Annotated in this window: 42 protein-coding genes and 1 CRISPR repeat array (1 of these 43 running past the window's edge); of the genes, 27 read left to right on the top strand and 15 right to left on the bottom strand. The window is 45.3% G+C overall.

The genetic code is table 11. The features are described from left to right. Positions 1 to 1,330, bottom strand: partial view of a CHASE2 domain-containing protein gene (locus QUB44_RS09260; protein ID WP_333365893.1) — the 5' portion only. The gene continues 458 nt to the left of window position 1, outside the view; only the first 1,330 of its 1,788 coding nucleotides appear in the window; it begins with the start codon at positions 1,328 to 1,330; its stop codon lies beyond the left edge, outside the window. Positions 1,331 to 1,666: 336 nt separating this feature from the next. Between QUB44_RS09260 and QUB44_RS09255 the strand changes: the two genes are divergently transcribed. From QUB44_RS09255 to QUB44_RS09235, 5 genes are all read left to right on the top strand, one after another. After that, a complete protein-coding gene (locus QUB44_RS09255; protein WP_333365891.1) occupies positions 1,667 to 2,407 on the top strand; it encodes a DUF928 domain-containing protein in 741 nt (246 codons plus the stop codon). Between the two features lie 142 nt (positions 2,408 to 2,549). Then, on the top strand, positions 2,550 to 3,284 hold the full coding sequence (locus QUB44_RS09250; protein ID WP_333365888.1) for a DUF928 domain-containing protein: 735 nt from the start codon (positions 2,550 to 2,552) through the stop codon (positions 3,282 to 3,284). Positions 3,285 to 3,506: 222 nt separating this feature from the next. Beyond that, positions 3,507 to 4,301, top strand: coding sequence for an HAD family hydrolase (locus tag QUB44_RS09245; RefSeq protein ID WP_333365885.1), 795 nt, complete (start codon positions 3,507 to 3,509; stop codon positions 4,299 to 4,301). Positions 4,302 to 4,708: 407 nt separating this feature from the next. After that, positions 4,709 to 5,926: a DNA double-strand break repair nuclease NurA gene (locus QUB44_RS09240; protein ID WP_333365882.1), complete on the top strand. Its 1,218-nt coding sequence runs from the start codon at positions 4,709 to 4,711 to the stop codon at positions 5,924 to 5,926. A 142-nt stretch (positions 5,927 to 6,068) separates the two neighbouring features. Continuing rightward, on the top strand, positions 6,069 to 6,287 hold the full coding sequence (locus QUB44_RS09235) for a hypothetical protein (protein WP_332979465.1): 219 nt from the start codon (positions 6,069 to 6,071) through the stop codon (positions 6,285 to 6,287). A 155-nt stretch (positions 6,288 to 6,442) separates the two neighbouring features. Here QUB44_RS09235 and QUB44_RS09230 read toward each other — a convergent pair whose 3' ends face one another. Then, positions 6,443 to 8,494, bottom strand: coding sequence for an ABC transporter ATP-binding protein (locus tag QUB44_RS09230; protein WP_333365879.1), 2,052 nt, complete (start codon positions 8,492 to 8,494; stop codon positions 6,443 to 6,445). A gap of 210 nt (positions 8,495 to 8,704) precedes the next feature. On the opposite strand from QUB44_RS09230, the gene QUB44_RS09225 reads away from it, so the two are divergent. Continuing rightward, positions 8,705 to 9,226, top strand: coding sequence for a GNAT family N-acetyltransferase (locus QUB44_RS09225; RefSeq protein WP_333365876.1), 522 nt, complete (start codon positions 8,705 to 8,707; stop codon positions 9,224 to 9,226). Positions 9,227 to 9,296: 70 nt separating this feature from the next. On the opposite strand, the gene QUB44_RS09220 is transcribed toward QUB44_RS09225, so the two are convergent. After that, positions 9,297 to 10,631, bottom strand: a complete 1,335-nt coding sequence (locus QUB44_RS09220; RefSeq protein WP_333365873.1) for a tetratricopeptide repeat protein — start codon at positions 10,629 to 10,631, stop codon at positions 9,297 to 9,299. Between the two features lie 21 nt (positions 10,632 to 10,652). On the opposite strand from QUB44_RS09220, the gene QUB44_RS09215 reads away from it, so the two are divergent. The 4 genes from QUB44_RS09215 (at position 10,653) to hisC (ending at position 14,726) form a co-directional block, all read left to right on the top strand. After that, a complete protein-coding gene (locus QUB44_RS09215; protein WP_333365870.1) occupies positions 10,653 to 11,957 on the top strand; it encodes an esterase-like activity of phytase family protein in 1,305 nt (434 codons plus the stop codon). Positions 11,958 to 12,062: 105 nt separating this feature from the next. Then, on the top strand, positions 12,063 to 12,917 hold the full coding sequence (locus QUB44_RS09210) for an alpha/beta hydrolase (protein ID WP_333365867.1): 855 nt from the start codon (positions 12,063 to 12,065) through the stop codon (positions 12,915 to 12,917). Beyond that, entirely contained in the window at positions 12,914 to 13,636 is a 723-nt protein-coding gene (locus QUB44_RS09205) for a glycerophosphodiester phosphodiesterase family protein (RefSeq protein ID WP_333365865.1), read from the top strand. Before QUB44_RS09210 ends, QUB44_RS09205 begins: the two co-directional genes overlap by 4 nt. A gap of 43 nt (positions 13,637 to 13,679) precedes the next feature. Beyond that, on the top strand, positions 13,680 to 14,726 hold the full coding sequence (gene hisC / locus QUB44_RS09200) for a histidinol-phosphate transaminase (RefSeq protein WP_333365862.1): 1,047 nt from the start codon (positions 13,680 to 13,682) through the stop codon (positions 14,724 to 14,726). 89 nt (positions 14,727 to 14,815) lie between these two features. Here the strand turns inward: hisC and QUB44_RS09195 are convergent, their stop codons facing one another. From QUB44_RS09195 to QUB44_RS09165, 7 genes are all read right to left on the bottom strand, one after another. Beyond that, the gene (locus tag QUB44_RS09195) at positions 14,816 to 15,283 is read right to left on the bottom strand and encodes a type II toxin-antitoxin system VapC family toxin (RefSeq protein ID WP_333365859.1); all 468 of its coding nucleotides are present in this window, start codon (positions 15,281 to 15,283) and stop codon (positions 14,816 to 14,818) included. Then, on the bottom strand, positions 15,277 to 15,573 hold the full coding sequence (locus tag QUB44_RS09190; RefSeq protein WP_333365856.1) for an antitoxin family protein: 297 nt from the start codon (positions 15,571 to 15,573) through the stop codon (positions 15,277 to 15,279). The genes QUB44_RS09195 and QUB44_RS09190 overlap by 7 nt, the downstream gene beginning before the upstream one ends. A 46-nt stretch (positions 15,574 to 15,619) precedes the next feature. Next, positions 15,620 to 16,420 carry a class I SAM-dependent methyltransferase gene (locus QUB44_RS09185; RefSeq protein WP_333365854.1) on the bottom strand — a complete coding sequence of 267 codons (801 nt, stop codon included), beginning with the start codon at positions 16,418 to 16,420 and terminating at the stop codon, positions 15,620 to 15,622. Positions 16,421 to 16,563: 143 nt separating this feature from the next. Beyond that, positions 16,564 to 18,207 (bottom strand): 2-isopropylmalate synthase, encoded by a 1,644-nt coding sequence (locus QUB44_RS09180; RefSeq protein ID WP_333365851.1) that lies wholly within the window; start codon positions 18,205 to 18,207, stop codon positions 16,564 to 16,566. A gap of 340 nt (positions 18,208 to 18,547) precedes the next feature. Further along, on the bottom strand, positions 18,548 to 19,069 hold the full coding sequence (locus QUB44_RS09175) for a LabA-like NYN domain-containing protein (protein WP_006633075.1): 522 nt from the start codon (positions 19,067 to 19,069) through the stop codon (positions 18,548 to 18,550). Between the two features lie 337 nt (positions 19,070 to 19,406). Continuing rightward, a complete protein-coding gene (locus QUB44_RS09170) occupies positions 19,407 to 20,057 on the bottom strand; it encodes a response regulator transcription factor (protein ID WP_333038438.1) in 651 nt (216 codons plus the stop codon). Between the two features lie 651 nt (positions 20,058 to 20,708). Next, positions 20,709 to 21,134 (bottom strand): ferredoxin, encoded by a 426-nt coding sequence (locus QUB44_RS09165; RefSeq protein WP_333365848.1) that lies wholly within the window; start codon positions 21,132 to 21,134, stop codon positions 20,709 to 20,711. 257 nt (positions 21,135 to 21,391) lie between these two features. Between QUB44_RS09165 and groES the strand changes: the two genes are divergently transcribed. From groES to QUB44_RS09135, 6 genes are all read left to right on the top strand, one after another. Continuing rightward, positions 21,392 to 21,703, top strand: coding sequence for a co-chaperone GroES (groES, locus tag QUB44_RS09160; protein WP_332945088.1), 312 nt, complete (start codon positions 21,392 to 21,394; stop codon positions 21,701 to 21,703). Between the two features lie 138 nt (positions 21,704 to 21,841). Then, a complete protein-coding gene (gene groL, locus QUB44_RS09155) occupies positions 21,842 to 23,482 on the top strand; it encodes a chaperonin GroEL (RefSeq protein WP_333130301.1) in 1,641 nt (546 codons plus the stop codon). Positions 23,483 to 23,604: 122 nt separating this feature from the next. Continuing rightward, on the top strand, positions 23,605 to 24,606 hold the full coding sequence (locus QUB44_RS09150) for an ATP-binding protein (RefSeq protein WP_333365845.1): 1,002 nt from the start codon (positions 23,605 to 23,607) through the stop codon (positions 24,604 to 24,606). Between the two features lie 28 nt (positions 24,607 to 24,634). Beyond that, entirely contained in the window at positions 24,635 to 27,220 is a 2,586-nt protein-coding gene (locus tag QUB44_RS09145) for a S8 family peptidase (RefSeq protein WP_333365842.1), read from the top strand. Between the two features lie 168 nt (positions 27,221 to 27,388). Then, the gene (locus tag QUB44_RS09140) at positions 27,389 to 28,051 is read left to right on the top strand and encodes a glutathione S-transferase family protein (protein WP_333365839.1); all 663 of its coding nucleotides are present in this window, start codon (positions 27,389 to 27,391) and stop codon (positions 28,049 to 28,051) included. After that, positions 28,048 to 28,233, top strand: a complete 186-nt coding sequence (locus tag QUB44_RS09135) for a hypothetical protein (RefSeq protein WP_333365836.1) — start codon at positions 28,048 to 28,050, stop codon at positions 28,231 to 28,233. The genes QUB44_RS09140 and QUB44_RS09135 overlap by 4 nt, the downstream gene beginning before the upstream one ends. A gap of 142 nt (positions 28,234 to 28,375) precedes the next feature. On the opposite strand, the gene QUB44_RS09130 is transcribed toward QUB44_RS09135, so the two are convergent. Continuing rightward, positions 28,376 to 29,371, bottom strand: coding sequence for an SH3 domain-containing protein (locus tag QUB44_RS09130; RefSeq protein ID WP_333159892.1), 996 nt, complete (start codon positions 29,369 to 29,371; stop codon positions 28,376 to 28,378). A 560-nt stretch (positions 29,372 to 29,931) separates the two neighbouring features. Continuing rightward, positions 29,932 to 30,117: a hypothetical protein gene (locus QUB44_RS09125; protein WP_333159894.1), complete on the bottom strand. Its 186-nt coding sequence runs from the start codon at positions 30,115 to 30,117 to the stop codon at positions 29,932 to 29,934. A 319-nt stretch (positions 30,118 to 30,436) separates the two neighbouring features. Here QUB44_RS09125 and QUB44_RS09120 point away from each other — a divergent pair, with 319 nt between their 5' ends. Continuing rightward, positions 30,437 to 31,318, top strand: a complete 882-nt coding sequence (locus tag QUB44_RS09120; RefSeq protein ID WP_333159896.1) for a lysophospholipid acyltransferase family protein — start codon at positions 30,437 to 30,439, stop codon at positions 31,316 to 31,318. A gap of 387 nt (positions 31,319 to 31,705) precedes the next feature. On the opposite strand, the gene QUB44_RS09115 is transcribed toward QUB44_RS09120, so the two are convergent. Then, positions 31,706 to 33,091: a 2-polyprenyl-6-methoxyphenol hydroxylase-like oxidoreductase gene (locus tag QUB44_RS09115; protein ID WP_333159899.1), complete on the bottom strand. Its 1,386-nt coding sequence runs from the start codon at positions 33,089 to 33,091 to the stop codon at positions 31,706 to 31,708. Positions 33,092 to 33,406: 315 nt separating this feature from the next. Here QUB44_RS09115 and QUB44_RS09110 point away from each other — a divergent pair, with 315 nt between their 5' ends. Beyond that, positions 33,407 to 36,508: an MFS transporter gene (locus QUB44_RS09110; protein ID WP_333159901.1), complete on the top strand. Its 3,102-nt coding sequence runs from the start codon at positions 33,407 to 33,409 to the stop codon at positions 36,506 to 36,508. 858 nt (positions 36,509 to 37,366) lie between these two features. Further along, the gene (locus QUB44_RS09105; protein WP_333365833.1) at positions 37,367 to 41,920 is read left to right on the top strand and encodes a response regulator; all 4,554 of its coding nucleotides are present in this window, start codon (positions 37,367 to 37,369) and stop codon (positions 41,918 to 41,920) included. Between the two features lie 101 nt (positions 41,921 to 42,021). Here the strand turns inward: QUB44_RS09105 and QUB44_RS09100 are convergent, their stop codons facing one another. Beyond that, entirely contained in the window at positions 42,022 to 43,200 is a 1,179-nt protein-coding gene (locus QUB44_RS09100) for a WYL domain-containing protein (protein WP_333365830.1), read from the bottom strand. Between the two features lie 249 nt (positions 43,201 to 43,449). Between QUB44_RS09100 and QUB44_RS09095 the strand changes: the two genes are divergently transcribed. Genes QUB44_RS09095 through QUB44_RS09070 form a run of 6 tightly spaced genes read left to right on the top strand, consistent with a single transcriptional unit; the run spans position 43,450 to position 50,860 of the window. After that, entirely contained in the window at positions 43,450 to 45,177 is a 1,728-nt protein-coding gene (locus tag QUB44_RS09095; protein WP_333365827.1) for a Cas10/Cmr2 second palm domain-containing protein, read from the top strand. Then, positions 45,156 to 46,298, top strand: a complete 1,143-nt coding sequence (locus QUB44_RS09090) for a type III-B CRISPR module-associated Cmr3 family protein (protein WP_333365824.1) — start codon at positions 45,156 to 45,158, stop codon at positions 46,296 to 46,298. Before QUB44_RS09095 ends, QUB44_RS09090 begins: the two co-directional genes overlap by 22 nt. Beyond that, a complete protein-coding gene (locus QUB44_RS09085) occupies positions 46,274 to 47,101 on the top strand; it encodes an RAMP superfamily CRISPR-associated protein (protein WP_333365821.1) in 828 nt (275 codons plus the stop codon). The genes QUB44_RS09090 and QUB44_RS09085 overlap by 25 nt, the downstream gene beginning before the upstream one ends. Before the next feature lie 2 nt (positions 47,102 to 47,103). Next, positions 47,104 to 47,529, top strand: a complete 426-nt coding sequence (locus QUB44_RS09080) for a hypothetical protein (protein ID WP_333330270.1) — start codon at positions 47,104 to 47,106, stop codon at positions 47,527 to 47,529. Further along, entirely contained in the window at positions 47,526 to 49,271 is a 1,746-nt protein-coding gene (locus tag QUB44_RS09075; protein ID WP_333365817.1) for an RAMP superfamily protein, read from the top strand. The genes QUB44_RS09080 and QUB44_RS09075 overlap by 4 nt, the downstream gene beginning before the upstream one ends. Further along, complete coding sequence (locus QUB44_RS09070) at positions 49,268 to 50,860, top strand: hypothetical protein (protein ID WP_333365814.1); 1,593 nt, start codon at positions 49,268 to 49,270, stop codon at positions 50,858 to 50,860. Before QUB44_RS09075 ends, QUB44_RS09070 begins: the two co-directional genes overlap by 4 nt. A 303-nt stretch (positions 50,861 to 51,163) precedes the next feature. Then, positions 51,164 to 52,564: direct repeats of the CRISPR family, unit length 36 nt; unit sequence CTCCCCACTCGTTGGGGAAACTAATTGAATGGAAAC. A 571-nt stretch (positions 52,565 to 53,135) separates the two neighbouring features. On the opposite strand, the gene QUB44_RS09065 is transcribed toward QUB44_RS09070, so the two are convergent. Beyond that, entirely contained in the window at positions 53,136 to 54,797 is a 1,662-nt protein-coding gene (locus QUB44_RS09065; protein WP_333365811.1) for a glycosyltransferase family 39 protein, read from the bottom strand. Positions 54,798 to 54,871: 74 nt separating this feature from the next. On the opposite strand from QUB44_RS09065, the gene QUB44_RS09060 reads away from it, so the two are divergent. Further along, on the top strand, positions 54,872 to 56,359 hold the full coding sequence (locus QUB44_RS09060; RefSeq protein ID WP_333365808.1) for a hypothetical protein: 1,488 nt from the start codon (positions 54,872 to 54,874) through the stop codon (positions 56,357 to 56,359). 360 nt (positions 56,360 to 56,719) lie between these two features. After that, complete coding sequence (locus QUB44_RS09055) at positions 56,720 to 57,124, top strand: hypothetical protein (RefSeq protein WP_333365805.1); 405 nt, start codon at positions 56,720 to 56,722, stop codon at positions 57,122 to 57,124. Positions 57,125 to 57,671 lie beyond the last annotated feature (547 nt).

Genomic DNA, 57,671 nt, shown 5'->3' with positions numbered 1-57,671 from the left:
TGAAGACTTGTTTTACTCGATCGCTAATTGCTTTCCCGTATCCGGCTTTATTAAATCTGTCTGCTGATACAATGCTGCCGCCAGTTAGGATTAATGCTAAGGCTGGCGCTGCCACAGGCACCCACCCTCCTAAGAGAAAAATCCCAAAGCCGATCATGCAGCATCCGGACAGCATTGCTCCGAATGTCACCGCCAACTTAACTGGGTGAGCGATCCGCGATGCCACGGTTCCTCCCACAATTGACCATGCCGAAATCCACAAGATTTCTGCCCATTCCGGCCAAAACCAAAACAGCGGTCTGTTGTCTAAAACTGTACTCAAAATTTGGCTGACTACTTGTGCGTGTGCCACGATCCCCGGCATGAATTGCTTACTTTGTAGTCGCCCACTGTAAGGAGTATAAAAGAAATCTTTAACGCTTTCTGTGGTATAACCGATGAGCACTATTTTATCTTTAACTAAATTCGGGTCAACTTTCCCTTCTAAAACATCCGTAATTCTGACTTGGTTGGCAACTTGCCGCCTGGAACGATAGTTAATTAATATTTGATATCCCCTGACATCGGCATTTGTGTATCCTCCGTCATTGCTTGCTAGTTGTTTTAATTGGGTTTTTCCCAGCCATAAAGATTGATCGGGTGCCAGTTTGGGATAAATTTTTTGCCCTTGCAGGTAGCGGAGTGCTATCTGGAGGTTGAAGGAAGCTAAAACTTGAGAATCGTCATTGCAAAGATGTTTTTGAACTGAGGATTTGCCTTCTATTGTCGGTGGTTTCATAAATAGTAAAGCCCTGCGGAGTATGCCGCCCGGATCGATTACGAAATCTGCAAATCCCACCCGGTTTTGTGGCAGCCCCGGCGTAGGTGGAGAACCGGGATTGTCCGGGCTCCCGTCGGTGACTAAACATACCCCGATAATGCGATCGCTTGTTTGTAAAACTTTAGTTAATTCCTCGCGCCCGTCTGCTAAAGGTACGTCTCGCAGTACATCTAAACCGATGACTGCCGGCTGCATTTTTTCGAGTTTTTGTAAGATTTCAGTTATTTTGCGATCGGATATTGGCCACTGATTCAGTTTCTGAATGTCTGCTTCGGTAATCCCCACAACTAGCAAACGCGAGTCTGGCGGTTCATCGGGACGCCACCTCACCATTTGGTCGTAAGCGCTTAATTCTACTGGTTCGAGTATTCCTAGCTGTCTGGCCCCCATCAAGGATAATGTTACTGCCGCGCTGGCAATTAATACAGACTTAGCCAATGCTAGTGATGGTTTATACATTTGAGTCAATTGAGCCACTGCCGATCGAATTTTGTTAGATATTTTACTCATTATCCCAGCATAAAAGTTTGACTCGTTTCTGGAACAGCAGTTGTTTCACATTTCCCGCCTGCTCGAGACTTCCTCCATCTTAGAACACTCGGAAACTCCGACCACTTTGTTACAAACATTTACAGTACGTGGCGAGCAACTGTATTCAATGATACTTGCGACCTAGGCAACCTGATTTTTCCGACAGAGAATCCACTTGCCGCTCGAATTAATTAATGTTATTGATGATATGTCAAGGTTTAAATTGTGTATCTGCGCCCTCGACTAGCAGCTCAAAAATATTTGTCGCCATCAGCGAATGGCTGTGTTTGCAATTATAGTGAAAGGTAAAACAAAATGAAACGTTTTCTACATCGGGCTACACTTGCGGTCGCCGTATCTGCGATCGCAGCTACCCTACCCAGTTCACTGGCACCAATGCGCGCACAATCCCAGCCGCTTCTGCTGAGTCAAAATGTTAATTTCAAGCCTCCCGACGTAACAGCCCCCGCCAACCGACAAGGAGGAACACATCGCGGCAACAAGCTTTGTCCAGCGGGTTTATCTATTACTCCTTTAGTGCCTCCAACTAATATCGGTTTAACCCTAACAGATTCTCCCACAATTTTTGTCTATGTTCCTCAAACCTCGGCAAAAATAGAGTTTACTGTGCTCAACGACAAGGAAGAGGAAGTGGTCTACGAAAAAACATTTAAACTAGACAAATCTGGGATTGTTGGAGTTACCATTCCTGCTACCGTGGACAACAACAAATCCCTTGAAGTTGGTAAGCGATACGTGTGGTCATTTTCGCTAGTTTGCGACCCCGAAGACCGAGCTGCAGATTTAGTTGTTAAAGGGTTCGTGCAGCGAATTGAACCGCAGGCAACTCTCAAGAGCGAGTTGGCAAATCCCGACCCCATGACTAGGCTCAATGTTTATGCTCAAAATGGGATTTGGTACGAAACTCTCGCTACTTTAGCCCAAATGCGGCGCCAGACACCGGGGGATGTGAAGCTGACAGCCAAGTGGACGCAATTGTTGCAGTCCCAAGGACTGGAATCAGTTGCAACTCAACCACTGGTTGCGCCTCTTTAAATCTCGATATTTCTTGAAGTTTGGTCGATCTGCCGATGGCGATGTGAAAATTGACCCATTTACTCGATCGCGCCCGGGGCTAAAACTCCGGGTTAACATTTAGAGATGTGCTCTATAAATATTTCTACAAGTTGGTGGAAAAATGAAACGTTTTATAAATTTTACTGCACTGGTGATGACTGTATTGGCGATCGCCGTTACTCTCCCCAGTTTGCTGACACCGATGCAGGCTGTGCCTGCACCCATTCTGCTGAGTCAGAATGTTAATTTCAAACCTCCCGATGTAACAGCCCCCGACAACCGACAAGGGGGGACGCATCGAGGCTGTAAGTTACGCGATGGTTTATTCATTACTCCCTTAGTACCTGAAAGCAATATTGGCTTAACGCTAACAGAATCGCCAACATTTTTTGTATATGTTTCTCAACCGGCGGCTCAAGTAGAGTTTATTTTGCTAAACGAAGATGAATCCGAAGTAGTTTACGAAACTACTTTAAAAAATGACAAAGCCGGAATTGTTGGAGTTAGCCTTTCTGAGAAAGACCAGACAAAAAATATTGAGGTTGGTAAGCGATATGTGTGGTCGTTTGCACTAGCCTGCGATCCTCTGGAGCGTTCTGGAGATTATATTGTTAAAGGATGGATGCAGCGAATTGAACCCCAGGCAAATCTCAAGAAAGATTTGGCAAATCCCGACCCTATGGCTAAGGTGATTGCTTATGCTAAAAATGGGATTTGGTACGAGACTCTTGCGACTCTCGCCGAAATGCGGCGCCTCGCACCCGATGATTCGCGGCTGACGACCGAGTGGAGGCAATTGTTGCAGTCCCAAGGACTAGAATCGATTGCCGCTCAACCGCTAGTTCAGTCTTTTTAATAACGACTCTTGACCAATCATTGCTGAGTGTTTGCATAGTCAATTCTTCAATTATTCAATGCAGTGACCGAAAGCAGCCAGGGTACAAGCCCCCGTCTTTATCCTGGTACAACCCAAAAATAGTATCCGATAACCAGTCCCCGGATTCATCAGTGATATCGCTTTCTTCCATTCTTCAATTCTTCAATCCAAAATCCAAAATCTAAAATCTAAAATCGATTGATGGCTAATAATTTTCCGACCATTCTAGCTCTTGATTTTGACGGTGTGATTTGTGACGGACTAATCGAATATTTCCAAACCGCTTGGCGTACCTACTGTCAAATCTGGAAACCAGTCGCAACAGTGCCCGATCCAGATTTAGCTTTGAGTTTTTACCGAGTGCGGCCCGCCATCGAAACTGGTTGGGAAATGCCGCTGCTGATCCGCGCACTGCTGACAGGAATTTCCCCAGAGCAAATTTTGCTAGAGTGGCCCAATATAGTACCGTATTTATTGACCGAAAATAATTTAAAAGCGCAGTCTGTCGGCGCTATGTTAGACGGATTGCGCGATAATTGGATTGCTGAGGATTTATCTGGGTGGCTGTCTTTGCACCGCTTTTATCCAGGGGTTGCGGATCGCTTGTACTCCTTGCAGGAGAGTTCGGTGAAAGTGGCGATCGTCACTACGAAGGAAGGCCGTTTTGTGCGGGAACTTTTGCAGCTAGCAGGCGTACAAATGCCGTCAGAGTTAATTTTTGGTAAGGAATACAACAAGCCTAAACACCAAATTTTGCGGGAATTTTTGGCTGCATCTGGCAAAGATTCGACTATTTGGTTTGTGGAAGATAGGTTAAAAACCTTGCTGTCGGTGAAGCAGCAGCCGGATTTATCTCAGGTGAGGTTATTTTTGGCTGATTGGGGTTACAATACTTTGCCAGAACGGGAATCTGTGGCTCAAAATCCACCAGTTCAATTGCTTTCTCTGTCGCAGTTTGCCGGAGATTTTGCCGATTGGCTGCCGATCGACTGTTGATGTTAGATTTGTTGACAGGTGTGATTTTTTTCGCTTTTCAAAGTCAAAAAAATCACAAAATTTTACATCTTTTTTGTTGACTTTTGAGGCGTAGACATGGTATTTTAATATAATGGGATGGTGGCAAAAATAATATTTTTTTCACCATCCCATTATAAAATAAATATAACAGAAATTCCTCAAAAAAGCAAGGATCTGGACAAAAAAAAATGTGTTTTTTTTAGACTATTCCAGGTACTCTTGACCTCAAAAACCGGTTTTTTTTTCTATTTCTGCGGGCTGGTACGAAGTATTTTAGTTGATCAAACCGCGTGTATGACAAAAACCAAGCTTCGGCACCAAAAAATTGAAAAGTGTTTTGATAATTTCTCAGCTTGAAAGCTTTCTAATATTGAGACTTAAAACCTATGCTCGATTTAACTAAAGCAGCCAAGGCAATGCAGGGAATGAGCCAACATTTGAATGTGGAAGCTCACGCGGCTCGCCAACGTTTGGAAGTGGCTCAGAATTTGCTGGTAAAGGCTGCAGGGGAACAGGAAAAATTGGTGGAATTGCAAGAGAATTGGCGCGATCGCACTTTATTCAATGCTGCCACGCCGATCGAGCCCTTAGCCGATCGCACCTACATCACCGCACCCCCCGCCTCTCACACAGTCTTTGCCACAGACGGCTCTCAAATCTCGCCCAACCATCACGAAATTGCCTACTGCTACCTTCTAAACGTCGGCACAGTCATGCTGCACTACGGGCAAAGCCGCCACCCAGTTTTAGACAGCGTGCCGGAGGTTTTCTACAAACCAGAAGACTTGTACGGTTCGCGACAGTGGGGAATTAGAACCGAAGAATGGATGGGATATCGGCGCGCAGTTTCCGAAGCAATTGCCTTAGCAGAAATGGGCTGCAATTGGGCAAAAGTTAACGACAATAAATTGCCCGCGCCAGCTTTAGCCATGGTAGACGGTTCCCTGATTTATTGGTTTTTGGAACAGTTACCCAGCGAAGCGCGCGATCAAATTTTGCTGCCAATTTTAGAATCTTGGGACAAGTTGCGTTTAGCAGGAATTCCCCTGTTAGGATACTTAAGCGCTTCTCGCAGCAGCGAAAGCTTATCTTTTTTGCGGTTTGAAGCTTGCACCCACGAAGTACCAGACTGCATGACAAATTGCCCGAACGTCGGATTTGCCGCCACAATTTCTTTCGCCGAAAAAGCACCTTGTCAAGAATTTGAACCTTTGCGGGATGCCATCTTGTGGGCAACAATCCTGTCACCGGGACAAAGAAGTCCTTTGTGGAAATCCCAAGCTCGAATTTTAGATTTGTACGGCCTCAATTCAGTTTATTTCTGTTACGTTCACGTCGGCACAGAAATTGCTAGAATAGAAGTGCCGGAATGGGTAGCACAAGATACAGCACAGCTAGATTTAGCATTGGGAATGATGCTCGCTCAGGTACACAAAGGCGGCGGCTATCCGGTGACGCTAGCAGAAGCTCACAATCAAGCGGTTGTCACGGGGGGCGATCGAACTCGCTTTTTCGCTTTGTTAGAGCAGCAAATGATTAAAGCCGGCTTAAAAAATGTGGGAATTTCTTACAAGGAAACACGGAAGCGCGGCAGTATTGCTTGAAATAACAAGTAGGATAGTGGACGCAGAAACCGGGTTTTTTACGGAAATACTGCATTCCCACCTTTAACACTGATAAAAACCCGGTTTCTTTGGTATTGATGCGTCCAGGATTGTAGAGTAAAAGTCAAGTTAAAACTGTTATATGCCAATAGAATTAATTATCTTAATTGCTTCCTTACTGGTGTCTTGGCTGGTGTTTAATTGGGCTTTTAAAGTGTTGAAAGCCAGCATCGGGACAGCGATTTCTTTAGCAGCAATTGTGCTGGCGATGCAGTTATTGTTTGGCATCGGGCCAAACCAGCTTTTTCAACATATAATTCACCTGCCGGAAACCCTAGGGAAAATGATTTCCGGCAAGTGATCCGATTTTAGATTTGCGATTTTAGATTTTAGATTATTTTAGATACCCGACTTCTTGAAGAAGTCGGGTATCTGGGTATTCCGAGAATTTTTCCTCTTATCGATAATTCATCCGTGTATCCGTGTCAAAATCCGTGTCCTGCCTTCCTTCAGATATTAACTCCCCAGCATTTGCAACTTGTACAAACTAGCATACAACCCTTCTTGCTGCAACAATTCTTCGTGGCTGCCAGACTCTACTAATTCGCCGCGTTTGAGCACTAAAATACGATCGACATTGCGGATAGTCGAAAGCCTGTGGGCAATAATAATCGCCGTTCTGTCCACCATCAAACGTTCTAGAGCTTGTTGAATTAAAGCTTCCGTCCCCACATCCAAACTAGCAGTTGCCTCGTCTAGAACTAAGATACTGGGATTGCGAATGGCGGCGCGAGCAAACGCTAATAATTGCTTTTGTCCCCCCGAAAGATTCGTTCCCCGTTCCCGCAATTGCGTATCATAACCTTGAGGCAACTGTTCGATTAAACGGGCAACATTGGTCTTTTCTGCTGCTGCTTGAATTTCCTCAATCGAGTAACTTTCTCCCAGGCTGATATTGCTCTTCACGTCACCAGCAAATAGAAAGCCATCTTGGATAATTACGCCTATGTGCCTGCGTAACTCTGCTTGAGGCAAATCCCGAATATCCACATGATTAACCAGAATCCGTCCTCGGCTAGGTTCGTAAAGGCGACAGAGAAGACGGATAATCGAACTTTTGCCCGCACCCGTGGGGCCAACTAATGCTACCTTTTCGCCGGATTTGATGGTGAAATTGAGGTTTTGCAGGACATATTCGTCTTTTTTGTAAGCAAACCACACGTTGTCAAATTGGATTTCTCCCGATTCTGAATTCTGCGATTTGGCATTTTCTCCCCCCCTTAGCAAGGTGGGGTTGGCGGGGGGTGATGGAGGATTGTTAGGTAATAAACGATATTCTGAACTTGCTGGATTTTGATAATTATCTGCTAATTCTCGATCGAACGGAGACAAGTTGTAAGCAGTGGCCTCTGGATGTCCAGTTATCAACAACGGTGAATAACTGGCCCTTCTTCCTTCTTCCCTCTTCCCTCTTACTTCTTCCTTCTTCCCTCTTGCTTCTTCCTTCTTCCCGCTAGTTGGATCTTTAATTTCGATCGGTTCGTTGAGAATATCGCTAATGCGTTCGACGGCGGTAAATCCTGCTTGAATGGCGGTAAATTTCTCAGCAAATTGCCGCAGCGGATCGAAGAGACGCTGAGCAAATAAAATAAATGCCGAGAGAGTACCGAAGTTAAGATTACCGGCTAAAACTCTTTGGCCGCCCATCCACAAAACCCCTGCGATAGCCACTAAAGCAATCCATTCTAATGTCGCAGATACGGCTGAGTCGTAAAATATAGTTTTGTCAACTGCTTTAATGTAGCGTTTATTCGTGACGCGAAACAATTCTGAGTTGAATCTTTCGCGGCGGAATAGCTGCACTACGCCAATACCAGTCAGGTTTTCTTGCAGTTGGGCGTTTAGTTCGGAAAGTTCTTCTCTGGTATTGTAATTTGCTATGCGATATTGGTACTGGAAATAAACTATGACGGCGGTAATTGGTATCATCATCAGCACCAACATTAAAGCTAGTTGCCACTGCATGGTAAACATGAAAATGGCAATTACTAAAATTGAAAATAAATCGCTGACAATGCCGATCGCCCCTGAAGAGAAAACCTCTCCCAAAGCTTCTACATCGCTGGTGAGGCGAGTCATCAATTTACCGACAGGAGTGCGATCGAAAAATCTCACTGCTAGCGATGTGACGTGGGCGAACAAATCATTTCTAATATCTGTAGTAATTATTTGCCCTACTTTCGTGACTAAATAGCCTTGAACTGATTGCAGTGCTAATCTAAGTGTTATAGTTAGCATGAGCAAAATAGCCAAAATATTCAATGCAGCAGATAGAGACAATCCCCGCAAGAATTCGTAGGTAGGTTCCGAGCGAATTACCGAAATTGCCTGTCCGATGAGAATCGGTTGAATTGCTCCTGAGACTGCTAGCGGTACTAATAGTACGATCGAAATAATCAGCAAGCGTTTGCTGCGGGTTGCGTAAGATGCCAACCTCATGAATAACCGCCAGTCTGTTTCCTGGCCGGATTTGTTTTTGGTATCTGCTACTGGTGAGGATAGGGTCATTGATGGCAAAAACTGTACAATATATCTAAGTAATAATTGTAACAAAGAGAATCAATATTTGGCACTAATATCAGTAACAGGCAAGATGCCTGTTTCACAAAGAGTGTTTTCTTGTAACAGTAGGTTGGGTTGAGGAACGAAACCCAACTAAAATGTTTGTAGCCCGCAAAAGTGGTACTATAATCTAATGTTAAAAGTTATACTGTCATCATGCAAGAAATAGAGACAGCCCGATTGTATCTGAGACAATTTACGCCAGACGACTTAGACGATCTGTATCGCATCTACAGCGATCCGGAAACAATGAAATACCTCGGAGGAGTTAGAACTAGAGAAGCAACAGAAACCGCCATTAATACCATGATCAAAAGTTGGGAAGAAAATACCTTCGGAATGTGGGCTTTAGTACATAAAATAGACCGTAAAATGATTGGTCGCTGCGGACTGCGTTTTCTGGAAAAGACACCGGAAGCTCAGCTAGGCTATGCGATCGACAAAGTTTATTGGAATCAAGGATTGGCGACAGAAGCATCTTTGGCTAGTCTAAACTATGGATTTCAAAAATTAAATTTGGAGAGAATAGTTGCGATCGCCCTCCCAGAAAATATAACCTCCCAGCGGGTGATGCAGAAAGTTGGCATGAAATATGAAAAAAATACTCATTATTACGGAACTGATGTAGTATACTATTCTATCTCGCGAGAAACTTACCAGTCCCAAGTATTTTCGTAGGGTGTGCATTGCACACCTTACTGCATTTAAATTACTCACATTGCAATTTGTCATTATTGTCGGCTGACAACTACGAAGTCCTTTGCAATTGCTTGTTAACTTTTTGAATTTTCTTAGCAAAATACTCTTGTCTGTGTCCCAATCTTTTAGCCACGTCTAACCCTTTTTGATACGATTCCAAAGCCTTATCGTAAGCCTTCATCTCTTGATAAACTTGACCGAGATTGTCGTAAGCATTCATCAATCCGTAAAAATTGTAAGCCCGCTCTTCTAACAGCAACTGCATTTGATAAATCCGCAAAGTCGGCTCCCACTGCTTTTGCGATCGATAAAGTAAAGCTAATTTATCCAAAGCTTCACTAGCTTGGGCATACTGTTGAATGGGGACGGCTAAATTGTAGGCTTCCTGATAGTATTGAGCTGCTAAATTGATTTGACCTATGGTTTGGTAATCACTGGCGATCGCAATTTTGAGCGGTGGTATAGCGCTCGGATTTTGTAAGTTAAGATACACCGATGCTAGTTTTTCCCTGGCTGCGATCGCCTTTAGGGGTTGTTTCGACTGCTGGTAAACGTAAGCCAACTGTCTCAGAGTATCTACCTCAGTTGGAGGAGTTACAGGTTGTGGCGGCGCACCGTTTCCCGCAACAACAGCAGAATTTTGCACAGCAGAATTAGCAGCAAATAAATCGCGGTTTTCCTGAATTAAAGTTGCCAATTCCTCATACACCGGAGCAGCTTTATCGTAACTCAACCAATTGATGTGAATAAGCCCGATCGCCTTCAAAATTTGACCTTCAGCCAATATATCTTGGTTTTGGCGCGCATTTTCGAGAATTTCTTGGTAAACTTCTACAGTCGGGCCTTTAGCGCGCACCTGCTGAAAAGCCGCAGCCAAGGCGGGGAGCAACTCAGTATTAACTGGTACTTGGGATTTGACTTCTTTTTGAATTGCTTGCAACCGTTTGGTAATAAGCTGTAGTTCCAGGTTTTTACTGTTACTCCAAGCAACACTTCCCACCCGACTCAAAGCAGCAATTTCCGCCGCCGGGCCGAGATACCTGCGCAGCCGCAATTCTCGGAACCAAATTTCAAAAGCACCAGCCCCATCTCCAGCTTGCAGTTTAGCCACTGCTTCTAAGTTTAACTCTTCCAAAGCCGCTGTCAGTTCGTCCCGCTGAGTGCTGCTCAAAGATTCACTGGCGGGAGTTAGGGGATCGGGTGTGGTAATTTCTAGAGGATTAGGGGAAAATTGATCCAGCCCTGGTGGATTAGTTTGGGCGCTAGCAATAGAACCAGCACACAGCCACAAGAAAAGCAAGCACCCAATTGGCACAGAACTTCTCTTTCTCAAAATTTGGTTGCCGCGATTCGGCATTCCTTCTCGAAACATCAAGTTTTGCATATCTACAAAACGGTATAAATTATGTCACAAAGATGGCACAAAAGCAAACAGTTCAACAAGTGCAACAAAATAAAAATTACCGTGCTGAGCAATTATGGGCATTTAAAGACGCTGGGCGATCCTCTTCGTTGGCGTAGCCCCCGTAGGGGCGGGCTTCGCCAACGCATTTTACGCTTATTCAGTCTAGCCCTAATTCTCTTAACTGTTTGCACAGCTTGCGCCCCCCCTCCCGTAGTTGCTAGAGACCGCTCTTTTCCAGAAATGTCCCTCGAATTTTTGGGCGAATACCAATTGGCAAAAATCAATTTTGAAGGAGTACCAGTCGGCGGTTTGTCAGGAATTACCTACGACCCCAAAGGTATTAGTGCAGTCACTTCCAAAGCTTATCGCTTTTACGCTCTTTCCGACGACCCCAGCGAAAACGGAGAAGCCAGATTTTACAGTCTCCGACTCGACCTCACATCAAGTGACCCAGCAAATATTCGCCTGAAAAAAGTTACCGTTGACGGCGTTACCTCCCTCAAAAAAGCAGACGGTGAAACCTTCTCTTGGGGTTCCATCAATCCCGAAGGCATCGCCCTTTCTCCCCGCAACTCAGTATTTGTCGCCAGCGAAGGCGTTACTCATGTTGGCATCCCTCCTTTTCTCGGAGAATTTGACCTCAAAACAGGGCAAATGCGGGGAAATTTGCCGATACCAAAGCGCTATATTCCCGATGCCAGCGATGAAAAACAGCAGCAAGGAGTGGTGGACAATTTAGGTTTTGAATCTTTAACCATCGACCCAGAAACCTTTAGTCCAGGCGGTCTCGATCCCTTTCGTTTGTTCGCAGCTACGGAAGCGCCGTTAATGCAAGATTTAGACCCAGAACAGGCAAGTAAACTGCGTATTTTACATTATATCATCGTCGATAAAACGCCGCAATTAGTATCGGAAAATCTTTACAATCTCGACCAAGTTCCCATGACTATTTTAAACGGTTTAACAGAATTAGTAACTGTCGGTGGCGGTCAGATTCTGAGTTTAGAACGTTCTTTTGGGCTGTCGGGATACAGCGCTAGGATTTATCAAGTAGCGGTTGGGGCTGCTACAGATACTTCGAGAATTCAAAGTTTCAAAGGGCGAGTGGCAATGGTCGAACCTGTTAAGAAAAAGTTGCTCCTAGACTTAAGCGAACTCGGAATTCCGCTGTACAATTTAGAAGGGATGACCCTCGGGCCGCGCTTGCCAGATGGCAGCCAGAGTCTAGTTTTGGTCAGCGATGACAATTTTGATGAAGCGCAGAAAACTCAGTTTATCTTGTTGAGTTTGAAAACCCAAAATTAGTATGAGGATGCCTTATTTTTTAGTCAGCGAAGGCGGACTTCGTTTGTAGATGATCAGCGGTTTCAACCGCCGAGTGTTCAACAAAGTAATTAACTACCGCTAGTCATGCCAACTCGTAAGACTTTGCACTTACCAGAAATAGAACTTTCATACCTAGAATGGCAGCCAGAAACAGGGCTAGAAAAATCTCCCCGTTTGCTGCTGTTACACGGTTTAGCAGATAGTGCGTGTGTCTGGACTAACTTTGGCAATTACTTGTCCAACCGCTATCATATTGTAGCGCCAGATATGCGCGGTCACGGAGAAAGTAGCAAACCAAAAACAGGCTATACTTTTGAAAGTGCGATCGCAGATTTAGAAGCTTTGATGGCACATCTCAACTGGCCATACGCCCACATTTTAGGACATTCTTGGATGGGCAAACTAGCACCGATTTGGGCGAGGCAAAATCCGGCTCGCTTTTGCAGTATGATTTTAGTAGACCCCATCTTCATCACCAAACTGCCCGCCGCGATGAAACTCACCCTGCCAATTGTTTACCGAAAATTAGACTGTCTCAAATGTGTGGGCCCGTTTGCGACTTTATCCCAAGCAGAAGCAGCAGCAAAACAATCGGGAGAATACGCAGATTGGAGTGACGTGCAACAAATGGTATTCCAACAGCAAATCGAACAAAAATCTGACGGAAATTGGGGCAGTAAATTTGCGATTGCAGCCAGAAATCAGATATTTGCAGAAGTGATGAAAGTTGCCGGTTTAACTGAAAATATTGATATCCAAACTTTGTTTGTACAGCCGGAAAAAGGGGTAAATCGCATGGCTTGGCAAATGCACCCATACAAGAGATACTTGAAAAATCTTACCGTTGCAAAAGTACCGGGGAATCACTGGTCTTTTTTGACTGAACCGGAAACTTTTAATCAAACTGTGGCAGATTTTTTAGAGGGCACAAGACAGTGAATGTAGAAATTATCGCACATCGGGGATTTTCGGCGATCGCCCCGGAGAATACTTTAGCAGCTTTTGAACTGGCGATCGCCCGTGGAGCTCAGTCGATAGAATTTGACATCCAGCTATCCGCCGACAACGTACCAGTGATTTTTCACGACCCAACATTAGATAGAATCACTGGAGTTTCTGGCAAAGTTAGGGAAAAAACTCTGTCCCAATTGCAGACACTTAATGCGGGAAAATGGTTTAGCGATGAATTTTCACAAGAAAAAATTCCTACCTTAAAAGAATCATTAGCTATCCTTAAAAATGTTGACAAATTTCTTTACTTTGATGTCAAACCTCACTGCGAGTGGTCTGATGCAGATGTCGCGGATTTTGTCAATACTTTGAAGGGGGAAGAAATCCAACATAAATGCGTTATTACTTCCTTTAATGATGGATTTCTGGGACAAGTGCGGCGGCTATCTGGCGATTTGGCGATCGGACACATTGTTGCTAATCTAGAAGCATACAAAACTCAATTTGCTCAAGCTGTGGCGCATCAGGATAATTTGATTAGCAGTCTGTATCGCGTGTTGCTGGAAAACCCGGCACTAATTCAAGAAAGCCGCAGTCAGGGAGTTGACATTGTGGCCTGGACGGTGGACGATCGAGCGGATATGCAAATGTTAATTGATTTTGGTATAAGGCGGATAGTCACTAATTGTTTGATAGGATCTTTTTAACCGCAGATGACGGCAAATAAACGCAGATAAACGCAGATAAGAGATGAATTACTTTCGCAAAAGCATCCACGAAATGTCTGGCTATGTGCCGGGGGAACAGCCACCGCTAGGCACAAAAATTATTAAATTAAATTCTAATGAAAATCCCTATCCGCCTTCTTCCAAAGCCTTAAAAGTGCTTCAGGAAATAGACGGAGAAATGCTGCGGCGCTATCCAGATCCAACTGGCAAAAGTTTTCGCATTGCTGCTAGTAAAGTGTTAGGAGTACCTGACGATTGGATTGCGGTAGGTAACGGCAGCGACGATTTATTAAACTTGATAGTTCGCGCTGTGGGCGAAGCCGATAAACCAGTTGTTTGTCCTGCGCCTACCTATGTATTGTACCGCACTTTGGCAGCAATTCAAGAGGCAGAATTTGTCGAAGTTTCTTATCCCGACGACTACAAGTTACCAGTCGATTTGCTAATAGCAGCCCAGGGTGCTGTGACATTTGTAGCTTCGCCAAACAGTCCATCGGGAACAGCCATATCTGTTGCAGATTTGGAGAAACTGGCTAAAGAGTTATCGGGCATTCTTGTGATCGACGAAGCTTATGTAGATTTCGCCGAAGATAATGCTTTGAACTTGACAAAAAAATACAGTAATGTTATAGTATTGAGGACGCTTTCAAAAGGTTATTCCCTAGCAGGATTGAGGCTGGGTTTTGGCATAGCAAATCCGGCGCTGCTGGCAGAATTAAATAAAATCAAAGACAGCTATAATGTGGATGCTTTAGCCTATGCAGTGGGGGCGGCTGCGATCGCAGATCAAGACCACAAAACAGCCAACGCCGAAAAGATTAAGGCTTCGCGAGCAAAACTAGCCGTTAGTTTCCAGGAATTAGGCTTTGAAGTTTGGCCCTCGCAAACCAACTTTTTGTTAGTTAGGCCATCAAGCGGCGATGCAGAAAGAATTTATCAAACACTGAAAGTACGGGGAATATTGATTCGATACTTCAATCAGCCGCGATTAGAAGACAAATTGCGGATTAGTATAGGTACGGAGGAACAAAATCAAATATTGGTTAAAACTTTGAAAGAAATTCTATAAATAACGATCGCACTCAAATTAGTTTCTTGTGATGACTTTAGTTTTCTGATTTGTATGAAGACTTGCATTCCTCACTACAAACAGCTTGATTACGGATAATTATTAGGATTATCCGTCGCCAACCCTGCCGACTGAGCAATATCCAGCAATCTGTTGTCCGCCGAAACAAAAATTAGTTGAGTTTCTGGGATTGATGTTAAAACAGATTGAACGCGCAAAGCAGCCGCCAATTGCACCGCATCATAAGCCCGCAGCGGATATTGAACAATCAGTTCACCCGCCCTTTCAACCAGTGCCCGATCAACTTCGATAACTCTATACCGACTATTGAATTCGGAGCGAAATTTTTGAATAAGTGCAGCCACTTCCGCAGCAGTTATACCGCCTTCACGTTGTCTGCGTGCAAAAGCACTAAGAACTTCCACCCAGGTGATGCGGACAACAAGCAGCGAGTTACCAGTCTGGGAATCCGTGAGCGTTTTTATCCAAGGGCTGCCAATTTCAACCACATATCTTTTGATGAGGGCGCTGCTATCCAAAAAATAAATGTTTACCACGGGCCACGATCCTCGATAATCATTTCTGACAGAGGCTTGCCCGGTTTTGCCCCTAACCTTTTCGCCAATTCATACACATCTTCATCGGTGACAGCCTCGACGTTATGGGGCTCGTTAGGTAGTGGAGTTACCAATCCTCGGTCAACTAAAAACTGGATTGCCCATTCTGCCTGCTTTTTTGGATCATCTGGCCAGAGTTGAATCTGCACAGTTTCCCCATCATTCAATGACAAAGGACTCAAGGGACGAAAAACCCCGTTTTCGTAGATAGCAGTAATAGTTTCTGGCATAATTACCCTCTTAATTAAATGCTTTGACTTATTGTACTTTTTTTAATTACTTCGTTGCTACCACAGCCAAATTCCAAGCCAAGCGCTTCATCAAAGGCAACTTTTTCAAAAACCCATCCAACTCTTCTAACCGAGAGTATTGCGGTTTCAATCTCTCTTGTTCAATTATAATCTTTTTCCAATAACGCTCTTCATTCGGATGCACTTTTTCTATCAAATAAAACCGCAAAAAAATCCAAAGCGATGTCAGCCAAAACGTATCATAAGCCGTCTCCGAAAACAAAGACTTGACAAAATTTACAATATTAATATCCAAAGGAGTTTCATCCTCCGTCCGCACCTCAGTAGCCATCCTGCGGTAAACATTAATCACCGGATTGTGCTTCATCGGGTCCCAAAAACAAGCTTTGCCGCCCGGTTTCAGCACGCGGTGCATTTCGCGAATCGCCTTTTCTGGTTCCGGCAAATGGTGCAGCAAATTAGAAGCGTAAACAATATCAAAACTGTTGTCCGGGAAATCCATAGCCATTGCATTAACCGTGCAGCCCTCTATTTTGACGCCGTTTTTCTCTGCCAATTTCAGAGCAACTTCTACCATGCCCTGAGAATAGTCCGCCGCCACACAATTTGCACCTTTTTTAGCAAAATAAACGCTATTTTCTCCCGCCCCACAGCCTAAATCTAAGAGGCGTTTGCCTGTAAGATCGCCCATCTGTTTGAGAATAAATCTATTTTCTGGGGCGGTGCAAGCTTCAAAGTAATCATTGACTCGAATGCCGTCAATATCGATCGTAGATGCCCAAGCATCGTGGAATTGCCGCTCTTTTTTTAAAGTTTCGTCTTGCATTTTTCAATACTTGATTATTGGTAAAAAAAATTAATTTTAAACCGCAGATGGAGCCGGATTAAGGCAGATTAATTGAGATTTATCTGCTTCGATCTGGATTCATCTGCGGTTGGTTTCAAGAAAAATGGCTGACAGTAAGTTTATCAGCGCTTTGCCTCTGCAACAACTTGATTTCCGATGGGAGTTGGCTGTTCCGAGGATTTTTCTTCAGCACTATGCTGCAATGCCTGATACAGCCGATTTAAAGCGCTGATGTAAGCTTCTGCAGAGGCTACGATAATGTCAGTATTTGCCGAGTGACCGGAAAATACTTTGCCTTCGTGGCGCAAGCGAATTGTTACTTCGCCGATCGCATCTATTCCTGCGGTCACCGACTGTACAGAAAACTCGATCAACTCGTTCGGGACATTGACAACTCGGTTAATTGCCCTGTAAACCGCATCCACAGGCCCGGTGCCGATCGCAGCATCGGTCAATTCTTCGCCCGCCGGATTCCGCACAGTGACAGTTGCTGTCGGGCGCGATTTGTCGCCACAGGAAACTTGCACCAATTCTAACCGGAAAAGTTCCGGTGCTTGGTGCACTTCGTTATTGGCGATCGCCTCTAAATCCCAATCAGTAATCTCTTTTTTCTTGTCTGCTAAATCTTTAAACTTGACAAAAGCCTTATTCAGCTCATCGTCGGCCATTTCAAAACCCAACTCTTTCAAGCGAGTGTGAAATGCGTGGCGGCCCGACAATTTACCCAAGACGATTTGATTTTCCGTCAAGCCGATCGACTCAGCGTCCATAATCTCGTATGTCAGCTTATTTTTCAGCACTCCGTCTTGGTGAATTCCCGACTCGTGGGCGAAAGCATTGGCCCCGACTATCGCTTTATTTGGCTGCACCAACATCCCCGTTAAATTGGAAACCAAGCGGGAAGTTTTGTAAATTTGGCGCGAATCAATATTCGTCAGAGGTTCGTCAGAATCCGCAGGCCGGCCCAAGAACGGATTAAAATATTGGCGCCGCACGTAAAGCGCCATTACCAACTCTTCCAAAGCAGCATTTCCCGCCCGTTCGCCAATGCCATTAATCGTGCATTCTAACTGTCTGGCGCCATTTTTCACAGCTTCCAAAAAGTTAGCAACAGCCAATCCTAAGTCATTGTGACCGTGAACCGAAATAATTGCGCGATCGATATTCGGCACATTTTCCTTAATTCCCCGAATCAAAGCCCCAAACTCGCTCGGAGTCGTGTAACCGACAGTATCGGGAATATTAACAGTAGTCGCACCGGCTGCGATCGCCCGTTCCAGAACCTGATACAAAAACTCCGGTTCCGATCGACAAGCATCTTCCGGCGAAAACTCTACATCATCCACAAAAGACTTAGCATAAGCCACCATTTCCGGCACAATTTCCAGAACCTCAGCCCGCGTCTTTTTCAGCTTATACTCCAAGTGAATATCTGACGTAGCCAGAAACGTATGAATTCGCGCATTGGCGGCTGGTTTCAGAGCCTCTGCTGCGGTTTTAATATCCGGCTTTCTCGCCCGTGCTAAACCGCAAATTGTCGGCCCATTTTCTGTGCCAACCGATCGGGCTATTTTTTGGACTGCCTCGAAATCTCCCGTGCTGGTGAAAGGGAAACCCGCTTCAATCACATCCACGCCCAATCTCGCTAACTGGCGAGCGATCGTCAGCTTTTCATCCACATTCAGAGATGCACCCGGAGATTGTTCTCCGTCCCGCAAAGTCGTATCGAAAATAATAATCCGGTCTTGACTTGGTTGAGTTTTCATAGCTCTAAAAAAGTGTTTTCCTGATTTTTACTTGTCCGTTTTTCTGGATTTTTAGCCTCCAGTCAGTCGATTTTAGATTTTAGATTTTAGATTTTAGATTTACTCCACAGATGAATCTGGGAACTTGAACCTTCGTCTAAAATTCTGGGCTACTGGCGGCTCCTATCGGAAAGCAAGTATGCGTTTTTGGGCGGGGGCACCAGTCCCGTGTTTCGCGCCAATAACGAATAATTAATAACCCATAACCCATAACTGACTAATGACTGCTGACTAATGACTAATGACTAATGACTAATAACTACTAACTACTGACTAATGACTAATAACTAATGACTACTGACTAATAATCCATTTTCTCGATATGTTCCCTAATTTCATTTAGGTCTATATACCTATCTGTAGCATTTCGTAACTCTCTAGCAATCATTCCTTCGGTTGATACCACAGTAATATGAGTATTTTTCGAGCGGAGCAGCTCGATCGCCCTCTCAAAATCCCCATCCCCGCTAAACAGCACAACTTGGTCGTATTGATCCACGGTATTAAACATATCAACCACAATTTCTATGTCTAAATTAGCCTTTTGAGAATATCTGCCCGAAGCATCGTCGTAATATTCCTTAAGAATTTTAGTGCGAACCGTGTAACCTAGACTGATCAAAGCATCTCGAAATCCCCTTTGATCTTGGGGGTCTTTCAGACCCGTATACCAGAAAGCATTGATCAAGATGACATTCGGCTGCGAAGTTTTGAAATATTCGAGCACCCTGCGAGGATCAAAAAACCAACCGTTCTTTTGTTGAGCGTAGAACATATTGTTCCCGTCCACAAAAATAGAAAGGCGGTTCATTAAGTTTGTCATAGAAACTTAGACCTAATAATTGTAGAAAGAAGTTAATCTAAATATCACATTTTAGCAACATGGAGCTAACTGAGGCAATAGATTAGACTTCAGAAAACTCCATCTCCCCAGTATTTCATATTTTCGGCTCTACCGCCAGAGGGTTCTTTTAAACCTGCTTGCATTTGAGCGAGGGACCCTCACAAACTATACGCCTAGTAACTCAATACCGGCTGGCGTGTCAAGGTTAATGGCGGCTTCAAACTACCGCGCCCACCGCCCTACCGCCAAGCAGGCATACCGAAGCGCATAGCAGTAGATTTTGCTCCCCTGATTTCATAGCGCAGACTACCTCCGATCAAGCCTTTTTGCTTTCAAGGGCCCAGCGAGCTAACTCTGTCCGGTTGTGCAGACCTGTTTTGCCGAGCATATTGCTGACGTGGCTTTCGATAGTCCGCTGGCTGACATTCATCACGTCTGCGATTTGGCGGTTTGCCATACCCTGCGCTAGCAACTGTACCACCTTTAACTCAGTGGGAGTCAATTCGACATTGCGGCGCGCCTTAATTTTTGGGCCACTCTCCATACCGGGATTTGAGTGGCGAATCAAGCGGGATGCTGCTTTCAGAGAAGATTCCACTTGGGCTACCAGTTCTTCTGGTTCAAAAGGCTTGACTATATAAACGTCAGCCCCCGTGCTCAAGCCTTTTACTCGGTCTGAACTTTGACCTTTTGCGGACAAGAAAAGAACCGGAATCCAGCTCGTGCGAGGGTCTTCTCTGATGTGTTTGACTAAAGTGTAGCCGTCCATTTCCGGCATCATCACGTCGCAGATAATCAAGTCGGGAACTTCTTGTTCTAGTTTTTCCAGAGCGTCTCTGCCGTTTTCTGCTGTAATGACGTTGTAACCCCGAAACTCCAAGTAGTCCTTGACCAGCAAGATCAAATTGGGGTCGTCGTCAACCAGCATCAGCCGTTTTTGCTCTCCTGAATTATTGTCCTTTGTCATGTTTATTCCCGCTAAAGTATCCCGCACACTTCCTTGTTTTCACTTCTGTTTTTTCCGTCAGTCCCCCGCCACCCTGCTGGGGGTGGAGGACGACGATCGACTGAAGGGATGGCGGTGAGGGAAAGCGGGGCGGGTATTACCGCTTTCCAACCTATAATTGACGGCTGTTTGTGAGTGTCTTACGACATGGAATGCAGCCCAAACCAGTAATGGACGATCGCTCTATCAAGATCAGCCTTGATTGATTGGAGACTCCCTAACAGAGCCCAAGTTAAATATCTTTAATCTCGATCGGTTCAATTTCAGGTTAATGCCCCGGTTTTAAATGATACTTCTGATATAGAGAAATTTAAGCAGGCTCCCTACTTACGTATTTAACTGTTTCTAGTGTAGTTTGGCAACCTGCTTAGTGTCGGCCACTGAGAAATTTTTGCACAAAATTTCACAGTTCCTCCGATCGATTTTTTTTACTGTACCTTTTGAGAAACACCAGGAACACGGGAAGCCGCACAAGGAAGACAAGAACCTAACTACAGTTTTATTGAACTGTAGCAGGTGCGATCGCCCGGACGCTAAACTGTCTCAAATTCTCACCCTTAACCTTAAATTTAACACTTTACCTATAACGCTGTACTTTAAACAGCGCTACACTTAAATGTTTGGCTGGGTCTCAGCAGGCACAGGCAAAGGATGAGTCAAGAAAGCGTATTCTTGAACTACCTTTGAGTTTAGGAGATGTTCCTGAATAATTCTCTCAATGACGGGTGGAGTAACGTCGCGATACCACACTCCGTCTGGATAGACTACCATAATCGGGCCAGACGCGCACACTCGCAGGCAATTGGCTTTGGTGCGAAAGACAGAGGTTGGTCGATCGGCACTTGGCTTGTCCAACCCCAATTCTTGCAAGCGTTTTTTTAAGTAATTCCACGCCTCCAGACTCGTTTGCCGATCGCAGCACTTGGGCACGGTTTGGTCGGCACAGATAAAAATATGTCGCTCGATTCGATCGATTCCCAGGCTTTGGACACAAGCGCTCAAGCCTTGGCTACAAGATTCCTCGTTATTTTCTGTCATTGTCTTCATCAATCAAAAGTAATTGGTTAGCGGTCTAAAGTCATCACCCCAGCCCCCACTCCTCCCTCTCCTTCGTTCCAACTCATGCTCGGTTCGGGAACCCGTACTGACAACTAAGTTGCGATCGCCCCTGACTAAAGCTAAATTAGCACTCAGGAGTCGAGAGTGCTAATATGTCAGTTGTAAGCAGTCGGCTGTTGCTTTCATAGCAACCCTGACGGCTGACTGACGAGGATCTGTAATCTGGAGATTTATTTATGGCAGCAGTATCACTGAGTGTTTCTACCGTTAAACCGTTAGGCGAGCGCGTGTTCGTAAAAGTAAGCGCTAGCGAAGAAAAAACCGCCGGCGGCATCCTTCTGCCCGACACAGCTAAGGAAAAGCCCCAAGTAGGCGAAGTCGCGGCCGTGGGCCCTGGCAAGCGCAATGACGACGGCACCCGCATTGAAATGGAAGTCAAAGTCGGCGACAAAGTTCTCTACTCGAAGTACGCCGGCACCGACATCAAACTCGGCACAGACGAATACGTCTTGCTAGCCGAAAAAGACATTCTGGCGATCGTTAACTAATTAATCATTAGTCATCAGTCCTTAGTCATCAGTCATTAGTTTAAAGCGAACGCCGCCAAACAACTAATGACACGGGACAAATGACTAAAATCCATCATCCCCAATCCAAAATCTCAAACCCTCAAATCCCCAAAAACTATGGCTAAGCGTATCATCTACAACGAAAATGCACGTCGCGCCCTCGAACGCGGTATGGACATTTTGGCCGAAGCAGTGGCCGTAACCCTCGGGCCCAAAGGCCGTAACGTGGTTCTCGAAAAGAAATTCGGAGCTCCTCAGATCGTCAATGACGGTGTTACCATCGCCAAAGAAATCGAACTAGAAGACCATGTAGAAAATACAGGCGTTGCCCTGATCCGTCAAGCAGCTTCCAAAACCAACGACGCAGCAGGCGACGGTACCACAACTGCTACCGTTTTGGCTCACGCAATGGTCAAAGAAGGTCTGCGTAACGTAGCAGCCGGCGCAAATGCGATCGCCCTCAAGCGCGGTGTTGACAAAGCAACCACGTTTTTGGTAGAAAAAATTGCCGAACACGCCAAACAAGTAGAAGATTCCAAAGCCATCGCTCAAGTCGGCTCCATCTCTGCTGGTAACGACGATGAAGTCGGCCAAATGATTGCCAACGCAATGGACAAGGTGGGCAAAGAAGGCGTGATTTCCCTGGAAGAAGGGAAGTCTATGACCACCGAATTGGAAATCACCGAAGGGATGCGCTTCGACAAAGGCTACATTTCTCCCTACTTCGTCACCGACACCGAACGGATGGAAGCGATTCTCGAAGAACCCTTCATCTTGCTGACAGACAAGAAAATCGCTCTGGTACAAGATTTAGTACCTGTGCTCGAACAAGTAGCTCGTTCCGGCCGCCCGCTGTTGATCATTGCAGAAGACATTGAGAAAGAAGCTCTAGCTACCCTCGTTGTCAACAAACTGCGCGGTGTGTTGAACGTGACTGCTGTTAAAGCACCCGGTTTTGGCGATCGACGCAAAGCCATGTTAGAAGATATCGCCGTATTGACCGGCGGTCAACTAATCACCGAAGATGCCGGTTTGAAACTGGAAAACACCAAGCTTGACATGATCGGCAAAGCTCGCCGCATCACCATCACCAAAGACAGCACCACAATTGTTGCCGAAGGTAACGAAGCCGCGGTCAAGTCCCGCTGCGAACAAATTCGCCGTCAAATGGACGAAACCGAGTCTTCCTACGACAAAGAAAAGCTGCAAGAACGTTTGGCCAAATTGGCTGGCGGCGTCGCAGTCATCAAAGTCGGCGCGGCTACCGAAACAGAAATGAAGGATCGCAAACTGCGTCTTGAAGATGCGATCAACGCAACCAAAGCAGCAGTAGAAGAAGGAATTGTTCCTGGTGGCGGTACAACTTTGGCTCACCTGACTCCTCAATTGGAAGAGTGGGCTAACAGCACTCTCAAGGGCGAAGAATTAACCGGTGCTTTGATTGTGGCACGGGCTCTGGCTGCTCCTCTGAAGCGGATTGCTGAAAATGCTGGTTTGAATGGCGCTGTGATTGCTGAGCGCGTCAAAGAAAAGCCGTTCAACGTTGGTTTCAACGCAGCGACAAATGAGTTTGTCGATATGTTTGAAGCTGGTATTGTTGACCCTGCGAAGGTGACTCGTTCTGCTCTGCAAAATGCTGCATCTATTGCTGGTATGGTGCTGACAACCGAGTGTATCGTCGTTGACAAGCCTGAACCGAAGGATGGCGCTGCTGCTGGCGCTGGCGGCGGCATGGGCGGCGGCGACTTCGATTACTAATTAATCGTCGTCTTTAAAGTAGGTGGGGGCGCAAGGGCCCTCACCTACTTTATTTTAATTAAGTAGTTGATTAATAAATCAAGTATCATAGTGGTGTACTCTCTAGTATAGTGAGAGGCGCTATGAAAGCAGAAGTTCTTAAAAGATTATTTAGGGCGATCGCCAGTGCCGACACAGAGGCGATCGACAAACTCACACACCTAGTCATTGAGGAAGAGCGCCAGAAGGGACACACGCTACTAGCCGACCAATTAGAGAATATTACCAAAAAGAGCCAGAAAGAGAAATCGATCTCTAACAGCAAAGCAGCTTCGCCAGTACCAAATAGCCTACAAGCTTTAAGCGAACTGCCGACAAGTAAGCGATTAAACCTTCCTTTAGTGACTGTCATCGGAAGGGAAAAACTGCGGCATCACATGGTGCTTCCTGAAGTTATTGAAAAACGTTTCCAGCGAATTGAGCGCGAGTATGCAGCAAGAGATAGGCTTGCTCTTCACGGACTCCGCTACAGACAAAAAATTCTTCTGTACGGTTTCCCGGGCTGTGGTAAGACACTCGGAGCAGAGCGTTTAGCTTGGAATACAGGTTTACCACTTCTCAAAGTTCGATTTGATGCAATGGTATCATCTTTTTTAGGCGAAACGGCGAGTAATTTGAGGCTGGTTTTTGAAGAAGCATCAAAAAATCCCTGTTTGTTGTTTCTTGATGAATGTGACTCTATTGCTAAATCAAGAGAAGACCATCAGGAAGTAGGAGAAATTAAGCGAGTGGTAAATACATTTCTTCAAATTTTGGATGAATATGAACCCACCTCTGGTCTGATTGTAGCAGCTACAAACCTCACTAAATCTCTTGATACTGCACTGTGGAGACGATTTGATGATTTGATAGAAGTACCAAAGCCCGGAGAAAAAGAGTTAGAATTTATCCTAAAAGAAACACTATCTGCTATTGAAGTAGGCTCTATTAACTGGCCTGTGCTGATCGATCAGATGAGAGATTTTTCTGCTGCTCAAGCCGTGCGGGTAGCACAAGATGCTGCTAAACGGGCAATTCTTGAGCGAGAGGAGCTAGTCATTCACGAACACTTGGAAGAAGCGATTAAAGAAATCAAGGTTGCATAAATTTATTTTTTTGTGTCAGGAGAAGTAAATGGTTGAACGTTCTGATAGATTTCCGCATATTCAGCTCAGCTTTGCAAAAGAAGGGATTGCTGCAAGTCCAAAAGGAGGAGGCAGGAACAAAGATCCTCAAACACTCGCAAATTCTGGTGACAGATGGGGACATGGTAGTAGGCTAAATAGCTCAGTATCATCCATAACTGCTAATTGGAAAGATACTGAAGAAAAACGAGAAGAAGAAGAGCAACCCGAACTTCCTAAATCTCGACGCATTATCTTAAAAATCGATCCAAATTCTTTCGATCCAGAGAGTCTTAAATCCTATGGGATTGAGCTAATTGCAGAGATCGAAGATGGATATATTATTGGTGCATCAGCAGATTTAGAACTTAGTGAACTGCGAAAAAAAATAGGAAAATTTATTAGAGAAGAACATGGTGGTACAAAAGTTGCAGAAATCTGGGATCTGATTGACGGAATTAAAAAGCCAGAATACATTCTTTCGCCAGAATTAATGACTCATTGGGATCGAGTTAAAGATGACCAGATATACACAGTTGATGTAGGTATTGCTTGTGTAGGGATTACACCTAAGTTGCCTAATTCTCCAAAGAGAGAAAGTAATGAAAGTGATGAGCATTTTGAAAAAAGAGTTAATATTTGGATTGACAAACGTGACTTTACTTATGAAAAATGGGATGAGATAAAGTCCGAAAGAGAAGATGAGTTCACTGAATTTATTCAAAGTTATCAAGGAGAAATATTAGATATAGTTGATGGAAGTATTCCTCAATCAGCTAAATTACCGGATAGTTTTTCCTGTAGAATTACAATTTCCGGTAAAGGATTAAAAGATTTAGTTTTTAACTTTCCTTATATTTTTGATGTCAGTGAGCCTGATGAGTTTGCTGAATTTGTTGAGCGAGAAGCTTTATCTGATGTTGATACTCCTACTTTCAAACTACAAGCACCGAAATTAAATGCTCCCAAGGTATGTGTTATAGATAGTGGGATTCAAGAAAGGCATCCTCTCTTAAAAGCAGCAATTGATTGCGATAATTCAACATCTTGGGTGCCGGGAGAAACCGACCAAATTGCTGACCGTGTTAGGAATGGCGGACACGGAACCAGGGTAGCTGGTGCAGTCATTTACCCCATAACTATACCTCGTACTGGAAATGAAAAAGCTATTTGCTGGATTCAAAATGCGAGAGTCCTTGATGTTAATTGTCAACTACCTAAACAGCTATTTCCACCGAAATTGCTAGGTGATATTGTGGACTTTTATCACAGTAAAACAAAAACAAGGATTTTTAATCATTCTATTACTGGGTCTGTTCCGTGCCACACCCAATATATGAGCCCTTGGGCAGCGGCGATTGATAATTTGACCTGGAAAAATGATATATTGTTTATTGTAGCAGCAGGTAATTTACCTTTCAGTGGAAAAATAGGATATACAAGATTATCTGTCAAAGATCATCTGGCAGCAAATCGGCTATGTCCAGATTATCTTTTAGAAAATTCTTGTAGAATTGCTAACCCTGCACAAAGTTTTCAAGCCTTAACCGTTGGATCAATTTCTCCAGCTTCTTATCATGCACTATCCTATTCTTCAATATCACAAAAGGATAAACCCTCAGCTTTTTCATGCTCTGGGTTAGGAATTTGGGATACAATTAAACCGGAAGTAGTTGAATATGGTGGGGACTTAATAAAAGATGAATCAATACCACCTAACATTATTTCACGTAAAGAAGTTTGTCCTGAATTAGTACGATCGACTTTGAATGGTGGGCCAGCAGTTGCTGCTGACACGGTGGGAACGTCATATGCTACGCCAAAAGTCAGCCATATAGCAGCGTGTCTTGCTGCTGAGTTGCCGGATGAGACTTGCCTTTTACATCGTGCGCTGATAGTACAATCAGCCAGATGGCCAGAGTGGGCCGAAGAAAAACTTGATACTGTTCGTCAAATTGGTTATGGCATTCCAAATATCGATCGGGCTTTAGGTAATTCTCCCAATCGCATCACTTTGATTACCAGAGGAAATAATCGTATCAAAGCCAGACAGGCTCATGTTTACCAAGTTAAATTGCCAGAAGGATTGCGTAGTCAGGGAAAAGAACATGAGATTTTGGTAGAAGTTACTCTATCTTACAAAGCACAACCACGTCGAACTCGTAGAAATCGCAGAAAATATCTTTCAACTTGGCTGGATTGGGATTGTAGTAAAAAGGGAGAAAATCCAGAAAAGTTTCTGGCTAGGATTTTGAAAGAGTATGATCCTTCAGAGGATGCTGAAAAGGGAGAGGGAGTTTTTCAGTGGACTATTGGCAAAAAAGCGAAAAAATATGGAAAAATTGAGGGTGTTTCTAGAAGCGCGGGAACTGTTCAAAAGGATTGGACAGTTGTCAAATCATTTCAACTCAGAGAAGCATTCTGCATTGCAGTAGTTGGACATGAAGGTTGGAATAACGATCCAGATGCAGAAGCACCCTATTCTCTCGTTATTAGCTTTGAAGCATTAGCATCGAATATTCCCATTTACACTACATTTGTTGAGGCTCAAGTCCAAATAGAATTAGAGCAACAAGTGGAAATTAACTCCATATGATGTAGCTAAAGTAGCTAAATGCGATCGCAGATATTTTTGTTATATTTAACCAGTATTTGCCCTGACAATTCCGGATAGGGTAAAATTGACTACAGTCTAAATATTTTCAGCAGCGCGAGACAACTCAACCCTTAACACCTCAGTCTCTCAACAACCACAGCAGCAGCCATGAAACTTTACCACACCCCAATTTCCGCTAACTCCCGCCGCGTGTGGATCGCCCTCTTAGAAAAAAACCTCCACTTTGAATTGGTAGAAATCCACTTGGACGGCGATCACTTGCAGCCTGAGTTTGTCGCAATGAATCCTTTTCATCGCATCCCTGTTTTAGTCGATGATGACTTCACTATCGTCGAGTCTCTAGCAATTCTTGACTATCTAGAAACGAAGTATCCCGAACCGACAATGCTGCCAAAAGAACCGAAAGATTTGGCAGTTGTGAAAATGGTAGAATTGGTCACGGTTAACGAACTTGCGCCGGCACTTTACCCCCTCAGCAGTGAAAAAATGGGATGGGGAACTCCCCAAGCGCCGGAAATCGCAAAGGCTAAGGAAAAAGTCGATACTGTCTTGAAATTCTTTGAAGGTTTGTTGGACGATCGCCCTTTTTTCGCTAGCAACACTGTCACGTTTGCCGAGTGCGTTGCCGGCACCATCGTGCCTTTGCTACCTTGGGTTGATGTGTCCCTAGACGGCTATCCTAAAATTAAAGCTTGGTGCGATCGACTGCTTGCCCGCCCCTCATGGCAGCAAACTCAATTCACGGAAGCAGATTTGGCGGCTTTCGCATCTCGGAGACAAAAATTTCTCGCACAAGCTGAAGCCTCATGAACAAATCAATTGTGAAGCGATCGCTCTTTTTCCTAGCTGTTTTCGCCTGCATCCAAATTCCCATCGCAGCAATGGGGCAGCCCGCCGCCCGATCGAACTACGAAGCAATTAACGCTAAACAGTTCCTTGCCGATCGCAAAATTACCGTCTCCAACCCCAAAGATATCGCAGCAAAACTCTGACTCGCGACAGAAATAAGTTATTCCTGCCTAAATCCAGGAAGCAATCTGGGCTCCGCGTTGTTTTCTGGCTGCGCGACAATCTTAAAACTATTTTCGGTGTCGATCGCTCTTTTAGTCAAAAAGAGCGATCGAACTCAGAAGTTTACTTGCACATGATCAAATTTCCAGCCGAGATGAATCCGGCCACAGGGGCTGAAATCTCAACCCAATTGCGGTCTTCTCCATTCTTATCTTTCACTAACTGGAAATTCGGCACAAGCGTTACTTGACCGTTAGCCGCTACACCGCCTTTAACCACAGAAGTCTTTGAAGGCTCAGTGCGGATAGCTAGACCCCTCGGCGCTACGCGAGGTTCTACTTGCCGACACAGACTTACTGGGCCAGTTGCTGGGGCTGGTGCTGGTGCGGGTGCGGGTGCAGGCGCTGGTGCTGGTGCGGGCGCTGGTGCTGGTGCTGGTGCGGGTGCAGGCGCTGGTGCTGGTGCGGGCGCTGGTGCTGGTGCAGGCGCTGGTGCTGGTGCAGGCGCTGGTGCTGGTGCAGGCGCTGGTGCAGGCGCTGGTGCTGGTGTTGCTGCTGGTGCGGGTGCAGGCGCTGGTGCCGGTGCTGGTGCTGGTGCTGGTGCTGGCGCTGGCGCCGGTGCTGGTGCTGGTGCTGGCGCTGGCGCTGGTGCAGGCGCTGGTGCTGGTGCTGGTGCCGGTGCGGGACTTGGGGAAGGAGTTTGACTAATTGTGCACGAACCTAAATTACTTTCGTCGTTGGGATAGCCGCTAGCTACATACCCTGTGACGGGAGCGCTAATTTGAATCCAGAGGCGACCGTCGGAGGCTTTAACAGAAGTAGCGCCTTGGGACAGCATTACCTGAGTGTTAAGTCCTACCCCGCCAACTCTAGGGGATTTGGGGTCTGGGTTCTGGCGAACGGTCAAACCTTCTTTGGGAGTGACTTTACGGCAAAGGTTGCCAGACTGGGCTATTTGAAACGTGGCGCTATCTTCAAAGGAAATATTTTCCGCATCTTGACTGACAGTGGATGTTGATGGGGCGGCAACACCGATGGCATTGGCCTGCAAACTTCCGGTTGCGATCGCGATCGCGCCCAGCAATGCAGCGGGTTTATTCCAGCAATTCAAGTTTTTCATCCGTTCAACTCCTCACTTAACCACAATTATTTTCTTAATTGCAGGTTAATATAGCAAAAAAATCGATTTGTCTTCCATAAAAAAGCCTTATATAACTTTTTTATGACTCCAAGTCAAGTTTAATTTATATAATTTAATGTTTGGTGAGTTGAGCGAAGACAAATAAAGCTGCTACGCCTATAAATGGCTCATTATGGCAGAGCGGGGGAGGGGGAGAAGGTGGAAGTGTCGGAGTTGGGGAATGGCAGAGGGGAAAAGTAAACAGTTAACTGTTTAAATGCGGGACAGTTTACTAGGGCTCCAAGTCATGTGTTGTCCGTGAATATCTTGTCAGGTGTTCGTTAAACCATTTAGCTGTCAGTTGTTGCAGTTGAGTAATATGGGGCTACATTTCAGGTGAATTCTTGGCAGCTTCGAGAGCGAGATGGTGCTTGAGATGCTGCCAGATTCTGAGTGACAGGCGATTGGCGCGATCGACCCCATCGTCGTAGTGGGGTGTCAGAAGCCGGATACAGTTCTTCGATCGCCCTGACATAACTCCACTGTCGATCGTACCTTACTTAAAATTGTGGCAAACAGCACCAATCGCTAGCATTGACCCGATGGCGGGCGTCAACTTGATAAAATATTCCAAAACGGAAACTTATCGGCTTGAGGCACAGTTGTGTTTTTGTGGCTAAAGCCGCCCCCCCATCAGCGACAGTTGCTGTAGCTGTTTGCAAACGGTTTTGTTCCTGTGGAGACAACCAGCACAAAACCTCCGAACAAAAGCAGCCCGCTCAAATCAGAAACCAAATATTTGCACCAATTCTGATTTAATTATATTGCTATAGCAACCGCCCTCGATATTTATGAGGTTTTCAATTGCTGAAACTAATTCGGTAGATTCCTGCGGAATGGGAGCAGATTAATGATAGGAAAAATCTTTTGTTGGGAGGGTGATCGGGATTAGCGCACGCACAAGGAGAGGAAAAGCCCAACTAATCTCCTCCTTTCTTCCTTCTTTCCCAAATAACGAAAGTCTTCTCTATTCGAGAGTTAAAGCTTTCTTCCTTCTGCTATATAATGACCAAAGCGTTAAATATTTTTGCAGTGACAAAAACTACTAACAAAAAAGACGGTAAATCCTCTAAATATCCCTTTGACGGTCTATCTTTAGACGATCGCAATCCCGACTTCATTCATCTGTTGTTGCCAATCTGGGAATGGCTGTACCGCTACTATTTTCGCGTACAAAGCGACGGCTGGCACCACGTGCCCGCGAGCGGAAAAATGCTTGTTGTCGGTTCTCACAACGGGGGACTCGCCGCTCCAGATATGTTTATGTTCCTATACGAATGGTTCCGCAGGTACGGTACTGAACGCTTGGCCTACGGATTGATGCACCCGACGGTTTGGCAAGTTTCTCCTGATGTTGCTAGCATGGCGGTTCAGTGTGGTGCTCTCAAGGCGCATCCGAAAATGGCGATCGCAGCTTTACGCAAAAATGCCGCAGTTCTCGTCTATCCGGGCGGCGCCCAAGATGTTTTTCGACCCCACCACTTGCGCGATCAAATCTACTTTGCGGGACGCAAGGGATTTATCAAATTAGCATTGCGAGAAGAAGTGCCAATTGTACCGATTGTATCGCACGGTGCACACGATACTTTGATAGTGTTGGCAGATTTGTACGAACAAGCAAAGCAATTGCATGAATGGGGGATGCCGTGGCTATTTGGCATCGATCCGGTGGTATTGCCGGTGTATTTGGGATTGCCTTGGGGATTGAGTATTGGGCCTTTGCCAAACCTGCCTTTACCCGTGCAAATTCGGACTCGCGTGTGCAAACCGATTGTATTTGAGAGGTACGGTTCGGAGGCGGCGCGCGATCGCGATTATGTTGATGCTTGTTTCGATCGAGTTACCGCCCAAATGCAAGAACAATTAGATTGTTTGGCTGGTAATTGAGAATTGCACAAGTCTACATTATTCTAGGCTACAGCAACCGATTTTTTTTACGACAATATACCGTGAAGCCCGAGAGATATGGGGAAAAAACCCGGTTTCTTGAGTCCTGTGGGTAAGTCGTGACTAAAAACATTTTTTGAAATAAATCTAATGATTTATTTCAAAAACCGACAATTGGGGTACTAAATCGGATTTAACCCCTCTTAATTACGTGAAATACCCGAAAACCGCAGTCGCAAAAGTCACGCTTTTTATCATCCCTGTTCTAGCGGACATAATATCAGGTTAAATAAACGCAAATGAATATAATTTCATCGGCGTTTATCTCCTTTCATCGGCGGTGAAAAAATATAATTGGCAAAACTAACCTGATTCTGTATAAACTCTTTATCTTAATTCTGCCTTCTGCCGAACGGTGACTAATTGTCCGATCGCCTTAACCGCAATACTGGGAGAAAAAAGTATAGCTGGCGACTCAATCATGTGCAGAACTTCCAAAAATGCTTGACAAACTTTAGCATCTCCGACCAGCACTTTTAACACCAAATCCATGTAATCAATTGTCAGCCGCGTAGCAAGGTTGAGTTTTGCACCTTCACTTCCCGGATAGCGAGAGTCCTGACTGATGGCAAATGTCCAAGGAATTGTATGTAATTTTGCTAGTTTTTGTTGAAATTGTCGCGCAAAGCCTGTTAAATCGCCTTCTGGATACCGCTCTCTTTGCTTTTGCAAACATTCATCTAGCATCTGAACATCCAGTGCAGCAACAGTCATTCCCTGGCCATAAACTGGGTTGAAAGCGCAAACTGCATGACCGATAACTGCCAAATTTTCAGGATAACGGGAGAGGCGATCGTAGTGGCGCAAACGGTTTTCGGTACCTCGATAGCTATAAATAGGTGTGATGGCTTCTGCGTCTTTAATTCCATGATAAATTGTCGGGGTTGGCAGACTTCGGGCAAATTCTAGAAAACCTACTTCGTCTGTAGGGGGATAATCGCGATCGCCCCCGGCGAAACCCACCAGCCAGCGATTGCCTTCGATCTGGAAAAGTGCACCGCCACGGGTGCGGAACGGCGGTCCTGGTGATACAAATACTGGCGCTGTGTCTGACAATTTACCGCTGCATTTATAAATGCGGGTGGCATAGCCGACAAAAGCATTGATAACGGTTTCTTGCGGAGGTTCATAACCCAAACTTTTCAACCATTGAGGTGTTTTGGAAACTTTGCCACTAGCATCGACTACCAAATCTGCATACAAATTCTCTGCATGGATGTTACCCGGGTTGTGGCGATCGCGAAAACGCGCCGATACGCCAGCAATCTCCGCGCGCGAGGCATTCGCCAGCAACCCCGTTACTGTGCCTCCTTCGAGGAAATGCACGTTCGTATTTTCAGCCAAACGGCGGCGAATTTGCCAATCAAGTAAATCCCGACTGAACATAATTACATCATTTAGATCCGGGCTAAATTGCGGGGCCCAACCTGCCGGACTAAACCACCCGATCGACCTCGGATCTAAACTAGGAGCACCAGCAGCTACCAGTTCCTTTTCCAAGCCGGGAAAAAACTCTTCGAGGATGATTTTCCCCCGATTTAAAAGGATGTGAAGATGACGAGATTGAGGAATCCCAGGGCGAGGTGCGGGTTTTTCTGGGAAAAAATCTCGTTCAACAATACTTACTCGATCGAAGTGTTTGGCTAATACTCTAGAGGCCAACAGTCCTGCTAAACTGCCACCAATAATAATTGCATGACTTTCTCGCTGCACGATCGAATTCCTTCAAAGCTAATTTGCTATGGCATGGGTTGATGAATTGTTCACAATTTGTCTGGGCTTCTGTGCCGACTCTTAATATCGATCGACCACAGATTCTCCTCTGCGATTTTTTTAATCAGACTTACATACCACAAATATTCCTAAAGTGACAGCCGGCCGCAGACATATTTCTACACTTCCAACTGTAGGGGGATGCTTTAGCTCGACAATAAGGCGATGCTTGCCATTGGGGGCATGAGTCTAAAACTATACATTGGTTAACTTGCGCCAATGAGCGCGCACCCACTCCTTAATGAGGAATATACTATGTATCAAAATTTGCCAATAAATCCACAACTGTATAACATCGGGTTCTGGCTGGCCCAAGTGCCAGTAGAGCAGACTACTACATACAGAGCCGAAGACGCAGCACTCCTCTATTCAGGGCCACAATTTTTTATCGCCTTGATAGCTGGAGTCGTGCTCGCCTGCGCTTTCCAACTCTTGCTAACAAATTTATCAGTAGCGGCGGGCCTTTCCTACATTGGACAATCCCATGACGACGGCGGCCAGCACTCGGATAGTGGCAGCTCCCCAGTCCGCCACATCGGCAGAAAAGTAGGCACTTGGACGCTAATAACCGTCACCGTCGCTTTATTTTTCGCTTGCTTGCTTGCAGTTAAGCTCAGCTTGATTAGCAATCCCGGTTTAGGTGCGATCGTCGGTTTAGTCGTCTGGGCTACCTATTTCTCAATGCTCGTCTGGGTGAGTTCCACCACCGTCGGTTCTTTGATCGGTTCCGTCGTCAACAGCGCCACATCAGGCTTTCAAGCGATTCTCGGCACCGCAGCCTCAGCCATCGGCGCAAAAGCAGCTAGCAACCAAGTCGTCGCCACAGCCAAAGCAGCAGCAGCAGCAGTGGGCCACGAACTGGGTAGCGCGATCGACCCCACAAGCTTGCGCGAAAACGTCGAAGACTACATCCAAAGCCTCAAACCGCCAGAATTAGACATCAAAGGGATGCGTAGCGAGTTTGAAAAATTGCTCAACGATCCGCAACTAAAAACCATTGCAGCCGAAAATTTGCCGAATCTCGATCGGCAAACTCTCGTAGATTTAGTAAGTTCGCGATCGGACTTATCAAAACGCGACGTAAACCGGATTGTAGACCAACTTCAAGATGCTTGGAAACAAGTAGGAAAACAAGGGCAGCAATCAGACGGCATCGCCCAATTAGTAGACTATCTCAAATCTGCCAAATCGGGCGATTTGGTCTCAGATAAATTGGGAAGTAGGGTAGAAAAAGCCCTCAGCAATCTGGGCGGTCAAAATTCTGGACAAAGCCCGACCATGATGTCCCAAGCAACGACAATGGCAGTCAATGCTTTAATGGGAATAGTATTGGGTCGCACGGATATTTCTGACTTAGATGTTGAAAAAGTAATCGGTCAGCTCAAAGAAGCTAAAGACAAAGTTAGCCAGCAAGCTGATAAAATTACCGCTCAAGTCAAAGGCGAACCCGTAACTTACAGCCCAATTCGTGCCGACGTAGAAAACTACCTACTCAACACTTATTCGTGGCAGATGAACCCGCAAGCGATCGAGCGCGAATTTCGGGACGTTCTCTACGATCCTACAGCCGATCCAGGAACTGTGCGCCGGGAATTAGAAAAACTAAAACAGTCTAATTTTGCCGAAATCCTGGCCAGCCGAGGCGTTTTTACCCAAGACAAAATAAAAGAAATTTCCCAGGAATTAGAAGCAATTAGACAGCGCGTTTTACAAACCGTGATCTTTGCCGAGGAGCAAGAAAAAGCTCGCGATTTGCAGTGGCGGGTGGAAACTTACTTGAAGCTGACGCCGAAAGAGGAACTGACAGCAGCAGGTATCGGGAGGGATTTCAAAAAAATCTTAGAGGATTCCGATGCTAGTTACGAACAGTTGCGCGATCGGCTTTCTCCTTACACCCGCGACAGTTTTGTGCAAATTCTCCGAGGCCGCGAAAACTTCGGATTCCAGGAAGTAGAACAGATTGTTCAAGAGTTGGAAAGGACGCGAGATGTAGTTTTAGCAGATGCTAAAGGTCTGCAAGAAGCAGCGCAAGCCCGACTAGACAACCAGTGGCAAAGAGTGCAAGAATACTTGAAGTCTACGGGCAAAGAAGAACTCAATCCCGAAGGCATCAAGCGCGATTTCAAAACGCTGCTGGACAACCCCGAAGCGGGAATGTGGGCGCTGAGAGCTAGAGCTTCTAGGTTCGATCGCGAAAGTTTGGTAAAATTGCTATCTCAGCGGAAAGACCTCAGCGAAGACCAAGTAAATCAGCTTCTCGACAGCACCGAAGAAACTTGGCACGGCGCGCTGCATGCGCCACAAAAGTTGGCGGAAAAAGCTAAGGATCAGTACGACCATACCACAACCGCCCTTGCAGATTACCTCCGCAATACTGGCAAATCAGAACTCAATCCAGAAGGGATTAAGCGGGATTTGACAAAATTGCTGGAAAATCCCAAAGAAGGAGCTTTAGCGCTGCGTGGTCGCCTGTCTCAAGTTGATCGCGATACTTTGGTAAAACTGCTTTCTCAGAGAAAAGATTTGAGCGAGGAACAAGTCAATCAAGTTATCGACCAAGTGCAGGAAACTCTTGGATCGATTGTGAAAGCGCCGCGCCGTTTGGCAAAACGGGTGCAAGGCCAAGTGCAGGATTTTCAGAGTGTTTTAGAAGATTATTTGCGAAATACGGGCAAGGATGAATTAAATCCCGAAGCTATCAAGCGCGACTTGCAACTGCTGCTGCATGACCCGAAAGTCGGCGCTTACAGTTTGGGCGATCGGCTGTCGCACATCGATCGAGCTACAATTGTTTCTCTGCTGTCTCAGCGGCCAGATATTTCTGAAGCAGAAGCCAATCGCATTGTCGATGGAATTTTGTCGGTGCGTGACGAGTTCGCACTGCAAATTCAGAAAATACAGGAGGGTATTCAGTCGGTAATTGACGGGATTCTCGCAAAAATTCGGGATTACCTCAATTCGCTCGATCGCCCTGAACTCAACTACGAAGGCATTACGCGGGACGTGCGGAAGTTATTTGACGATCCGCAAGCCGGATTTGACGCTTTGCGCGATCGGCTGGGCCATTTCAATCGCGATACTTTAGTAGCACTAATGAGTTCTCGCGATGACATTTCCGAAGCAGATGCCAACCGCTTGATCGACCAAATTGAAAGAAGTCGCAACAGCGTCTTGCAAAGAGCAGAACGCTTGCAGCAAGAGGCGCAGCTTCGCCTCGAAAGCATCAAACTGCAAGCCGAAAAACAAGCCGAAGAAACCCGGAAAGCGGCAGAAGTTGCCTCTTGGTGGCTGTTTTTCACGGCTCTTTCCTCGGCCGCTGCTGCTGCTGGCGCCGGTGCTTTAGCCGTCATCCGATAAACAAGACTGAAGTTGCGATCGGATTGCAGATAGTGCCTGATATGAGTTTCTACTGATATCAGGCACTAATGTTAGTAAAGGATTTGATCGAGGAATGGGAACGAGTTTGTATTAATTTGTTGGTACTGTTGAATAATGTTATGGGTAAACCCGTTTCTACCCGTTTGTTGAGGATTGTGCAAACTATGAATTTATAAATCTTAATTAGCAGTTTTGATTAATTCACAATAGAAAAGTGAAAAGCCGATTTTTTTGATTGTTGTATATTTTATTTGCAGATGTAATAAATGAAAAGTCGCCGCCTATTCATTGTCTCTGCTATGACAATTGTTGAACGCGGTTCAAGCTTTTAGGCTGGATAGGCTTTTGGGATTATTGCACTACTCCTGCAAGGATTGTTAGAGAAGGACAAAAATCAAAACAGCTATGGCAATAAGAACCTTTTGGTAGGCAAAACTCGGCGCCCCAGTCCGCTCTCTCCTCAATATTTTTTAGGTACAATAATAGTGACGGTTCTCAACCCAGCACGCCTATTCTACCAACAGCCCGCCGCCCTGGCTGCGTCAGTATCAAACGCGAACTGTTTTGAGTTCGATCGCCCGTTTCTTTTGAAGATGCCGATCGTCAGGTTATAACTTGTAGGTCATACGTTGTGCATAATATGGAACTAAAGCTGTGAAAATACTACACTGACTGTGGGGGGCAAGATACCGGATACCTTGGAAATACCAAGGGCTTTGCTTTCGTCAGCCCAGAAAAGTCCAAACACGCAGGCCCTGCGATCGCCAATGCTAAACAACCTACGTCTCAAACCTCTCCTGGCTAGTTGCCTATTAGCACCGTGAGGAGGGCGACGCCATGCAACTCCGAAAAAAAACACTATTAATCATCGGTGCAGCGCTGATCAGCCTGATTGTGGTTCTCTATGCCACTGCATCAACTATTTTGCTGCATGATTTTCACAACCTGGAGGCACAGTACGTCCGCCAGGATGTCGCACGGGCTTTGGACGCATTAGATGATGACTTGTCGAATTTAGACACCAGCGCCCAAGATTACGCCGAGTGGGACGATACTTACTCTTTCGTCGAAACACGGAACGAAAATTTTGTCAAGTCAAATTTCGTCGATTCGACATTTATTTACTTGAGACTAAACTTATTGGTGCTGCTTGACTCCAACGGTAAGACAATCTTCAGCAAAGGTTTCAACCTTAAATCCCAAACAGAAATCCCGATTCCCGAAAGCTTAAAACAGCACTTGACCGAGGCGCTACTAGACTCATCTACAATCGATGCTGATCGCCCCGTCGGCAAAACAGGCGTCCTCACCCTGCCAGAAGCCCGACTGCTGATTGCCGCCAAGCCCATCTTCAACAGCAACGCCCAAGGCCCGTCGCGGGGGACGCTGATCTTGGGACGCTACCTCGACAGCAGCGAAATCGGTTTGCTTTCAGAACTGACTCACCTGTCAGTGGATTTTAGATTGCCGAGTTTAGATTTTAAAGTGGGAGCAGCGAACTACTCCGGGCACAGCGCCAAGGCGATGGCTCGATCGAGGCAGGAGTTGGAAAATGTCAAACTCAAAATTTCTAACCTCAAATCAGTAGAAATTTTAGTCGAGCCACTCAGCGACACCTTAGTCGCAGGATACGCCCTGATTCGCGACATCCACGGCAACCTAGCGTTGCTGCTGCGAGTAGAGACAGATCGCATCATCTACGGCCAAGGTCAGGCTACCTTGGAGCTGTTTACCTTATCAATACTGGCAGTAGGTTTAATATTTAGCGCCATCACCCTGCTGTTGCTAGAAAAATTAGTCTTGGCGAGATTGGCTTCCTTGAGCACCAGCGTCAGCAACATCGCAGCCAACGGCGACCCAAGCTTGAGAGTTCATATGGCCGGAGAAGATGAACTCGCAAGCTTGGCCGACGCCATCAACCGAATGCTAGAAGCATTGGGCAATTCTCAAGTCGAACGTAATGAAAGCGAAGACCGCTATCGGTTGATGGCCGAAAATTCAACAGACATGATCACCAGACACGACCCCAAAGGCGTGTTTATTTACGTCTCGCCGGCCAGCCGGGCTTTGCTGGGATACGAACCTTCGGAACTCATCGGCCGCGTCCCCAAGGATTATTTTCACCCCGACGATTTAGAAACCATTGCCAAAGCTCACTGGAAAGTCCTGGCGCTCCCAGTTACTTACACCGTCAGCTACCGCATCCGCCGCAAAGACGGCAAATACATTTGGTTTGAAACCACCGGCCGCACGATCAGCGATCCCCAAACCGGCGAAGTCCAAGAAATTATCGGCATTTCCCGCGACATCAGCGTGCGGAAGCAAACAGAACAAGAACTGCGAGAAAGCGAAGCTGCAATCAAAGCTTTGTACCAAGTGACTTCGGCTCCCCGTACAGACCCGCTCAACCACCTCTCTACCTTTGATTTGCGCCTCCAAGAACTGCTGGCAATGGGATGTCGGCATTTAGGCCTGTCCGTGGGAATTTTGTCCTGCATTCAAGGCGACAACTATCAAATAATGGCTGTTGAGTGTCCCGACGGGTCGATCGTCAAAGACCAAATCTATGATCTGGAAAAAACTTTCTGCGTCGCTACGGCAATGGCAAAAGAACCGATTTACTTTGAGTCGGTAAGATTTTCGGGTTTTTCCTTCAACACGCACGATCGAGCCTTCCCCATCGAAGCTTACATGGGCATTCCCGTCACGGTGGGAGGTGAAGTATACGGCACTCTGTGCTTCTTTTCTCCGACTCCTGTGACAGAACCGTTCCGAGTTGTAGACAGAGAGTTGGTGAAACTGATGGCTCAGTGGGTGGGAAGCGAACTCGAACGCCAGCAAACCGACGTAGATTTGGCAAAAGCTCGCGATCAGGCACTGGCGGCTACTAGAGCCAAAAGCGAATTTTTAGCCACCATGAGCCACGAAATTCGCACTCCGATGAATGGAGTCATCGGCATGACCGGTTTGCTGCTGGATACCCCCTTAACTCGCGAACAGCGCGATTTTGTAGAAACTATCCGCAGCAGCGGCGATGCCTTGCTGACGCTGATCAACGATATTCTAGATTTCTCGAAAATTGAGTCGGGCAAATTGGACTTGGAGGAACATCCGTTTGACCTCCGCACTTGCATTGAGGAATCTCTAGACTTGGTAGCTACCAAGGCGGCACAAAAAAAACTGGAAGTAGGTTACTTGATCGATCGTACAGTACCAACAACGGCGATCGGCGATAGCACCCGCTTGAGGCAAATTTTAATCAACTTGCTCAGTAATGCTGTTAAATTTACCGACGCTGGAGAAGTGGTGGTTTCGGTGACTGCAAAAAAGATTTCAGTGCCGACGGCTAACGCTAAAGAACTGTCATTAATTGCTGGCGAACCGGTAGCAATTAACCCAGCATACGAAATACATTTTGCGGTCAAAGATACCGGTATCGGCATTCCGGGCGATCGCATGGATCGGCTATTTAAATCTTTCAGCCAGGTTGATTCTTCAACGAGCCGGCAGTACGGCGGTACCGGATTGGGTTTGGCAATTAGCAAGCGTTTGGCCGAAATGATGGGCGGCCGGATGTGGGTGGAAAGTATGGGTAGTGTCGCGGGCAATCCTCCTGCAGATTTTAGATCATCGGCAGTTTTTGATTTGGGATGGGCGGAATCTTGCGAAATTGCCGAAAAATATGGCTATGCCAAATCTGTACTCAGCAACAAGCCGATCGACCAAAATACGAAATCCCTTGGCTCTACTTTTTATTTCAGTACGATCGTTTATGGCTGCAACAATTCCTTACCAGTTAACTTGAGCAATTCTCAACCTGAGTTAGCTGGCAAGCGAGTCTTAATTGTCGATGACAATGCTACCAACCGCAGAATTTTGACTCTCCAAGCTCAGTCTTGGGGAATGGTGGCTAGGGCTTCTGATTCGGCTCGTTTGGCTTTAGATTGGCTGGCTGCTAAAGAGATGTTTGACTTGGCAGTTTTGGATATGCAAATGCCGGAAATGGACGGGTTGGCTTTAGCAGCGCAAATTCGCCGGTATCCTGATTGCGAAAAGTTGCCGTTAGTGATGTTAACTTCGATCGGCAGGCAAGAAATTAACTCCCCTGCTATGGAGATGGATTTTGCTGCTTTTTTGAATAAACCCATCAAACAATCTCAGCTTTACAATGTTTTAATCAATATTTTTGGAGAACAGACAACTGAATTTAAAGGGCAGCGCACCTGCGGGCCTTTCTTGCAAACCATACCCGTGCTGGCCGAGAACTTACCCCTGCGGATTCTGTTGGCTGACGATCATTTGGTGAATCAGAAGGTGGCTTTGCAAATTTTACAGCGGATGGGGTATCGGGCGGATGTGGCGGGAAACGGTATCGAAGTGCTCGAAGCTTTGCGCCGCCAGCCTTACGATGTGGTGCTGATGGATGTGCAAATGCCGGAAATGGACGGACTGGAAACTACTCGCCGCATCCGCGAGCAATTTTCAGCAGATTTAACTTTAGAAAATCACACGGGAGAATCAGAAGTTTCCGGAACTGATGAGGAATCTAACAATCGAAAATTAAAAATCGAAAATCGAAATTTGACTGACGAGGAATCTAACAATCGAAAATCAAAAATCGAAAATCGAAATTTGACTGACGAGGAATCTAACAATCGAAAATCAAAAATCGAAAATCGAAAATCGACAAGGCCTTGGATTGTGGCAATGACGGCAAATGCGATGCAGGGCGATCGCGAAGAGTGTATGGCTGCGGGGATGGACGACTATTTGAGCAAGCCGATCGCCATTGACCAGTTGGTGAGAGCTTTGATCGCGTGTAAATCTCGATCGAACTCTGCATTCGATCGTCTGCAGCCGATCGTTTGTTTGGATGCCCCGGCGGAACACATCGAAGAAACGAGTGAATTACAAGTGCGATCGAATCTGGCTGTTGCGGGAAATCCACAACTGACAATTTCCAATTCGCCGGCAGTAGTCGATTGTGGTGCATCAAATCTCGATCGGGCTTTGTCACATAGCCACGATTCCCTGAGTGCCAACATTATAGAGGGACTGCGAGAAGTGGAAGCTTTGGACGAGGTGATCGAGATTTACCTCGAAACAGCTCCCGAACTGCTGCGAGGCATCTCTATGGCTCTGTCCAACGCCGATCCGCTGGCTTTGCGGCGATCGGCTCACTCTTTAAAGTCGATTAGCGGTACTCTCGGTGCTTTTCGCTTGTTTGAGTTGTGCGAGGAACTCGAAATCATGGGCCGCATCGGCACAAATGCTAACCAGCCTTTACCTGATCCGGCCTGCGCGCTTTTAGAACAGGTTGAGGCCGAGTATCAAAGAGTCGAAACTGCGTTGAAAATAGAAATGCAGTACAGCGAAACAATGACAGAATAATTAACAACTGATAACTAACTATTGTTCGTGGGTGGGGGAGGGTTTTTGATATGGTTAGTTTTAGGCCTAGGCATTGATGGTTGGTGAAACCCTCCCTAGGATTACAAGCTGTATCGATCGATCAAATCTCTCCCTGCTTGTCGGTGTTTTTCTACCAAACTCGGCGGCCAAAGCACTTGGGCGCTATCCATATATCTGTTCACCCACAGACTAAATTCGTTCAGGGAGCGATCGGGCAAATCGATCGTATAATCCACATAAAGCACTTTGCCAAAACTATCCATTGGGCCTTCTTTAATCTTTTGTCGCGGATGCCGCCGATCGCCCTCTAAAATAAATCCCACCACTTTCTCAAAAAATCGCACTTTCACTTTTTCTAACTTCAGTTGACCCTGCAATTCGGCCTGCTGTTGCTCTGGATTGCCCAAGAACAGCCCCCAGCCGTTTTTTAACAACTTTTGAGCTATTTTCAAACGCTGTTCCTGTACGGCTATACCACGCCCTTCTACATCGATAATTTCGCAGCAGTCAGTAAAGCGATTCACCCGTTCTACGCTCAAATGCCCGTTGTTGCAAGATTCGCAAATCAGGTACCAAGCAATATCGTGATAGATCAGTTGCAGGGGCCAGATGCGCCGGAAACCGACTTTGCCTTTACCGTAATAATCGTCTTGGCGGTAAAGTTCGATCGCCTGACCTCGAACAATTGCTGTTTCTACGATGTCTAATTTGTGAAATAGGGTATTGCGATATTCTTGGCGATCGAGCATTTCTACAGGATCGGTGTAAATAATCGCACGATTTAGGTGTTCGCGAACCGGATAAAACAATTGACCTTTGAGTTCGGTATCTAATCCGCGTAACAGTTTAGTGAGTTTTTCACAAATTTTGCGGGCTTGGGGATTTCCCTGATATTTGGCTTGAGATGCTATTGCTTGAAATGCGAATAGTAGTTCTTCGCGATTCATTGCGCCGGTACCGAGATAGTAGCCGAAGCGATACATTCGTTTGTCAAGGATTCGGTAGTGGCGCAAAGTTTCTAAATCTTTGCGAATTGTGGGAGTTGCGGGATAGTTTTCGGGAAATTCGATGTTAAATTCGGCGGCAATTTTCTGTAATTGAGATTGAACTTCTAGCAAGGCATCGTGATATTTACTGTCGGATGTTTCGGTGTCCGAGTGTCCGATTCCCGGATAATTTACTAATGTGGCGATGAGGAGCATGATGCGATCGAACGTTAGTTTGTCGGCGTAGGGGTGAGGGGTTGGTTTTTTGGCCATGATGGGTGGATGCGGGTAAGTTGCTGAAAAGTCAAGTAAAAGACAATATTCACATAAAAATATATAAATGTCTGAAAGCCGTTATTTGGATAGCTTTAGGTTTAGAAAAAAGTTTGATAAATATTGTCAATCTGAAGACATGAAGCTGGCTCGGCTGATATATTGAGTTGAGTAGAACTTAAGCAGTTAGCGACTTGGGAAACTACCAGCAGCATTCAGGTGGGCATTGCCCGCCTTAAAATTGAATTTATGTCTGCATACACTGCGATCGCCTTTGCGCCGGTTCAAGGCTTTATCGAGAAATCCCGCAAACTCCGAGATTTGTATGGGGCCTCGCTGATTTTATCTTTTTTGAGTTTTAAGCTTGTACAAAAAGCAGAGTCTTTAGGACTTAAGGTGATTTCCCCTGGATTGCCTACTAGACAAGAAGGAATGCCAAACCGAATTCTCATTAAGGGAAAATTTGAGCGTAATGATGTCCAAAATACTCTCTTAAAAGAATGGCAAGAAATCTTAAAGGTTTGCCGCGAGTGGATAGAAGACAATCTTGACATCCCAAAAGACCAATATTACTGGTCACAAACAGAAGATAAAAAAGGCAGACAAAAAGGAGAGTGGGAACGATGGGGAAGCTATACCTGGGAAATTTTTTGGGGATATGGTGAATCTGAAAAAGACGCCATCAAAAAGGCAATGGATGACTTGGAGACTCGCAAGCTCAAGCGAGATTGGACAGCTATCAACTGGATGGGTGAGAGTTCGAGTCTGACTGGGACAGATGCGATCGCATGGCATCAACTAGGTAAAGAGTCAAAAGAACCAGGGCGATCGCTCAAGGAAACTGAGCAACGACAACTAAAACAATTCTATCATCGCCTCGCTTGGATTTTGGACGATCCTTACTCTCGAAATCATCTAGCTAGAGAACGAACGAAAGAGTCCATTCCCTCAGATGAAAAACTGGAACAATACTTTCAGGAAGACAGCAGCGGCAAGTTTATTGCTCCGGGTGAAAAGTTAAGTATTCCAGAACTGGTGAAGCGTTTAGTAACTCTACCCAAGCTTGCTAAAAAAATTGGCATGGAAGAATTGGATGAAGGCTTCAAGGATATTTTTCGAGACGCCGGATATTGGACAGGCTGGTTTATGGGCGATGGCGACAAGGTTGGAGATAAGCTTAAAGAACTTGCCACGCGCCCTGAAATTTATAAAGACAAGCAAGAACAAGACCTCAAATGTTTCACTGAGTTAATGAGGCAGTGGGGAAAAGATTTTCAGGATAACAAATATCTATTTCCTGAAGGTAAGGGGCGTGTCATCTATGCTGGTGGCGATGACTTTCTCGGAGTGCTTTACAGTGAGAAAACTGATATACAAGAAAAGCCTGAGAAAGTGAAACCGATAGAGGCTTTAAATTGGTTGTTAACCCTAGAAGACCACTGGAAAGAACATCAAAACACAATAAAGCAGGAATTTAATCTGGATTTTACCTATAGTGTAGGTTTTGTTTGGGCGGGGCATCAGGTTCCACAGCGAGATATTTTGCAACACTGTCGGGAGGCGGAAAAACGGGCAAAAAGTTTGGGGCGCGATCGCCTTACAATTCGAGTAGTTTTTAACAGCGGTCAGTTTGTGCAGTGGACTTGTCCTTGGGACTATCTTCATGTGTTGAGGATTTATCGCGATCGAGATGGTAAAACTTGGGGGGAAAAACCCAACTGGACTCACATCTACAACGATTGGGCGCAACTAAAAGCGCGTCATGCAATTAGACTTCAAGAAATGGAAGAGCTTTCTATCAACAAGGAACTAGCTCTTGCTCTATTCAATTTATATTTCGATAACGCCGGAGAGAAGTTTAAGCAAGAAAGGAAATGGATCGATTTGGCAGGGGATAACTCTGACTCTGCGATCGTGAATTGGATCGATGACCTTGTTCAAGTGGGATGGCAGCTATGTCGAAATTCCAATATTTAATTGCGGTTTCTCCTTTGGGCTTTATGTATGGCAGTGCGGGAGCTTTTTTGTCTCCAGAAAATCTAGTCGGGCGATCGGGTAGTAAGTTTCCACCGGATAGCGCCGCGATCGCTGGACTATTGTTGAATGCCAATCGCGAACAGAAGTTTGCTTCTCACCAAGAGCTTAGAGATAAGCTCGTAATTTCAGGCCCTTTTTGGGCAAAACAGGATACACCTAAACAATTCTACGTGCCAATTCCTTGGCATCAAGTAATTGCTGAAGAAGAGGATGATGAGTGGGTTTTTGTAAAAAAGAAATCTGATGAATCAGGTATTGTTCAAGCAGATGAGGATAAATGGTGTCTGGGTCAGCATCAATGGGAGCGCCAGAACAAAGATTTGAAACCAGAATATAGTTGGCAGTCGATTGATGCTTGGAATTTACCCGCTGAAGAATTGCGAGAAAGAAAAGCGATCGCCAAAGCACCGTGGGAATTTGTCTCGTTTCTGCATCCCAAAATCAAGTCAGAAGAGCGTCACGTTGTCGAAAAGAACGGACTTTTCTTAGAAAGCGCCGTGCAGATCCCTGAAGATTACTGCTTAGTATATCTCTCTAACTATGAAATACATAGTGGGTGGTATCGATTGGGCGGTGAAGGGCATCTGGTGGAAATTGAAAGTCACCCTCTCTCAGAAAAACACAAAATCAATCGATTGCTCAACCCTAAGAATAAGATTCAGCAAGCCTTTGCTCTGATTGCACCTGGAGTCTGGGGGTCGAATAAATTATCCTACCGTTACCCTAACCATCCCAGTTTTCCTCGGCAAGGACTCAAAATGTTGACTGATAGACCAGTGCCCTACCGCTATCGCATCGGTCATTCCAGGAAAGAGGAAGAAACAGAAGGTGAGGGCGATTGCTACGATGCCAAGAAAACCGGCAGACTCAGCCGGGGACGCTACGCCGTTCCAGCAGGAAGCGTTTATGTTGTCAAACATCCCCTCGAACTTACTTGGTGGGATTTCCCAGATGAGTGGTTCCCAAAAGAAGGATTTCACCTCAAACATCTGGGGTGTGGTTTGTGTTTACCCATTGATATTCAAGGATTACCGCAATGTACCACAAAGCTTACGGAGTAATTGAAACCCTTGCACCTGTCCATGTTGGGGCAACCGCAGGGGAAGAAACTGGCAATCTCAACCTGATTTTTCGCGATCAGTTTACGCAAACAGGGATTATTCCAGGCAGTTCTATTCGGGGACGGTTTCGCGCAGATTTGAGAGATAGGGAACCGGGCGAAGAACAACTATGGTATGGACATGAAGTCGTTGATGGTCGTTCTGATGGGGGGACAACAGAAGCACTTGTGAAGTTTGAATATGCTTCACTGGTTTGGTTCCCCGTGTTCTGTCCTGGCCAGCCTGTGGTTTGGGTAAGTTGCCCTCTACTGTTGAAACGGTTTAAACGCATTGCAGGCGTGACAGCAGATATTCCTGAACCCTACACGGCACAGAAAGGTTTACAGGGTCGGCCAATGAAAGACCGAGGCAAAATTCTCTTTTTCAATCTAGGGTTTCTTGAAATTGAGCATGAGGAGGACTTATCAGCTTGGATTCCCGCGGGGACGACAGATTTAGATGCTAATAAGTTAGTGGTGGTTCACGATAACGATATTGCCATGCTGCACGATATGGCACTGTATCGCCAGAGTCGTGTCAAATTGGGATCGAAAGAAAAACCCAACGAGAAAAAAGTTGATGGTGGTGCTTTTTTCAATACTGAAGCTTTGCCAGAAGGAAGTATTTTAGTATTTCCGATCGCGTTGAAGCAAACCGATTGGAAACCCTTTGGCGAAAAGGAGAATTCATCAGAGTTATATTTCGGCGGTTTGGAATCAATTGGTTTTGGTCGTTGTCTTGTATCGCTTTCAGGAGATTATTAGTAATGGGTTGGAAATCTTACGAACTCGATCGCGCTGCTCAAAAGTTAGTGCTCAACGCACGGGAGCGCGATCCAAAATCCCTCAATCAGTCCCATAATATGCGAATGGCTGTAGCTTATGGGTTAGAGCGCTTTTGGGGCGAACACCTGCGACTTAAAGGTAAAGAAGAAAACAAATCAATTTTCTGGAAAGAAACCTGGGATGCTCTAGAAACAATCATGGACAAGGGAGGGGTGACAATTCCCAACCAGCCTTTACATCCTGACAGTAAGGGCAAGATTCCGACTAAAGAAATTCAGGCTATGTCTGAAAGTCTCTGGGCATTGCCTGTGGAAGATCAGCGAGTGGCGATCGCAGTCTTGACTCAATTATGCGATTGTCTTGTGTGGTGGACGCAACGCTATAAAGTTCGGGAGGGTCGTCAATGAAATTGATTCCTAATGCACACAAAAAGATTCCCATGATGTTTCGGGCACAGGTGGGGGGGCGATCGCAACTGCAATATCTTGATCCTGACAAGAAAAGGGCAGGCGAACAACAAGATGTTGAAAGGTGGGCAGATGAATGGACTGACAAAGCTGAGTTTATTTCTGCGGAAGATGCACAAGACGTACAGACTGAGACATACGGAGCCAAATCTTATCAAATCTCTTGGCGGTTTGTCACCAATGGCGGGCAAGATGATGGAATGCTTCGTCCTGTAATCGGTGCTTCAGGGATTCCTTTTTATCCTGGTAGCAGTATGAAAGGAGCCTTTCGCCAAGCTTGCGAAGAAGCGGAAAAAGCAGGTGATATACCGCTAGGAACCTGTAATAATTATTGTGGCGATGAGTCTGAAATTACACCAGGAATTTTGCGTTTTCAGGGGGCTTATCCTACTAATGATTGGACAAAAGGGTTACTAGACTTAGTTCATCCTCAACAGGGTTGGCAAGTTATGACTCGTGATACTGATGAGAAACCAAGAGGGGAGAGTGCATATGCTCAAGTTTCTCTTTACCAGCCGACTCTAAGATTTGCTATCTCCTGTTCTAAACCGCTATCATCCGATAGGTGGCAGCAAATTTGGCTGATTTGGGAACGAGCCATCGCCGCCGGATTAGGTTCAAAAGTCTCTACAGGCTATGGACAAATTACCAAAACTTCTCACCCGATTGTTTATCGGGCAAAACTCAAGGGACAAGGACAAGCTGCTAAACTGATTGATGGTACGGGAGAGTTTCGTCCTAATATTTTTCGAGCTGCACTGCGCGGTCATGCCTTAAGGATTTTTGGTGGTATAACAGATAGTGAAAGCGCTAAAGAATTAGTACAAAGCTTGTTTGGGGGTATCGAAAAAAAAGAAGGAACTGTCGGATTGTTAGGATTCCAATTTCAGCCTTCTAGATTAGAAATTAAGTCTTTTGGTTCTGGAAACTATGCTCAACCTGCCTACGAAGTAGAGGGAGAACTAATTTGGTTTTTAGCTAAACCATTATCTGACCCTAAACAAAAACTTATTCTAGACAAGTTGGTTAGCAAGTTAATGCAATTTGCAATGATTATGGGAGGATTTGGTAAATCATGGCGACGAGTCGATCACCGCGAATTTTTTGAAGAATATTACGAAAATAACTACAAAGCGTTGATTGGTTGCCACTGGCAATGGTTAGGAGAGAATACACAATCACGAAATGTGCAGGTTAGCCGATTAGAGAAGGTAGGTGAATTTTTAGAGATAGTTCGACAAATAGCTAGAGAGTGGATACAATCTCAAAACAAGCCATTACGAGAAACTGAATGGGCAAAAGATTGGCGAGAAGCTTGGCATCCAAGTAATGTTCAGGTTTGGGGTCGAATTGCAGACAATAATGATGAAAGTGCAGCCGTGCGCTGGTTTCACAAACCCTACCAACAAAAAATACAAGGCATTCAGCCAGAAGGATCAATTTATCAATCATCTGTAACAGGAAAAATTGGGCAAATTAGTCTTATCTGGCATCGAGTTTACCCTTTGATAATTGTTAAAAATAATCCTGAAAATCCGAGAAAACCTATTATTAAACCAACTCCTCGCTATTTGGAACTTATCACGCTCTTTCCAGATGGTTCAAGAGAGTCCAATGATTTTTTGGATTTTCTGAATGCCAAACCTGATGGATTTAAACTACTTTGGGGAGAGGAGCAATGATGAATATTTGGATTCTCACAATCGGTAGCAGTGATGTGCAACTTGAGAGCGATAAAATAAATCGTGAAAAGGGCCTAACAGAGAAGCAAAGAAGCCATAAGGTTTGGTCTGAATGGTATGATGAGGCGATTAAGGAAGAGTGCCACGATATACTTTTTGTACCCAAGCAATCTTATAATGAGAGTGATGAGTCTTACCGGATTGAAGCAAGAGTTGTGGGGACGGTTTATGAGTCAAGTTCTTTGAAAGTACAAGATGAAATTTGGTCGTATCTAACCTTTCCCCTGCTAGATAACTTTGTCAGAGAGTTCAAAATATCTCACCCAGATGCGATCGCTATTATACTAACAGATCAATCTGAGATTTTCAAAGATAACAAAGCGAGACGGAAACCGAAATGTGCTTACTGGCAAGATACCTGCAAGTTGGAGCCAATTTTGAAGAGGTATTTTCAGGATAAATTCCCCGAAGCAAAATGCGAACCAGTTTTTTTGTCTCCGACATCTGCGGATAAAGGACTAGATGATTGGAACTACGTTCTCGACTTGGTTCGTCAAAAGCTACGCACTTTTAACTTTGATGGTGAAGAAATCAAAAATGAAGAAATTAAGACGGTATATGTTAGCCATCAAGCAGGAACTCCAGCAATTTCATCGGCTGTACAGTTTGTCACTTTGGCACGGTTTAGAAACAATGTCGAGTTTTTAGTTAGCAATGAGTATAATCTAGAAACTCGTAAGATACCTCGTTCTACTTATCTCGGCGCTATTCAACTACAGGAGGCACAAGCACTTTTGGAGCGGCATGACTATGCAGGTGTTCGGGATATTTTAGGGCTGACAAAAATAGCTCAAAATAACCCTAAAGAGAAACGCATCAAAGATTTACTAGATGCAGGAGAACAGTGGAATTTTGCTGAATTTCAAAAATTCAAGAAAATTTTAGCCGATCGCAAATTGTTACCAGTCCATAATTTTCCGTGGTATCAGTCAGGATTTGAATCTATCTATCTCGCTTGGGTTCGTTTTGAGCAAGGTAGCACTGTTGATGCTTTATTCCATAGCTTCCGGGCTGCTGAAGGCTCGATTACTAAATGGGCAGAAAAGCGTTATAGCTCTCACATTATAAAAAAAGGCGATCTTGACTATAATTCTAAATATGGATCTCAATTGAAGTTTTCCATTTGCCAAGAATTACCTAACTACTTCGATGCACTTTCTGAATCCAATCAAAAAAACTTTCACAAGTGGCATAAAATAGGACTATTTGGCGTCCCACTTTATGAGTTACTAAAACAAGCTAGACCTGATTGGCAAAACCATCCAGATATCAAGGTGGTTTGGGAAGTAGCTAAAGATGAGCGCAATAATCTATTCCATCGCCTAGAAGGTTTACAAAAATTAGAGCTTTTTGAAGCTTGGAATACTGACAATGAACCGGACTGGAAGAAACGAATTTTAGGCTGTATAAACTTTATTGCTCAAGAAGATTTGTCTCAAGAATTTACATCGCTTGAAGAAGCGAGTTTGATGGCCAAAGTGCATAAGGAATTAGTAGAGGCGATCGCCCCTAACAACTTTCAAACCTAAAATTGATATATCGCAGCATCCGGTTTTATCCAGTGTCGCGCCATACTTTGGGACAGGTGGAGGTTTTGGGAGTGGGAGCGCCGGTGACAAAAGCACCTGGGTCAGTGATTATTTAGCTCAGGTTGCGAGGCTGGTGGTAAATTAGCTCAAACGACCTTTTTCCGTCGCGAGCCTCGCAGCATTACTGGGCAAGGGTTTCAAGGATTATTGTGAGCGAACACAGGTGTGAGTTCCACAAAAAATATCTGAGCCTCGCAAAGGGCCTCTAGACACCTTGCGCTGTCTTGGGTGTATCATAGAGGACTCCCCACTCGTTGGGGAAACTAATTGAATGGAAACTCTCTTCTCGTGGCACATCCCATCCATCTTTAGCTAAAAACTCCCCACTCGTTGGGGAAACTAATTGAATGGAAACTGTCGATCGCTTCAACTGTGATGTTATCTACGTAATATCTCCCCACTCGTTGGGGAAACTAATTGAATGGAAACACCAAGAAGAAGTTTTGCTGCTGTATATCTGGCTCGTTACTCCCCACTCGTTGGGGAAACTAATTGAATGGAAACCAGCGGGAATCCCATCATCCATCCCCATACTTGGGGATTTGCTCCCCACTCGTTGGGGAAACTAATTGAATGGAAACTAAATTGTTGTTCAATTGTTAAGTCAAGATTTAGTTCTCCCCACTCGTTGGGGAAACTAATTGAATGGAAACGAACTTTAACAATAGTTGGAAGTCAAAGATATAGACTCCCCACTCGTTGGGGAAACTAATTGAATGGAAACGCTTCGACCCAAATCGTAGCGCCAGAACACCGGGCTCCCCACTCGTTGGGGAAACTAATTGAATGGAAACTTTTGGGCTGACGCGCCGTAGGAGTCTTACGATGTAGCACGAAGAAACCTCCCCACTCGTTGGGGAAACTAATTGAATGGAAACAACATTTGCTCTTTAACATCCTGATAGGAGATGTACTCCCCACTCGTTGGGGAAACTAATTGAATGGAAACCAGGTTTGAATATTTTCTTACCTTTAAAACTACTCTCCCCACTCGTTGGGGAAACTAATTGAATGGAAACTGTTCAAAAAGCCAGTTTTCAATGCGCTCCCATGCTTCTCCCCACTCGCTGGGGAAACTAATTGAATGGAAACAGAATTGTCCGAAGTTTTGGGCGGGGCAATTTTTGAACTCCTCCCCACTCGCTGGGGAAACTAATTGAATGGAAACACGATCGCGTGTTCTACGATATTATCGGCTTTGAATTGTTCGTAATAACCTCCCCACTCGTTGGGGAAACTAATTGAATGGAAACGAGTAACCGCACAATGTGCCAACCATTGAACCCAAAGCTTCACCTCCCCACTCGTTGGGGAAACTAATTGAATGGAAACCTACATCTACCCATCCCTCTTTACTATGTCCAACAGTATCTCCCCACTCGTTGGGGAAACTAATTGAATGGAAACTCGTAGCCCCAGTGTTGATTGATACCGTAGTACCCCCTAACTTCTCCCCACTCGTTGGGGAAACTAATTGAATGGAAACTCTAAATATGCCTTTCCATTCTGCCTTTTTGCCTTTATTCCTAGCTTTTCCCTCCCCACTCGTTGGGGAAACTAATTGAATGGAAACTCAAATCGCGATCGCATTTCTTCCTCTGTGCCGCTCTCCCCACTCGTTGGGGAAACTAATTGAATGGAAACGCTAAAACAAAATTAGTGGAAGTCTTCTATTAATGCGACAGTTTAATGGCAACCATAAATAGCTGTTGACAAAAGACTAGATTTCTAATAGTCTAGTTTTGGGGGGATGCCTTTTAGTGGACGCCTCTACCGCATAGAGTAAACGTCCTTAAGGCATCGTCCTATCCCCCAGCCGAAGGGTTACGGCACTGTCTAGCAAGTTAACTTGTCACTTGCTAGAAATACATAGCTAAGACAAAGTGTGTCGAAGTCTTCTATTAATGCGGAATCGAAGGAGGCTTCGACTTCACACGACACCGCAAACAGAAATTCAAAAATCAGAGCCTTATGTAGGGCCAAAAGCTCTAAATTTTTAACCTCTGAAAAACTCCAAAGACAAACTTTTACAACTCAAATTTCTGCAATCAATCCGAGTTGCGAAGAATTAACAAGCACAAAAAAAGCCCCATGATTGGGGCAAAATATAACTATTCTCAGTCGTTGGGTGGGGGCGGGTTTATTATATTGTTGGTTTCTGACATAGATGGTTGGTGAAACCCGCCCCTACGAGAATTGGGGCACATACGATCGCTTATTTTCGAGTTACCAAAACCCAATCGTCCGCTGTTTTCACAATCTCAGCATTCTGCAAACCTAAATGTTTTAAAACTGGTTTTTCTAACAGAAAATAAGGTTGAGGATGAGATTGCCATTTCTGTTTGAGCGTCGGCGCGTCGGCGACAATAACTTGGCGTTGACTATAAAAATTCAGCGATGGACGACCCAAGCGGTGAGAAGTAAACACCTGTTGACCCGCCGGAGTTCCTGTGCGGACAATTTCGGCGATCGGCTTAACCGGATAATCCTCCGCCAGTTCCCAAACCCAGTTATCTGAAGCCACCAATACCAACAGCGTCAGGTAAGTTCCCCAAATTAAAACTAATATAAACTGCCGATCTTTGCGGTGCAGCAACACGGCCGCCATTGTCATTGTCAAAGCTACAAATATCAGCATTAACTGCAAATCTCGCTCTGGAGGCGCAATTTGTCCCCCGATCCGTACCCAGCCACTGAAGTACACGCAACCGACGACAGCAAATACACCCAGCATTGCCAAAATCGCGGGATGAGGCAACAAAGAAATCGCATCAAAACGTTCTTCTGCTTCCTCTTTGACCGGCTCTGGCGGCAGCCACAGTTGCTCCCAAACTTCAGCGAGATAACTGCCAACGGCAAGAGCAAAAGCTGGATAAATTGGCAAAACATACCAGGGCAATTTAGTAGTCATCACAGAAATAGCCAGCAGATATACTCCAGTCCAAACCAATACTAATTTTGACCCGGCAAAATTGCGATTTTCCCAACTCAAACGCAGCCCTTGTAGCCAAAATAACTGCCACGGCCAAGCTAATTTAAAAATTTCTAAAAGATAATACCAGGGCGGGCCTTTGTGATTGCTCACAGGTTCCGAAATGCGCCGGAAAGATTCGTTAACTAAATTAGCGTGGATGAAATATTTGCCGTAGTGCAGCCATTGGGCAAAATACCAAGCAGCTACTGGCAATGTTCCGATCGCCAATCCGCCCCAAAGATACCCAGAAGTTAGGAGTCGCGGGGTATCCCAAACCAAAAAAATACAGCCCATCCCAGCCAACAGCAGCCCCAACATCACGCCCTTAGTCAGGCAAATGAGTCCGAACCCAATCCCTGCCCCCAAAGCGTAGCGCAAGTCGCGGCGCGATCGTAGCAAACACCACATCGCCACCAGCAAAAAACACAAAACTGCCCCATCCAACATCGCCAAACGTCCATGCCGCACCACCGGTAACAGCGTCAGATAAACGAGGGCAGAAAAAATGGCGATCGAACGGGGAGGAAACAACTCCCTGCCAATGGCGTAAAGCAATGGCACTGAAGTGGCTGTCAGCATCGCCGGTACCAACCTCGCCGTCAATTCGCTGACACCGCCTGCTGCAAAACACAGCCCGATTAGCCAGTGTACCAGCGGTGGTTTGTTCAAATAAGGCATTGAGTCGATCGTCGGATACAGCCAATTTAAGTTGCCGCGCCAAATTTCGCGACTTACCTGCGCTGCAATGCCTTCATCCCAATCCCGCAAAGCCACGCCGCCCAGATTCAGCCCGAAAATCAGCACTGCAGCCAACAGAAAAGCCAGCATCCACACTTTGTCTGTAAAGCTGTCATTCCAACGATTTTTCAGTTTGCTGCTTAGGAATGGAAAGATTTCTGACATAAGTTAAGAGAGTTTTGAGCGTCCCAAACTGAAGGTAAACTTAGACAGCAGTTATTTGCGACTAGGAAAATACCATGAACTTGCCTGTAATTATAGATATTATCATTGGCTTAGTATTTATCTACCTGACTTTAAGCTTGCTAGCTTCGGAAATTCAGGAACTGATTGCTACTGTTTGGCAGTGGCGGGCGGAACATTTAAAGAAGTCGATCGAAGTGCTGATTTCTGGCGGCAGCGAAGGCGCGAAAGATCCCCTGCAATTTAAGAGAGTCGGACAGTTGGCTCATTCGATTTACGCCAATCCGATTATCAAAGATTTGAATCAGGGAGCGAAAGGGCTTTTATCAGAGGGATTCCGCTCTGTTACGCACCGCATGGGGGATTTGTACCACGGAGTTACGGGTACTAAAAATGTTTTCGGCAATAAATCCAGTGGGCCTTCTTATATTCCAGCCGAGTGTTTTTCTGCTAGCCTTTTGGAGACTCTAAAGGTTTCTAGTTTGCTCAGCTCTATCTCTAAAACCAGATTGGAAAGATTTAAAAATTTACAATTAGCACAAATTCAACAGATTGGAGTAAATCTTAGTTTACCGGATGCTACTAAACCGATTATTGAGCAAGAATTTAGGTGGCTGACTGCGGAGTTCAATCGAGTTGTTGAAGATTATCAAAACAATTTAGCAAGTTTGAGCAACAGCTTAGATCGGATGTCGGAAAAGCTAGGATTTTATATTAAAGATTCTCAGGTTTATCTACCAGAAACCGAGCTGGCAGGGAGAGAATTTCAGAGGCAGATGGCATTTGTCAAGGCTCGTTTTGACAGCAAAATTGAGCGGGTGGCGCTGCTAGGGCAACTACAACCGAGTTTCAGCAATCTGTTAAATACTGTTAAAAAAAGTCAAGATTCTGTAGCCGAAGCTATGGAGTTCAAAGAGGAGAGTCCGATTTATCAACAAATTCAAGAAACCTTGGAAAGTATGCCAGAATCTTTGAAACGCAGCCTTTATATTTTAGCGCAGCGCGCTGAAAAAAGCGGTGGAGATACTCAAGAGCAGTTGCAGCGGTTTCAGAAAGAAATTGAAATTTGGTTTGACCAATCGATGGAGCGTGCTTCTGGTGTTTACAAGCGGAATGCCAGAGGGGTAGCGATTTTGCTCGGAACTGCGATCGCTGTCGCTGCTAATGCTGATAGCATTCATATTATTAATCGGTTGTCGAAGGATTCGATGTTGCGATCGACTGTTAATTTGTACGCTGAGCAGTTGGTGACAAATAATGCTAAGACTAAATCAAATAATTTAACCAGTCTGACAAAAGTTCAACAGGATGTCGATCGAGCTTTGGATCAGGTAGCTCTGCCTTTTGGATGGAGCGAACAGAACAGCTTAGAACGAGATAAGCAGGGGAATTTATTGTGGCCGGCTTTGATTGCAAAATTGTTTGGTTGGATATTGAGCGGCGTAGCTATTTCGATGGGGGCTGCTTTTTGGTTTGAGGCGCTCAACAAGATTATTAATATTCGCAATGCAGGGAAAAAACCGCCATCTTCCACAGAATCTTGAGCGGTGCAGTTGCGAGGCCAATCTACTAAGTGTCATACCCTTTTAGATTTTAGATTTTAGATGGGGGAATGACTGAAGACTATGGAGGTTTCAAGCACCGGCGTACAGTTGCATTCTTTTTTGAAAGTGGGATCACGGATAGGATACCGGATTGATCGGTAATTGCGCGTTTGCCGGAACTAAGGGAAAACACGCAGAATATAAATTCCGTGCGATCGCGGATGGCAGTGCTGCAGAAATAGGGCAAACTGATAGATAGGTTAAATAAGAATGGGCGAAATCAACAAGGTTGCTGGCAGTTTCAGAAGCTCTGACTCCAAGGCTGTATCTACCGCTCAACACACTTTTGGAGGACGGAATATGTTCACTTCTTTAAGGGAAACGACTCCCGCCTTGGAATACGCAAATTCCCCATCCAAAAGTTTTGTATTCAAGGACTCCAGCATCAATGAAGGTGGATATTTTGTTTCCAGAATTTTGACTGGGGAATCTGACTGCATCGAGAAAATTACCTCGGCACTTCAAAAATATGCCTCTATCCTTAGAGAGATTGGCAAAGTTGGCTCGACTTCTGACGGCCGATCGGGCCAACTGCAATTAGGCTTTGTTATCCTCATTTCAGATTACCTAGAACCATACAAAAGTCAATTGCCAAAATCGCATACTTCTCGGACTCAAAACAGCGGACTTGGTTCGTGTTATGCCGATCGAGATAGTGATATACTCAGCAACGGCGGTGGGCGCGATCGACTTTTTGCTAATTAAGGAGAGTGATTTAATGCAGGGTATGGAACGTACCGAGGGCGACTGGATCGAATGCAATTGTAATTAGTGACGCAGGCGCGATCGCAATCAACGATTTCGATCTGACTAAATCAGCAATCATATCAACTCCCGCTGAATAATTTGAATCACGTTTGTAGTGAGGATGGCAGTCCTCATAGTGTCGGTAGCACCCCATAAGACAATTGATTTCCCGCGATGGGTTCCACTTAATATTAGACAGTGTTGACTGTTAGTAAATGCGACCAAACGCCCTGGTAATCAGTATTTGGGTGTACCGCAAACCTAGCAGATTCAAAGCATATAGAATTTTTCAAAATCTACATAATTCAGTTATCCCTTGGATGAAATACAGCTAGGGAAACTCTAGTGCCTTGTCCCTATACGTAAAATCTCACACTCCAATAAGAAATACTAAATATAAGAGGAGTTATTCGGAGGTGAATTACCTCGGGTGCATCTCACTTTGGCGAATGTGTCAAAAAAGAGTTAAAATGAAAAAGCTAGTAAAATCGTTAAATAAATATGA

The sequence above is a fragment of the Microcoleus sp. AT3-D2 genome (assembly GCF_036705715.1).
Classification (GTDB): Bacteria; Cyanobacteriota; Cyanobacteriia; order Cyanobacteriales; family Microcoleaceae; genus Microcoleus.
This window is presented reverse-complemented; position numbering and strand designations above follow the sequence as displayed.

What these genes read in the sequence shown, in the direction of transcription:
- QUB44_RS09105 (WP_333365833.1), top strand. Translation starts at nt 37,367, where the DNA reads ATGCAACTCCGAAAAAAAACACTATTAATCATCGGTGCAGCGCTGATC.
- QUB44_RS09140 (WP_333365839.1), top strand. Translation starts at nt 27,389, where the DNA reads ATGAAACTTTACCACACCCCAATTTCCGCTAACTCCCGCCGCGTGTGG.
- QUB44_RS09170 (WP_333038438.1), bottom strand. Translation starts at nt 20,057, where the DNA reads ATGACAAAGGACAATAATTCAGGAGAGCAAAAACGGCTGATGCTGGTT.
- QUB44_RS09175 (WP_006633075.1), bottom strand. Translation starts at nt 19,069, where the DNA reads ATGACAAACTTAATGAACCGCCTTTCTATTTTTGTGGACGGGAACAAT.
- QUB44_RS09075 (WP_333365817.1), top strand. Translation starts at nt 47,526, where the DNA reads ATGAAATTGATTCCTAATGCACACAAAAAGATTCCCATGATGTTTCGG.
- QUB44_RS09065 (WP_333365811.1), bottom strand. Translation starts at nt 54,797, where the DNA reads ATGTCAGAAATCTTTCCATTCCTAAGCAGCAAACTGAAAAATCGTTGG.
- QUB44_RS09090 (WP_333365824.1), top strand. Translation starts at nt 45,156, where the DNA reads ATGTCGAAATTCCAATATTTAATTGCGGTTTCTCCTTTGGGCTTTATG.
- QUB44_RS09215 (WP_333365870.1), top strand. Translation starts at nt 10,653, where the DNA reads ATGTCACAAAGATGGCACAAAAGCAAACAGTTCAACAAGTGCAACAAA.
- QUB44_RS09235 (WP_332979465.1), top strand. Translation starts at nt 6,069, where the DNA reads ATGCCAATAGAATTAATTATCTTAATTGCTTCCTTACTGGTGTCTTGG.
- QUB44_RS09190 (WP_333365856.1), bottom strand. Translation starts at nt 15,573, where the DNA reads ATGCCAGAAACTATTACTGCTATCTACGAAAACGGGGTTTTTCGTCCC.
- groES (WP_332945088.1), top strand. Translation starts at nt 21,392, where the DNA reads ATGGCAGCAGTATCACTGAGTGTTTCTACCGTTAAACCGTTAGGCGAG.
- QUB44_RS09135 (WP_333365836.1), top strand. Translation starts at nt 28,048, where the DNA reads ATGAACAAATCAATTGTGAAGCGATCGCTCTTTTTCCTAGCTGTTTTC.
- QUB44_RS09060 (WP_333365808.1), top strand. Translation starts at nt 54,872, where the DNA reads ATGAACTTGCCTGTAATTATAGATATTATCATTGGCTTAGTATTTATC.
- QUB44_RS09245 (WP_333365885.1), top strand. Translation starts at nt 3,507, where the DNA reads ATGGCTAATAATTTTCCGACCATTCTAGCTCTTGATTTTGACGGTGTG.
- QUB44_RS09095 (WP_333365827.1), top strand. Translation starts at nt 43,450, where the DNA reads ATGTCTGCATACACTGCGATCGCCTTTGCGCCGGTTCAAGGCTTTATC.
- QUB44_RS09250 (WP_333365888.1), top strand. Translation starts at nt 2,550, where the DNA reads ATGAAACGTTTTATAAATTTTACTGCACTGGTGATGACTGTATTGGCG.
- QUB44_RS09130 (WP_333159892.1), bottom strand. Translation starts at nt 29,371, where the DNA reads ATGAAAAACTTGAATTGCTGGAATAAACCCGCTGCATTGCTGGGCGCG.
- QUB44_RS09240 (WP_333365882.1), top strand. Translation starts at nt 4,709, where the DNA reads ATGCTCGATTTAACTAAAGCAGCCAAGGCAATGCAGGGAATGAGCCAA.
- QUB44_RS09055 (WP_333365805.1), top strand. Translation starts at nt 56,720, where the DNA reads ATGTTCACTTCTTTAAGGGAAACGACTCCCGCCTTGGAATACGCAAAT.
- groL (WP_333130301.1), top strand. Translation starts at nt 21,842, where the DNA reads ATGGCTAAGCGTATCATCTACAACGAAAATGCACGTCGCGCCCTCGAA.
- QUB44_RS09085 (WP_333365821.1), top strand. Translation starts at nt 46,274, where the DNA reads ATGTACCACAAAGCTTACGGAGTAATTGAAACCCTTGCACCTGTCCAT.
- QUB44_RS09110 (WP_333159901.1), top strand. Translation starts at nt 33,407, where the DNA reads ATGTATCAAAATTTGCCAATAAATCCACAACTGTATAACATCGGGTTC.
- QUB44_RS09100 (WP_333365830.1), bottom strand. Translation starts at nt 43,200, where the DNA reads ATGGCCAAAAAACCAACCCCTCACCCCTACGCCGACAAACTAACGTTC.
- QUB44_RS09210 (WP_333365867.1), top strand. Translation starts at nt 12,063, where the DNA reads ATGCCAACTCGTAAGACTTTGCACTTACCAGAAATAGAACTTTCATAC.
- QUB44_RS09255 (WP_333365891.1), top strand. Translation starts at nt 1,667, where the DNA reads ATGAAACGTTTTCTACATCGGGCTACACTTGCGGTCGCCGTATCTGCG.
- QUB44_RS09145 (WP_333365842.1), top strand. Translation starts at nt 24,635, where the DNA reads ATGGTTGAACGTTCTGATAGATTTCCGCATATTCAGCTCAGCTTTGCA.
- QUB44_RS09120 (WP_333159896.1), top strand. Translation starts at nt 30,437, where the DNA reads ATGACCAAAGCGTTAAATATTTTTGCAGTGACAAAAACTACTAACAAA.
- hisC (WP_333365862.1), top strand. Translation starts at nt 13,680, where the DNA reads ATGAATTACTTTCGCAAAAGCATCCACGAAATGTCTGGCTATGTGCCG.
- QUB44_RS09180 (WP_333365851.1), bottom strand. Translation starts at nt 18,207, where the DNA reads ATGAAAACTCAACCAAGTCAAGACCGGATTATTATTTTCGATACGACT.
- QUB44_RS09230 (WP_333365879.1), bottom strand. Translation starts at nt 8,494, where the DNA reads ATGACCCTATCCTCACCAGTAGCAGATACCAAAAACAAATCCGGCCAG.
- QUB44_RS09150 (WP_333365845.1), top strand. Translation starts at nt 23,605, where the DNA reads ATGAAAGCAGAAGTTCTTAAAAGATTATTTAGGGCGATCGCCAGTGCC.
- QUB44_RS09070 (WP_333365814.1), top strand. Translation starts at nt 49,268, where the DNA reads ATGATGAATATTTGGATTCTCACAATCGGTAGCAGTGATGTGCAACTT.
- QUB44_RS09220 (WP_333365873.1), bottom strand. Translation starts at nt 10,631, where the DNA reads ATGCAAAACTTGATGTTTCGAGAAGGAATGCCGAATCGCGGCAACCAA.
- QUB44_RS09080 (WP_333330270.1), top strand. Translation starts at nt 47,104, where the DNA reads ATGGGTTGGAAATCTTACGAACTCGATCGCGCTGCTCAAAAGTTAGTG.
- QUB44_RS09225 (WP_333365876.1), top strand. Translation starts at nt 8,705, where the DNA reads ATGCAAGAAATAGAGACAGCCCGATTGTATCTGAGACAATTTACGCCA.
- QUB44_RS09165 (WP_333365848.1), bottom strand. Translation starts at nt 21,134, where the DNA reads ATGACAGAAAATAACGAGGAATCTTGTAGCCAAGGCTTGAGCGCTTGT.
- QUB44_RS09185 (WP_333365854.1), bottom strand. Translation starts at nt 16,420, where the DNA reads ATGCAAGACGAAACTTTAAAAAAAGAGCGGCAATTCCACGATGCTTGG.